Origin of the sequence: Cellulosimicrobium funkei, from assembly GCF_001019615.1 — a bacterium.
Lineage (GTDB): Bacteria > Actinomycetota > Actinomycetes > Actinomycetales > Cellulomonadaceae > Cellulosimicrobium > Cellulosimicrobium cellulans_E.
The window spans coordinates 57,128-114,073 of record NZ_JNBQ01000005.1 but is presented as its reverse complement, the minus strand read 5'-3'; the positions used below and the strand labels follow the sequence as shown (position 1 = coordinate 114,073).

General features: G+C 73.9%; 53 protein-coding genes, 1 tRNA gene, 1 other RNA gene and 2 pseudogenes (2 of these 57 only partly in view). 38 read left to right on the top strand and 19 right to left on the bottom strand.

Going from position 1 to position 56,946, the window contains the following annotated elements; translation table 11 throughout:
• The 3 genes in view from FB00_RS07630 to FB00_RS07620 are tightly spaced (each overlapping or abutting the next) and all read right to left on the bottom strand, a layout consistent with a single transcriptional unit that may run on beyond the window.
• Positions 1-1,421, bottom strand: the 5' portion of a protein-coding gene (locus FB00_RS07630) for an ABC transporter permease (RefSeq protein ID WP_197088772.1). It extends 256 nt beyond the left edge of the window; only the first 1,421 of its 1,677 coding nucleotides appear in the window; it begins with the start codon at positions 1,419-1,421; its stop codon lies off the left edge, out of view.
• Positions 1,418-2,353: an ABC transporter ATP-binding protein gene (locus tag FB00_RS07625; RefSeq protein WP_047232294.1), complete on the bottom strand. Its 936-nt coding sequence runs from the start codon at positions 2,351-2,353 to the stop codon at positions 1,418-1,420. The genes FB00_RS07630 and FB00_RS07625 overlap by 4 nt, the downstream gene beginning before the upstream one ends.
• Positions 2,350-3,051, bottom strand: coding sequence for a TetR/AcrR family transcriptional regulator (locus FB00_RS07620; RefSeq protein ID WP_047232293.1), 702 nt, complete (start codon positions 3,049-3,051; stop codon positions 2,350-2,352). Before FB00_RS07620 ends, FB00_RS07625 begins: the two co-directional genes overlap by 4 nt.
• Before the next feature lie 168 nt (positions 3,052-3,219).
• Between FB00_RS07620 and FB00_RS07615 the strand changes: the two are divergent.
• Positions 3,220-4,317: pseudogene (locus tag FB00_RS07615) on the top strand (glycoside hydrolase family 6 protein); the annotation flags it as partial.
• Positions 4,318-4,555: 238 nt separating this feature from the next.
• On the top strand, positions 4,556-4,822 hold the full coding sequence (locus FB00_RS23225; protein ID WP_419865519.1) for a cellulose binding domain-containing protein: 267 nt from the start codon (positions 4,556-4,558) through the stop codon (positions 4,820-4,822).
• Positions 4,823-5,089: 267 nt separating this feature from the next.
• Here FB00_RS23225 and FB00_RS07610 read toward each other — a convergent pair.
• Positions 5,090-5,175, bottom strand: a tRNA-Ser gene (locus FB00_RS07610).
• A 132-nt stretch (positions 5,176-5,307) separates the two neighbouring features.
• Between FB00_RS07610 and ffs the strand changes: the two genes are divergently transcribed.
• From ffs to FB00_RS07570, 9 genes and pseudogenes are all read left to right on the top strand, one after another.
• An RNA gene (ffs, locus tag FB00_RS21610) (signal recognition particle sRNA small type) lies at positions 5,308-5,404 on the top strand.
• Positions 5,405-5,929: 525 nt separating this feature from the next.
• Positions 5,930-6,835, top strand: a complete 906-nt coding sequence (locus FB00_RS07605) for a MetQ/NlpA family ABC transporter substrate-binding protein (protein WP_047232292.1) — start codon at positions 5,930-5,932, stop codon at positions 6,833-6,835.
• A gap of 183 nt (positions 6,836-7,018) precedes the next feature.
• Positions 7,019-8,227: a methionine ABC transporter ATP-binding protein gene (locus tag FB00_RS07600; protein WP_082141102.1), complete on the top strand. Its 1,209-nt coding sequence runs from the start codon at positions 7,019-7,021 to the stop codon at positions 8,225-8,227.
• On the top strand, positions 8,227-8,889 hold the full coding sequence (locus FB00_RS07595; protein WP_047232291.1) for a methionine ABC transporter permease: 663 nt from the start codon (positions 8,227-8,229) through the stop codon (positions 8,887-8,889). Before FB00_RS07600 ends, FB00_RS07595 begins: the two co-directional genes overlap by 1 nt.
• Positions 8,890-8,934: 45 nt before the next feature.
• On the top strand, positions 8,935-11,820 hold the full coding sequence (locus FB00_RS07590; protein WP_047232364.1) for a DNA polymerase III subunit gamma and tau: 2,886 nt from the start codon (positions 8,935-8,937) through the stop codon (positions 11,818-11,820).
• 46 nt (positions 11,821-11,866) lie between these two features.
• Positions 11,867-12,463: an RNA polymerase sigma factor gene (locus tag FB00_RS07585; RefSeq protein ID WP_082141101.1), complete on the top strand. Its 597-nt coding sequence runs from the start codon at positions 11,867-11,869 to the stop codon at positions 12,461-12,463.
• Positions 12,460-13,329 (top strand): hypothetical protein, encoded by an 870-nt coding sequence (locus FB00_RS07580; protein WP_047232290.1) that lies wholly within the window; start codon positions 12,460-12,462, stop codon positions 13,327-13,329. Before FB00_RS07585 ends, FB00_RS07580 begins: the two co-directional genes overlap by 4 nt.
• Before the next feature lie 115 nt (positions 13,330-13,444).
• The gene (recR, locus tag FB00_RS07575; protein WP_024841680.1) at positions 13,445-14,044 is read left to right on the top strand and encodes a recombination mediator RecR; all 600 of its coding nucleotides are present in this window, start codon (positions 13,445-13,447) and stop codon (positions 14,042-14,044) included.
• Between the two features lie 15 nt (positions 14,045-14,059).
• Positions 14,060-14,630: pseudogene (locus tag FB00_RS07570) on the top strand (DUF5063 domain-containing protein).
• A 28-nt stretch (positions 14,631-14,658) separates the two neighbouring features.
• Here the strand turns inward: FB00_RS07570 and FB00_RS07565 are convergent.
• Both FB00_RS07565 and FB00_RS07560 read right to left on the bottom strand, forming a co-directional pair.
• Positions 14,659-15,183 carry an SRPBCC family protein gene (locus FB00_RS07565; RefSeq protein WP_082141100.1) on the bottom strand — a complete coding sequence of 175 codons (525 nt, stop codon included), beginning with the start codon at positions 15,181-15,183 and terminating at the stop codon, positions 14,659-14,661.
• Positions 15,183-16,043: a diiron oxygenase gene (locus tag FB00_RS07560; protein ID WP_047232289.1), complete on the bottom strand. Its 861-nt coding sequence runs from the start codon at positions 16,041-16,043 to the stop codon at positions 15,183-15,185. The genes FB00_RS07565 and FB00_RS07560 overlap by 1 nt, the downstream gene beginning before the upstream one ends.
• 128 nt (positions 16,044-16,171) lie before the next feature.
• Here FB00_RS07560 and FB00_RS07555 point away from each other — a divergent pair, with 128 nt between their 5' ends.
• From FB00_RS07555 to FB00_RS07535, 5 genes are all read left to right on the top strand, one after another.
• Positions 16,172-16,987, top strand: a complete 816-nt coding sequence (locus FB00_RS07555) for a TSUP family transporter (RefSeq protein ID WP_231581763.1) — start codon at positions 16,172-16,174, stop codon at positions 16,985-16,987.
• Positions 16,988-17,090: 103 nt separating this feature from the next.
• Positions 17,091-17,645 carry a hypothetical protein gene (locus FB00_RS07550; RefSeq protein WP_047232288.1) on the top strand — a complete coding sequence of 185 codons (555 nt, stop codon included), beginning with the start codon at positions 17,091-17,093 and terminating at the stop codon, positions 17,643-17,645.
• Between the two features lie 74 nt (positions 17,646-17,719).
• Positions 17,720-18,562 (top strand): DUF4097 family beta strand repeat-containing protein, encoded by an 843-nt coding sequence (locus FB00_RS07545; protein ID WP_047232287.1) that lies wholly within the window; start codon positions 17,720-17,722, stop codon positions 18,560-18,562.
• 29 nt (positions 18,563-18,591) lie between these two features.
• Positions 18,592-19,422, top strand: coding sequence for an ABC transporter ATP-binding protein (locus tag FB00_RS07540; RefSeq protein WP_047232286.1), 831 nt, complete (start codon positions 18,592-18,594; stop codon positions 19,420-19,422).
• Positions 19,419-20,183, top strand: coding sequence for an ABC transporter permease (locus FB00_RS07535; protein WP_047232285.1), 765 nt, complete (start codon positions 19,419-19,421; stop codon positions 20,181-20,183). Before FB00_RS07540 ends, FB00_RS07535 begins: the two co-directional genes overlap by 4 nt.
• Positions 20,184-20,321: 138 nt before the next feature.
• Here FB00_RS07535 and FB00_RS07530 read toward each other — a convergent pair whose 3' ends face one another.
• The 6 genes from FB00_RS07530 to FB00_RS07505 form a co-directional block, all read right to left on the bottom strand.
• Positions 20,322-21,494 carry an ABC transporter permease gene (locus tag FB00_RS07530; RefSeq protein ID WP_082141099.1) on the bottom strand — a complete coding sequence of 391 codons (1,173 nt, stop codon included), beginning with the start codon at positions 21,492-21,494 and terminating at the stop codon, positions 20,322-20,324.
• A 3-nt stretch (positions 21,495-21,497) separates the two neighbouring features.
• Positions 21,498-22,481 (bottom strand): ABC transporter permease, encoded by a 984-nt coding sequence (locus FB00_RS07525; RefSeq protein WP_047232284.1) that lies wholly within the window; start codon positions 22,479-22,481, stop codon positions 21,498-21,500.
• Positions 22,482-22,486: 5 nt separating this feature from the next.
• Positions 22,487-23,290 (bottom strand): ABC transporter ATP-binding protein, encoded by an 804-nt coding sequence (locus FB00_RS07520; RefSeq protein WP_047232283.1) that lies wholly within the window; start codon positions 23,288-23,290, stop codon positions 22,487-22,489.
• Entirely contained in the window at positions 23,290-24,180 is an 891-nt protein-coding gene (locus tag FB00_RS07515; protein ID WP_047232282.1) for an ABC transporter ATP-binding protein, read from the bottom strand. The genes FB00_RS07520 and FB00_RS07515 overlap by 1 nt, the downstream gene beginning before the upstream one ends.
• A 77-nt stretch (positions 24,181-24,257) precedes the next feature.
• Positions 24,258-25,928, bottom strand: coding sequence for an ABC transporter substrate-binding protein (locus tag FB00_RS07510; protein WP_047232281.1), 1,671 nt, complete (start codon positions 25,926-25,928; stop codon positions 24,258-24,260).
• 119 nt (positions 25,929-26,047) lie between these two features.
• Complete coding sequence (locus FB00_RS07505) at positions 26,048-28,573, bottom strand: beta-glucosidase family protein (protein WP_231581762.1); 2,526 nt, start codon at positions 28,571-28,573, stop codon at positions 26,048-26,050.
• A 258-nt stretch (positions 28,574-28,831) separates the two neighbouring features.
• Here FB00_RS07505 and FB00_RS07500 point away from each other — a divergent pair, with 258 nt between their 5' ends.
• From FB00_RS07500 to FB00_RS07475, 6 genes are all read left to right on the top strand, one after another.
• The gene (locus FB00_RS07500; RefSeq protein WP_082141098.1) at positions 28,832-29,548 is read left to right on the top strand and encodes a TetR/AcrR family transcriptional regulator; all 717 of its coding nucleotides are present in this window, start codon (positions 28,832-28,834) and stop codon (positions 29,546-29,548) included.
• 99 nt (positions 29,549-29,647) lie between these two features.
• Positions 29,648-30,505 (top strand): formate/nitrite transporter family protein, encoded by an 858-nt coding sequence (locus FB00_RS07495; RefSeq protein ID WP_047232280.1) that lies wholly within the window; start codon positions 29,648-29,650, stop codon positions 30,503-30,505.
• A gap of 9 nt (positions 30,506-30,514) precedes the next feature.
• Positions 30,515-31,615 (top strand): helix-turn-helix domain-containing protein, encoded by a 1,101-nt coding sequence (locus tag FB00_RS07490; RefSeq protein ID WP_047232279.1) that lies wholly within the window; start codon positions 30,515-30,517, stop codon positions 31,613-31,615.
• Positions 31,612-32,157: a hypothetical protein gene (locus FB00_RS07485; RefSeq protein WP_047232278.1), complete on the top strand. Its 546-nt coding sequence runs from the start codon at positions 31,612-31,614 to the stop codon at positions 32,155-32,157. The genes FB00_RS07490 and FB00_RS07485 overlap by 4 nt, the downstream gene beginning before the upstream one ends.
• 168 nt (positions 32,158-32,325) lie before the next feature.
• Positions 32,326-33,645 carry an aspartate kinase gene (locus FB00_RS07480; RefSeq protein WP_047232357.1) on the top strand — a complete coding sequence of 440 codons (1,320 nt, stop codon included), beginning with the start codon at positions 32,326-32,328 and terminating at the stop codon, positions 33,643-33,645.
• A 14-nt stretch (positions 33,646-33,659) separates the two neighbouring features.
• On the top strand, positions 33,660-34,778 hold the full coding sequence (locus FB00_RS07475) for an aspartate-semialdehyde dehydrogenase (protein WP_047232277.1): 1,119 nt from the start codon (positions 33,660-33,662) through the stop codon (positions 34,776-34,778).
• A 91-nt stretch (positions 34,779-34,869) separates the two neighbouring features.
• Here the strand turns inward: FB00_RS07475 and FB00_RS07470 are convergent, their stop codons facing one another.
• Positions 34,870-35,277 carry a VOC family protein gene (locus FB00_RS07470; protein WP_047232276.1) on the bottom strand — a complete coding sequence of 136 codons (408 nt, stop codon included), beginning with the start codon at positions 35,275-35,277 and terminating at the stop codon, positions 34,870-34,872.
• 126 nt (positions 35,278-35,403) lie between these two features.
• A complete protein-coding gene (locus tag FB00_RS07465) occupies positions 35,404-36,081 on the bottom strand; it encodes a hypothetical protein (RefSeq protein WP_047232275.1) in 678 nt (225 codons plus the stop codon).
• Between the two features lie 199 nt (positions 36,082-36,280).
• Between FB00_RS07465 and FB00_RS07460 the strand changes: the two genes are divergently transcribed.
• The 5 genes from FB00_RS07460 to FB00_RS07440 all read left to right on the top strand — a co-directional run bounded on the left by FB00_RS07460 (position 36,281) and on the right by FB00_RS07440 (position 40,426).
• Positions 36,281-36,694: a GntR family transcriptional regulator gene (locus FB00_RS07460; protein ID WP_047232274.1), complete on the top strand. Its 414-nt coding sequence runs from the start codon at positions 36,281-36,283 to the stop codon at positions 36,692-36,694.
• A 5-nt stretch (positions 36,695-36,699) separates the two neighbouring features.
• Complete coding sequence (locus FB00_RS07455; protein ID WP_082141097.1) at positions 36,700-37,695, top strand: ATP-binding cassette domain-containing protein; 996 nt, start codon at positions 36,700-36,702, stop codon at positions 37,693-37,695.
• Entirely contained in the window at positions 37,692-38,483 is a 792-nt protein-coding gene (locus tag FB00_RS07450; protein ID WP_047232273.1) for a hypothetical protein, read from the top strand. Before FB00_RS07455 ends, FB00_RS07450 begins: the two co-directional genes overlap by 4 nt.
• A gap of 84 nt (positions 38,484-38,567) precedes the next feature.
• Positions 38,568-39,623: an ABC transporter ATP-binding protein gene (locus FB00_RS07445; protein WP_082141117.1), complete on the top strand. Its 1,056-nt coding sequence runs from the start codon at positions 38,568-38,570 to the stop codon at positions 39,621-39,623.
• The gene (locus tag FB00_RS07440; RefSeq protein WP_052877527.1) at positions 39,620-40,426 is read left to right on the top strand and encodes an ABC transporter permease; all 807 of its coding nucleotides are present in this window, start codon (positions 39,620-39,622) and stop codon (positions 40,424-40,426) included. Before FB00_RS07445 ends, FB00_RS07440 begins: the two co-directional genes overlap by 4 nt.
• A 3-nt stretch (positions 40,427-40,429) precedes the next feature.
• On the opposite strand, the gene FB00_RS07435 is transcribed toward FB00_RS07440, so the two are convergent.
• The gene (locus FB00_RS07435; RefSeq protein ID WP_047232272.1) at positions 40,430-41,320 is read right to left on the bottom strand and encodes a LysR family transcriptional regulator; all 891 of its coding nucleotides are present in this window, start codon (positions 41,318-41,320) and stop codon (positions 40,430-40,432) included.
• 103 nt (positions 41,321-41,423) lie between these two features.
• On the opposite strand from FB00_RS07435, the gene FB00_RS07430 reads away from it, so the two are divergent.
• Genes FB00_RS07430 through FB00_RS07420 form a run of 3 tightly spaced genes read left to right on the top strand, consistent with a single transcriptional unit; the run spans position 41,424 to position 42,965 of the window.
• Entirely contained in the window at positions 41,424-41,999 is a 576-nt protein-coding gene (locus tag FB00_RS07430) for a dihydrofolate reductase family protein (RefSeq protein ID WP_047232271.1), read from the top strand.
• On the top strand, positions 41,992-42,225 hold the full coding sequence (locus FB00_RS07425) for a hypothetical protein (RefSeq protein ID WP_156186332.1): 234 nt from the start codon (positions 41,992-41,994) through the stop codon (positions 42,223-42,225). Before FB00_RS07430 ends, FB00_RS07425 begins: the two co-directional genes overlap by 8 nt.
• A gap of 5 nt (positions 42,226-42,230) precedes the next feature.
• Positions 42,231-42,965, top strand: coding sequence for a glutamine amidotransferase (locus tag FB00_RS07420; protein WP_047232269.1), 735 nt, complete (start codon positions 42,231-42,233; stop codon positions 42,963-42,965).
• A 36-nt stretch (positions 42,966-43,001) separates the two neighbouring features.
• Here the strand turns inward: FB00_RS07420 and FB00_RS07415 are convergent, their stop codons facing one another.
• Positions 43,002-43,943 carry a sulfite exporter TauE/SafE family protein gene (locus tag FB00_RS07415; protein ID WP_047232268.1) on the bottom strand — a complete coding sequence of 314 codons (942 nt, stop codon included), beginning with the start codon at positions 43,941-43,943 and terminating at the stop codon, positions 43,002-43,004.
• A 182-nt stretch (positions 43,944-44,125) separates the two neighbouring features.
• Complete coding sequence (locus FB00_RS07410) at positions 44,126-44,584, bottom strand: RrF2 family transcriptional regulator (protein WP_047232267.1); 459 nt, start codon at positions 44,582-44,584, stop codon at positions 44,126-44,128.
• A 114-nt stretch (positions 44,585-44,698) separates the two neighbouring features.
• On the opposite strand from FB00_RS07410, the gene FB00_RS07405 reads away from it, so the two are divergent.
• Positions 44,699-45,499 carry an alpha/beta fold hydrolase gene (locus tag FB00_RS07405; RefSeq protein WP_047232266.1) on the top strand — a complete coding sequence of 267 codons (801 nt, stop codon included), beginning with the start codon at positions 44,699-44,701 and terminating at the stop codon, positions 45,497-45,499.
• A complete protein-coding gene (locus tag FB00_RS07400; RefSeq protein WP_047232265.1) occupies positions 45,499-47,064 on the top strand; it encodes a SpoIIE family protein phosphatase in 1,566 nt (521 codons plus the stop codon). Before FB00_RS07405 ends, FB00_RS07400 begins: the two co-directional genes overlap by 1 nt.
• Here the strand turns inward: FB00_RS07400 and FB00_RS07395 are convergent.
• Entirely contained in the window at positions 47,038-47,535 is a 498-nt protein-coding gene (locus FB00_RS07395; RefSeq protein ID WP_047232264.1) for an NUDIX hydrolase, read from the bottom strand. The genes FB00_RS07400 and FB00_RS07395 overlap by 27 nt on opposite strands.
• 396 nt (positions 47,536-47,931) lie before the next feature.
• On the opposite strand from FB00_RS07395, the gene FB00_RS07390 reads away from it, so the two are divergent.
• The 6 genes from FB00_RS07390 to FB00_RS07365 all read left to right on the top strand — a co-directional run bounded on the left by FB00_RS07390 (position 47,932) and on the right by FB00_RS07365 (position 55,705).
• Positions 47,932-49,035: a 3-deoxy-7-phosphoheptulonate synthase gene (locus FB00_RS07390; RefSeq protein WP_419865518.1), complete on the top strand. Its 1,104-nt coding sequence runs from the start codon at positions 47,932-47,934 to the stop codon at positions 49,033-49,035.
• Positions 49,036-49,197: 162 nt separating this feature from the next.
• Entirely contained in the window at positions 49,198-49,770 is a 573-nt protein-coding gene (sigK, locus tag FB00_RS07385; RefSeq protein ID WP_047232352.1) for an ECF RNA polymerase sigma factor SigK, read from the top strand.
• Complete coding sequence (locus tag FB00_RS07380; protein ID WP_047232263.1) at positions 49,763-50,530, top strand: anti-sigma factor; 768 nt, start codon at positions 49,763-49,765, stop codon at positions 50,528-50,530. Before sigK ends, FB00_RS07380 begins: the two co-directional genes overlap by 8 nt.
• 133 nt (positions 50,531-50,663) lie before the next feature.
• A complete protein-coding gene (locus FB00_RS07375; protein WP_047232262.1) occupies positions 50,664-51,368 on the top strand; it encodes a fasciclin domain-containing protein in 705 nt (234 codons plus the stop codon).
• A 157-nt stretch (positions 51,369-51,525) separates the two neighbouring features.
• Positions 51,526-53,532 carry a cytochrome c biogenesis protein DipZ gene (locus FB00_RS07370; RefSeq protein ID WP_047232261.1) on the top strand — a complete coding sequence of 669 codons (2,007 nt, stop codon included), beginning with the start codon at positions 51,526-51,528 and terminating at the stop codon, positions 53,530-53,532.
• A gap of 160 nt (positions 53,533-53,692) precedes the next feature.
• Entirely contained in the window at positions 53,693-55,705 is a 2,013-nt protein-coding gene (locus tag FB00_RS07365) for a LamG domain-containing protein (RefSeq protein WP_197088771.1), read from the top strand.
• A 54-nt stretch (positions 55,706-55,759) separates the two neighbouring features.
• Here FB00_RS07365 and FB00_RS21980 read toward each other — a convergent pair whose 3' ends face one another.
• A protein-coding gene (locus tag FB00_RS21980; RefSeq protein WP_047232259.1) for a DUF4232 domain-containing protein crosses the window boundary here: on the bottom strand, positions 55,760-56,946 show its 3' portion. 286 nt of this gene lie beyond the right edge of the window; the window shows 1,187 of its 1,473 coding nt (coding positions 287-1,473); its start codon lies off the right edge, out of view; its stop codon occupies positions 55,760-55,762.

Sequence of the window (56,946 nt, the reverse complement as noted above, 5' to 3'; positions counted from 1 at the left end):
ACCGCGACGCCCGCGACGACCGCGATCGCCGGGAGGTACGCGAACGACGCGGCGAGGTAGTCCCCGAACCCGAAGGCGTCCTCCCCGACGCTCAGCGCGCCGAGCCACAGCCCGACGGCGCTCATGGCGAGCAGCACCGACGTCCCGACCAGGGTCACGACGAGCTGGGCCCCGAGCCAGCGGACGCGCCCGACCCCGGTCGCGAGCACGGGCTCGAGCCGCCCCGCCGTCTCCTCGCCGCGGGCCCGCTGGGCCGACGCGACCGCGAAGCCACCCGCGCCGAGCCCGAGGAAGAGGGCCATGATCGCGACGAACCCGCCCACGAGGTCGGTGGCGTCGCCGAGCATCTGCGCGATCTCGGGGTTGTCGGCGACCATGTCGCCCACGGAGTCGACGAACGTCCCGCACGCGAGCGCGGTGACGCCGACCCCGACGCCCCACGCGACCACGGACGCGCGCTGCTGGCGCCACGCGAGGGCGAGCGGGCTCGCGAGCCACCCGACGGCGTCGGGCCGGCCCGCGCGCGGAGGGACCAGGCCCGCGCCGAGGTCGCGACGCGCGGCGAGCGCCGCGCCCAGGGCGAGGAGCAGCGCGACGAGCGCGACCGAGAGGCCGAGGGGCCACCAGCGCAGGTCGACGAACGCGCGGATCTGCTGCGCCCAGCCGATGGGGGAGAGCCACGAGACCCAGCTCCCGTGCTCCTCCTGGACGTCGCCGACGGCGCGCAGCAGGAACGCGACGCCGAGCACGGCGAGCGCGAGGCCGCTCGCGGCGCGCGCGTGCTCGGTGACCTGGCTCGTCACGACCGCGACGGCGCCGAACACGAGCCCCGTGACCCCGACGGCCGCGCCGAGCGCGAACGAGTCGACGGCGTCGAGCCCGGTCGCGACGAGGACCGCTCCCGTCGCGAGCGCGATCGCCGCGTTGGCGACGAGCGCCGCGACGAACGCCGCCGTCGCGGGGGCGTGTCGCCCGACGACGCCGGCCCGGACGAGCTCCGCCCGCCCGGTCTCCTCCTCGGCGCGCGTGTGCCGCACGACGAGGGAGATGCTCATGATCGCGACGGCGACCATCACGGTGAGCGCCATCTCGTTCGCGATCATCGCGCCGAGCGTGTAGTCCTCGATCCCGTACTGCGGTCCGGACAGCATGATGCCCGCGGGGCTGGACACGAGCGCGGCGCGCGCCTGGCGGTCGGCCGCCGTGGGGTAGAGCGTGTCGAGCGCGACGGCCGCGTACCCGAACAGGAGCGCGATCGACGCCGTCCACACGGGGATGCGGACGCGGTCGCGGCGCAGCACGAAGCGCAGCAGCGTGGTCCAGCCCGTGGCCGCGCGGCCGCGCCGGTGCGGCTCGGGCGCGACGGCGGCGCGCCGCCTGCTCGGTGGTGCCGCCGTGCGAGCGGACCCGGGGGCGCTCACAGCGCGCCCGCCCCGTCGAGCACGGCGAGCTCGTCGCCGTAGTGGCGCAGGAACAGCTCCTCGAGCGACGGGGGGTTGACCGTCACGGAGCGCAGGCCGAGGTCGGTGAGCGCGCGCAGCACGGCCTCGACGTGGTCGTTGTCCACGTCGAACCGCGCCCGCGTGCCGTCCGCGCCCGGCTCGACGACGAGGTCGTGCACGCCGTCGAGCGCGTCGAGCGCCGAGGGGTCGCGCTCGGTCACGGCGGTGACCGACGACCGCGTGAGGTGCCGCAGCTCGGTGAGCGTCCCCGACTGGACCGTGCGGCCCGCGCGGATGATCGTCACGGTGTCGCAGAGCTTCTCGACCTCGGCCAGGATGTGGCTCGAGAGCAGGACGGAGCGGCCTTCGGCCGTCACCTCGCGCACGCACTGCGTGAACACGGACTCCATGAGGGGGTCGAGGCCCGACGTCGGCTCGTCGAGGACGAGCAGCTCGACGTCGGACGCGAACGCCGCGACGAGCGCCACCTTCTGCCGGTTCCCCTTGGAGTAGGTGCGCGCCTTCTTCGACGGGTCGAGCTCGAAGCGGTCGAGCAGCAGCTTCTTGCGCTGCGGGTCGACGCTCCCGCGCAGGCGGGTGAGCAGGTCGATCGCCTCGCCGCCGGTGAGGTTGGGCCACAGGTTGACGTCGCCGGGCACGTACGCGAGGCGCCGGTGCAGGTCGACGGCGTCGTGCCAGGGGTCGCCGCCGAGCAGCCGGGCGCTGCCGGAGTCGGGCCGCAGCAGCCCGAGCAGCACCCGGATGGTGGTCGACTTGCCCGCGCCGTTCGGTCCGAGGAACCCGGCGACCTCGCCCGCGCGGACGGTGAGGTCGAGGCCGTCGAGCGCCTGCACGTGGCCGAAGGCCTTGCGCAGGTCGTGCACCTCGACGGCGGGGGTCGTGCTCGTCATCGCGTCTCCTCCTGGTGGGTGGTGTGCTGCACGTAGGCGTCGAGCAGCGTGGGCTCGACGAAGAGTCCTTCGGTGAAGACCTCGAGCGCGGGGAGCATCACGCGCTCGACGTACTCGCGGAGGTCCGCCTCGGGGTCGCGCGGCTCGCTCCGCTCGCGCAGCGCGCCGTCGATCAGCAGCGAGCCGAGCGAGAGCGAGACGAGGTAGCGCGCGCGGGCGGCCTCGTCGCGGCTGGGGCGGATGACGCCGGCGGCGACGCCGGACTCCATGTACTCGAGCGTGACCTGCGTGAGGTGCTCGACGAACGACCGCGCGAGGTCCCCGCCCGCCTGGAGGCTGCGCAGCGTGTACTCGAACACGGGCGCGTAGTCCTCGATCCCGGCGAGCTGGGTGAACAGCGCCATCGGCCCGGCAGCCGGGTCCTGCGGCGAGATGGCGTCGGTCTTGGCGGCGCGCACGGCGTCGAACACGTAGTCGTCGCACGCGCGGCGCAGCCCCTCCTTGGAGCCGAAGTGGTGCACGACGAGCGCCGCGCTCACCCCGGCGTCGGTGGCGATGGTGCGCAGCGGGGCACCGAACCCGTCGCGCGCGAACCGCGAGATCGCGGCGTCGCGGATGCGGGCGCGGGTCGTCAGGTCGTCGGTGGTCGACGGCGCGGGGCGGGCGCGGCCGGTCGGTGAGGGTTTGTCTGAACGCACGTTCAACAGACTAAACACTTGTTCAATGCCTGTCCACCCACGAGGGAGCGCTCTGCCGCGGCGCACCCCTTGACGCCGCTGGCCGGGGCCGGTTGAGTGGAGGTCACGACGCGATGGGAGCGCTTCCATCCGTCGTCCCGCACCCCGTGTCGATCGAAGGAGATCCGCATGAGACGTCGTGCCGTCCTGTCCGCCGCCGCCGGGCTCGCGCTCGCGGCCCCGCTGCTCGTCGTCGGCGGGAGCGCCGGCGCCGCCCCGACCCCCGCCGCGCCCCGGGCGACGGCCGCCCCCGCGGCGGACGACGTCGTCGGGCCGGAGACCCGCCTCTACGTGGACCCCTTCTCCACGACTCTCCAGGCCGCCGCCACCCTCACGGGGCAGGCGCGCGCGGACGCCCAGCTCCTCGGGTCGTTCCCGTCGGCCTCGTGGTTCACCGGCGGCACGCCCGACGAGGTGCGCGACGACGTCGCGTCCGTCGTGCAGGCGGCCGCGACGGACGGCGCGGTGCCCACCGTCGTCGTCTACAACCTGCCGTTCCGCGACTGCGCGCAGTACTCCGCGGGCGGCGCCGCGGACACGGCCGCCTACACGGCGTGGGTGGACGCCCTCGCCGAGGGGATCGGCGACGACCCGGCGATCGTGATCCTCGAGCCGGACGGGCTCGGGATCATCCCCTGGTACACCGACATCAACGGGAACGCGGAGTGGTGCCGCCCCGCCGAGCTCGACCCGGAGACCGCCGCGGCGGACCGGTTCGTCCAGCTCAACCACGCCGTCGACACGCTCACGGCGCTCCCGGCGACGTCCGTGTACCTCGACGGGACGCACAGCGGGTGGCTCGGGGTCGGCGACATCACCGACCGCCTGATCAAGGCGGGCGTCGAGCGTGCCGACGGCGTGTTCGTCAACGCGTCCAACTACGTCGAGACCGAGCGCCTCGTGAAGTACGGGACGTGGATCAGCGACTGCGTCAACCTGTCGGTGAACAGCTGGTGGGAGCCCGCGTGGTGCGCGAGCCAGTACTACCCGGCGAACCCGGACGACTTCTCCACCTGGGGCCTCACCGACGCCGCGTACGCCCAGGCGTACGCGGACACGGGCGTCGTGCGCGACCCGGCGGTGCAGAAGCACGTCGTCATCGACACGAGCCGCAACGGCCAGGGCCCGTGGACCGCGCCGCCCGGCGCGTTCCCCGACCCGGAGGTGTGGTGCAACCCGCCCGACCGGGGCCTCGGCGAGCGGCCGACGACGGACACCGGCGACCCGTTCGTCGACGCCTACCTGTGGATCAAGGTGCCGGGGGAGTCCGACGGGAAGTGCTACCGGGGCACCGGCGGCCCGCTCGACCCCGCCCGCGGCATCGAGGACCCGGCCGCGGGGCAGTGGTTCGTCGAGCAGGCGGCCGAGCTCCTCGCGCTCGCCGTGCCCCCCCGTCGAGCGCCCGACCTGCGAGGTCGCGTACACCGTCCACGGGACGTGGCAGGGCAAGAAGGGCAGCGGCTTCATCGCCCAGGTCGAGCTCCGCAACACCGGCACGGCGCCGCTCGACGGGTGGGAGCTGCGCTGGACCCCCGACGGGGACCAGCGGCTCACCGACGTGTGGGGCGCGCGGGCCGGGCGCGACGGTGACGCGGTCACCGCGCACAGCCTGTCGTGGAACGCGACCGTACGGCCGGGCGCGACCACGACGTTCGGCTTCGTCGCGTCGGGCACCCCGGGTGCCGACCCGCAGCTCGTGACCCTCGGAGGGCGCCCGTGCCACGTCGTCTGACCCCTCGCCAGGGGATCCGGGCCGCCCAGGTCGCACAGATCACGGGCACTCGGGGCGAGAGACCCCTGCCGTTCCGGGCCAGACACCCGTAGGCTGGGGGTAGCCGTCGGCGGCACCGCCGGCGCCACGTCCCGGCGCGTCGGACCGTCGGGACGTCGAGAGGCCCGTCGCACTCGTGCGACGGGCCTTTTCGGTGCCGGTGCCTCGAGGCCGTGCGCCGGGCGACGACGAAGGGCCCGCCGCGAGTGCGGCGGGCCCTTCGGTCTGCGGAGGATGGGGGATTCGAACCCCCGAGGGCTGTTAACCCAACACGCTTTCCAAGCGTGCGCCATAGGCCACTAGGCGAATCCTCCTGGTGCGACGGCCGGACGCGCCCAGGGCGCACCGACAGCAGCGCAACGAGGATACCGGACCGCGGCGCCCGGGCCGAATCGCCCTCACCGGAGCGGGTTTCTGGTGGGGCGCCGACCTGGGCTAGGGTGGGTGCAGACCCCTCGTGCGGCATCATCTCGCCGAACTCCCCCAGGGCCGGAAGGCAGCAAGGGTAGGTGAGCTCTGGTGGGTGTGCGGGGGGTCCTTCATGTCTCCGGGCGCCCTGTCTCCGGACGGGCGCCGGCCCACCGCCGCGGAGCCGGCCGGTGTGGCGCAGATCTCTTCCTGCTCGAGCGAGACGGGCACCCCCGTGGCGCCTGACGCCCGATATATCCCGGTTCAGTCGCCCGAGTTCCCGACATGCGACCAGTTTGGCGTCCACATGATGGACGATCCGGCTCGGGGATTGGCGCGCGGGGCGTCGCCGTGCTCATGATGTCGGCATGACCCGGAACCACGTCGCCACCACGACCCCGCGCGCAGCGTCCTGCGCCGGCACGTCGTGCTGTCGTGGCGTGCACACCGGGCGAATGTGCGGCTGCTGACGCCGTCGTGACCCGCAGGGAGACCTGCGCCGCACCTGCCGCGTCGTCCTGACGACGCCGCCCCCGCTCGCCGCGTGGCTGATGGCCCGCCGGAAGCACCCTGAACCCCACCCCTCGCAGGACCGTCCCTGCACCCCGGCCCGCCGGTCGCCACCCGTGACCGACGCCGCCGCCACCGGAAGGAACTCCCATGTCGTTCTCGACCACCCGCAAGCGTCTGACCTGGACCGCGATCGCCGCGACGGCCGCCCTCACCCTGACCGCCTGCGGCGGCGGCGACGACACCGCGGGCGGTGCCGCGAGCGGTGACGCGGCGGACCCGATCCGCGTCGGCGTCGTCGGCGCGTCCGACGACAAGTGGGCCGTGTTCCAGGAGCAGGCCGAGGCCGAGGGCATCGAGATCGAGCTCGTCGACCTCCAGGACTACACGCAGGCGAACCCGGCGCTGTCCCAGGGCGAGCTCGACGTGAACCAGTTCCAGCACCTGCAGTTCCTCGCGGGCTACAACGTGGACGCGGGCGACGACCTCCAGCCGATCGGCGCGACCGCCGTCTACCCGCTCGGGCTGTACTCGTCCAAGCACACGTCGCTCGAGGAGATCCCCGACGGCGGCCAGGTCGCCGTGCCGAACGACCCGACCAACCTCGCGCGTGCGCTCCTCGTGCTCCAGGAGGCCGGCCTGGTCGAGCTGAAGGACGGCGGGAGCTCCATCTCCACCGAGGCCGACGTGCTGCCCAGCTCCAAGGTGACGGTCACGCCCGTCGACGCCGCGCAGACCCCGATCCAGCTCCAGTCCGTCGACGCGTCGATCATCAACAACGACTTCGTCGAGGATGCGGGCCTCAAGCCCGAGGACGCCCTGTTCCAGGACGACCCCGACTCCGACGCCGCCAAGCCCTACATCAACGTGTGGGTCGCGCGGGCAGAGGACAAGGACGACGAGACGCTGCTCAAGCTCGCCGAGATCTCCCACTCGCCGGAGGTCGTCGAGGCGGAGAAGAAGGCCTCGGGCGGTACCGCCGTCATCAAGGAGAACTCGCCCGCCGAGCTCCAGGAGATCCTCGCCGGCATCGAGGACGACATCCGCAACTCCTGATGCCGTCGCCGCGAGGGCGGGCGCGCACGTCGCGTCCGCCCTCGCGCGCCGTCGTGCCCGGGGGAGGACGATGGCAGGCGAGCGGCACACCCCGACAGGCGGCCCTGACGACATGCCTGGTGATCCCAGGTGACCCAGGCGGCCCCGGCCCGGAGGCCCGGCCTCCGACGAGAGGAACCCGACGTGACCGACGTCCCCCGCGACGAGGGCGGTGACGAGCAGCCCGCGATCGAGCTGCGCCACGTGAGCAAGACGTTCGGCGAGGGTGACGGTGCCGTGCACGCCGTCGACGACGTCTCGCTGAGCATCCGCCGCGGCGAGATCTTCGGCGTCATCGGCTACTCGGGCGCCGGCAAGTCGACGCTCGTGCGGCTCGTCAACGCGCTCGAGAGCGTGACGAGCGGCGAGGTCGTCGTCGACGGCCAGGTGATCACCGGGCTGCCCGAGCGCCGCGTGCGCGAGGTGCGCTCGCGCATCGGCATGGTCTTCCAGCAGTTCAACCTGCTGTCGTCGCGGACGGTCGCGGGGAACGTCGCGTACCCGCTCAAGGTGGCGGGCTGGCCGCGCGAGAAGCGCGCCGCGCGCGTCGCGGAGCTCCTCGCGTTCGTCGGCCTCGCTGACAAGGCGAAGGCGTACCCGCGCCAGCTCTCGGGCGGGCAGAAGCAGCGCGTGGGCATCGCCCGCGCGCTCGCCGCGCAGCCGACGATCCTCCTGGCCGACGAGGCGACGTCCGCGCTCGACCCCGAGACGACGCGCGAGGTGCTCGCGCTCCTGCGGCGCGTCAACGCCGAGCTCGGCATCACGATCGTCGTCATCACGCACGAGATGGAGGTCGTGCGCTCGACGTGCCACCGCGTCGCCGTGATGGAGCACGGCAAGGTGGTGGAGACGGGCGACGTGTACGACGTCTTCTCCGCGCCCGGCGCGGACGCCGCCCAGCGGTTCGTCGGGACGGCGCTGCACGACCGCCCGTCGCGCGACACCCTCGCGCGGCTGCGCGAGCGGCACCCCGGCCGGCTGGTCACGGTCGGCGTGCGGGAGGGCGCGCACACCGGGTCGGACCTGTTCCGCCTGCTGCGCGAGCACGACGTCGACGGGTCCGTCGTCTACGGCGGGATCTCCGAGGTGGGGGAGCGGCCGTTCGGGTCGCTCACCGTCGAGCTCGACGCGCCCGAGGACCGCATCGCGCCGTTCCTCGTCGCGCTCGCCGAGCGCGCCGACGTCGTGGACCTGGGGACCGCGGCCCAGCCGCTCGACGATCCGCGGGTGGCGCGGCTCGACGCCGACCCGGGCGGCGATGACGCCACCGCCGACGGCCCCGCCGCAGGGCGAGGCGACTCGCTCGGTGCACCCGGGGTCTCCTTCCGCCACGGCATCCCCGGAGGTCTGTGATGAACCGCGACTGGTCCACCCTGTGGCCCATCCTCTGGGAGGCCTTCGGGCAGACCCTCCAGATGGTGTCCATCGCGCTGCTCACGGGCGGTGTCGCGGGCCTGGCGCTCGGCATCGCGCTCTACGTCACGCGGCGGGGGAACCTGCTCGACAACCGGTGGGTGTTCGGCGTGCTCAACGTGCTCGTCAACATCGTGCGGCCCATCCCGTTCATCATCTTCGTCACGCTGCTCGGGCCGGTGACGCTCCAGGTGGTCGGGACGACGCTCGGCACGGAGGCGTTCATCTTCCCGCTGTCGGTGATGACGGCGTTCGGCACGAGCCGCATCGTCGAGCAGAACCTCGTGGGCATCGACCCGGGCGTGATCGAGGCGGCGCGCGCCATGGGCGCGTCGTCGTGGCGCATCATCACGACCGTGCTCGTCCCCGAGGCGCTCGCCCCGCTCATCCTGGGCTACACGTTCCTCTTCATCGCGGTGCTCGACATGTCCGCGGTCGCAGGCCTCATCGGCGGTGGCGGCCTGGGTGACTTCGCGATCCGGTACGGGTACCAGCGCTACAACTGGGGCGTCGTGATCGTGACGGTGCTCGTCATCATCGCGATCGTGCAGGTCGCGCAGCTCCTCGGCAACTGGCTCGCCCGCAAGGCGCTGCACCGCTGAGGACCGGCCTCGTGCGTGTGGGTCGCGGCGTCTAGAGTGACCGGGGTGAGCACCGCCCTGTACCGCCGCTACCGGCCCGAGACCTTCGCCGAGGTGATCGGTCAGGACCACGTGACCGCGCCGCTCATGCAGGCGCTGCGCAGCGGTCGGGTGAACCACGCCTACCTGTTCTCCGGCCCGCGCGGGTGCGGCAAGACGACGAGCGCGCGCATCCTCGCGCGCACGCTCAACTGCGAGCGCAACACCCCCGAGACGCCGCTCGACACCCCGTGCGGGCAGTGCCCGTCGTGCGTCGAGCTCGCGCGCGGGGGTCCGGGCAGCCTCGACGTCGTCGAGATCGACGCGGCGTCGCACAACGGCGTCGACGACGCGCGCGAGCTGCGCGAGCGCGCCGCGTTCGCGCCGGCCCGCGACCGGTACAAGATCTTCATCCTCGACGAGGCGCACATGGTGACGCCCCAGGGCTTCAACGCGCTGCTCAAGCTCGTCGAGGAGCCCCCGGAGCACGTGAAGTTCGTCTTCGCGACGACGGAGCCGGACAAGGTCATCGGGACCATCCGCTCCCGTACGCACCACTACCCGTTCCGCCTCGTGCCGCCGGACGTCCTCGGCCCGTACCTCGAGGAGCTGTGCGCCGCCGAGCGCGTCACCATCGGCAGCGGGGTCGTACCGCTCGTCACGCGCGCCGGGGGCGGCTCGGTGCGCGACTCCCTCTCGGTCATGGACCAGCTCATCGCGGGCGCGGAGGACGGCGCCGTGGAGTACGAGCGCGCCGTCGCGCTCCTGGGCTTCACGCACGCGACGCTGCTCGACGACGTCGTGGACGCGCTCGCCGCGCGCGACGGCGCGAGCATCTTCCGGGTCGTCGACCACGTCATCGCGACGGGGCACGAGCCCCGGCGCTTCGTCGAGGACGTCCTCGAGCGCCTGCGCGACCTCATCGTCATCGCGGTCTCCGGCGACGAGGCGCAGGCCGTGCTGCGCGACCAGCCCGCCGACCAGCTCGCGCGCATGCGAGCCCAGGCGCAGAACCTGGGTGTGGCCGAGCTCTCGCGCGCGGCCGACCTCGTCAACGCGGCCCTGACGGAGATGACCGGCGCCACCTCGCCGCGGCTCCACCTCGAGCTCCTCATGGCGCGACTCCTCCTGCCCGGCGCCGACGACGGCGCTGCCGGGTTCGCGGCGCGCCTCGACCGGCTCGAGCGCGGGGGGCTGGGCGCGGTCGCCCTCGCACCGGCAGCCGTCGCACCGGGGTCCGAGGCGTCGCCCGCCCCGGGTGCTCCGGTGAACGACGGCGCGGGGCGGGCGCCGGCCACGACCTCACCGTCGTCCGGGCTCACCGGTGCTGCCGCTGTGCGCGCCGCGCTGCGCCCCAACCGGTCCACCGCGTCCGCCCCCGCCGCACAGCCGCCGGGTGTCGCCGCCGCACCGGCCGACGCGCGGCCCTCCGCCGAGGCGGCCGAGCCCAGCCCCACCGAGGCTGCTCCGACAGAGGTCGTCGAGGACGAGCGGGCCTCGGCGCCAGCGTCCGCCACCCCGTCGGCACCTGACCATGGGACCTCGTCCGCTCCGGGCGAGGGCGCTGTCCCGTCGAGCATCACCGGGCCCGCGCGCGAGGACTCCACGGCGCCTGCCGCGCCCGTGCCGCCCTCTCCCGCGACCGCCACGGTCGAGCAGGTCGAGCCGACCGGTCCTGCCACGCAGGCCGGCCCGACCCCGCAGGACGGCGCGGTGTCGCCGACGCGCGAGGAGGCTGCGCCTCCCGGGCGTGCCGACGCCGCCCCCGCGCAGCCGGAGGCAGGCCGCCCGGCACAGCCTGCGGGGAGCGCTCCGTCCGGCGACGCGAGCCCGGCGCTCACGACCGAGGAGCTGCGGCGGCGCTGGCCGGAGGTCCTCGAGAACCTGCGCGCCAGCCCCGTGACCTGGTCCCTCGTCAGCGCGAACGCGCAGGTGGCAGAGCTGGGACCAGACGTCCTCTACCTCGCGTTCCCGTCGCCGGGGCTCGCGCGGACCTTCTCCTCCGCGCGGCACACGAGCGCGGTCCAGGACGTCGTCTACCAGACGCTCGGGCTCCAGGTGCGGGTCGAGCCGCGCCTCGACGAGGGCGGTGCGGGCGGCGGCGGTCGGGCCCCGGCCCCTGCCGCCCCGGCGCCCGGGTCCTCCGCTCCGGCTCCCGTCGCAGCCGGCCCGGGCGCATCGCGTCCTGAGCCGGGTCCGGGGGAGCGCGGCCAGGACGTTCCCCTGGCGTCGGTCAGCGCACCGGGCCGTGTCGTGGCGTCGGGCGCGGGCACGGCCCCGACCGCGCTCGCGTCGGGAGCGGCCGCACCGCGCGGCGCCGTCGCGTTGCAGGAGCGACCCGTCGCGACGGAGACCACCGTGGGCGACGACGGTGGCGTGCCGGTCGTCGACGACGCGGACGAGGCCTGGCTCGCCGGAGCCTCGGCACCCGAGCCCGTACCCGCGCCCCGTGTCGACGCGGCGGACGAGGCGTGGCTCGCGGGGGCGCCCGCCGAGCCGCCGGCCGACCTCGACGACGGCCCCGAGCCGGAGCCCGTCCTCGAGAGCGCCCCCGCGCGCACGACGTCCGCAGCGCAGGCACCGGACTCCCCGGCACCGGCCACGCCTGGGACCCCGCCGCGCCAGGAGCCTTCTGCCCGTGCGGGGGTCCCCGTCGCGACGGTGGACGCGTCGGGCGCCCCGTTGCGCGGCGTCTCCGCGGCGCGCGCGGCGATCGCCGCGGCCACGACGGCGCGCGTCTCCCGGCCGACCGAGGCGCCCGCCCGACGGGACGCGTCGTCCACGGTCGACCCGATGGACGACCTCCCGTCCGCGGACGACCCCGACATCGTCTCGACGGGCCTCGTCGGGACGGCGCTCGTCGTGAGCCTGCTCGACGGCAAGATCATCGAGGAGATCCAGGACCAGGTCTGACGCCGCCGCCCGAAACAGGGTGCCGGGTGCCGGACACGAAGAGGGCATGAGCCCACCTCCCGTGGCGGACCGCGCCGAGCGGTTCCGCGCCCTCTACCAGGACACGTACGCCGACGTGCTGCGGTTCGTGCGCCGGCGTACCGACGAGGACCGCGCCGAGGACGTCGTGCACGAGGCGTTCGTCGTCGCGTGGCGACGGATGCCAGACCTGCCGCCGTCCCGTGACGCGCAGCGGGCCTGGCTGTTCGGGGTCGCGCGCGGCTGCCTCCTCAACGACCGGCGAGCGAGCACGCGACGCGGCGCGCTCGGCGTCCGGCTCGCCGCCCAGCCCGAGCCCCTGCTCCCGTCCCCGGACGAGCTGACGGCGGCGCGGTCCGAGCTCGCCACGGCGTGGCACCGGCTCGCGACCGACCACCAGGAGGTGCTGTCGTTGCTGCTCTGGGAGGACCTGACGTCCGCGGACGCCGGGCGGGTCCTCGGCATCTCCGCGGTCGCGTACCGGCTGCGCCTGTACCGCGCACGTGCGGCGCTCCGGCGCCTGCTGTCCGCGGACGAGGGGCCGGGCGTGGACGGTCCTGGGCGCCGGCCCGCCGTCCCGCTCGCTCGATCCTTCGACGTCCCCGCCCAGGAGGTGCTCCGATGACCCACGACGACCTGACCACCCTCCGGGGGCTCGACCGCGCCCCCGCGTCAGGCCTCTCCGCCGCCGAGGCCGCGCGCGCGGCGCAGGGCCTCGACCGCATCCTCGCCGGCGAGGAGCCGGACGGGGCGGGCGCCCGCGCGGTCGGGCACCTGGCCGCGCAGGCACGGCGCCGCGCCGTGCGCCGGGTCGGTGTCCCGGTCGGTGTCGCCGCGGTGGCCGCGGCGGCGTTCGCGCTCCCGTTCGTCGGCCCGGCGCCGCACGCGCTCGCGTCGTGGACACCCGAGCCCGTCCCTCTCTCCGCGCAGGACCTCGCGGTCCTGGACGAGGCGTGCCGTGCGCGCATCGGCCCGGAGCGGAGCGTGACGGCCGACGACGTGGTGCTCGCCGAGCGACGCGGCTCCTGGGTGGCGGTGATGTACCTGTACGACGACGACGCACGAGCGCAGACCCTGGAGTCGTCGTGCGTCGGGTACCTGCCGCCCGGCGCGGACGAGGCGGAGGACGTGTCCGGGGGGACCGCGAGCGCGGGCGACCTCGTCCCGTCGTCCCGCGGTGTCACGGAGGGGTCGATGTCCCAGTGGGGCGGCAGGCCGTACCCCTGGAGCCGCGAGCGGCCGGTGCTGTCGATGACGAACGGGCAGGCCGGTGCCGACGTCGCGGCGGTGACGCTGCGGCTCGCCGACGGCACGGCCGTCGAGACCACGATCGAGGACGGCGTCTTCGTCGCCTGGTGGCCGGGCGAGATCTTCGACCCGACGACGGTCGGCGGGCCCAGCGGACGGGGCGGCCCGGAGCCCGCGATCACGTACGAGGTGACGTACACGGACGGGTCCACGCGCACGGTGGCGCCCGAGCTCCCGGAGTGACCCTCGTCCGAGCACGGTCCCGGCCCCGCCATGACGGCGCCGGGCCGGGACCGACCCGGCCACGACGGCGGCGGGCCGGGCCCGGCGTGTGGGCCGTGCCCCGTAGGCTGGGGGCGTGTACGAAGGCGCTGTCCAGGACCTGATCGACGAGCTCGGCCGACTTCCCGGCGTCGGGCCCAAGAGTGCGCAGCGCATCGCGTTCCACCTGCTCGCCGCGGACGCCGCGGACGTGCGCCGGCTCGCCGACGCGCTCACCGAGGTGAAGGCGCGCGTGCGCTTCTGCGAGACGTGCGGCAACGTCGCGGAGTCCGAGCAGTGCCGCATCTGCGCGGACCCGCGCCGCTCGCCCGAGGTGATCTGCGTCGTGGAGGAGCCCAAGGACGTCGTCGCGATCGAGCGCACGCGCGAGTTCCGCGGGCGGTACCACGTGCTCGGCGGCGCCATCAACCCGATCGAGAACGTGGGTCCGGGCGACCTGCGGATCGCCGAGCTCATGGCCCGGCTCGCCGACGGGCAGGTCACCGAGGTGATCCTCGCGACCGACCCCAACGTCGAGGGCGAGGCCACGGCCACGTACCTCGCGCGCATGCTGGGCCCGATGGGCCTGCGCGTGACCCGCCTCGCGTCCGGGCTGCCGGTCGGGGGAGACTTGGAGTACGCGGACGAGGTGACGCTCGGCCGGGCTTTCGAGGGCCGACGTCTCGTCGGCGGCTGACGAGAGGTGACGAGCATGGGGGAGATCGAGAACGACCCCGACCTGCGGGAGATCGCCGAGGGCATGGCCGCGCAGGCGCGCGCGTTCCTCACGACGGCGACCCAGGTCGCGTCGGGGGCCGCACCCGGGGCCGTGCTGCCCCTGCTGCTGCTCGCGCTGTCCGACGCGCTCGCCGCGGGCGCACGGCTCGGGGCGATGGGCGACGTCGTCCCGGTCGAGCGCTTCGAGCCCGACGCCGGCCGCGACACCGACGTGGACCCGCTGCGGACCGCGCTCTCCCAGCTCTTCGACGGGTTCGACGACTACGCCGAGATCACCGACCCGCTCGTGGGCGCCGAGGTCGGGGCCGCGTCCCTCTCGGGCGACCTCGCGTGCGTCGCCGAGTGCCTCGCGAAGGGCCTCCAGCACTACGACGGCGGCCGCGAGCTCGAGGGCCTGTGGTGGTGGCAGTTCTCCTACGTCTCGCTCTGGGGGGGAGCGTGCCGCGAGCGCGCTGCGCGTGCTCCAGCTCGCGCTCGCGCACCTGCGCCTGGACGTCGAGGACGACGTCGCGGCCGAGGCGGAGTACGACGCCCTCCAGTCCTGAGGCGCGCCCCGCGGGCCGTGCGCCGCGATCAGGCCGGTGCGGCGGTCGAGCCGTAGTGCGCCGCGAGCGCGGGGTAGTAGCTGTCCCACACCACCGTCGCGGGGTCGCGCCCGGCGCGCGCCGCGGCCAGGCGGTCGAGGTAGTACTCCCAGCCCGGTCCGATCGACCCGGCGTCCTCGTCCGGGCCCAGCGCCTGACGGAACACGAGGGCGGTGGCGCCGCCGTCGTCGGCCAGGTCGACCTCCAGGTGCCACGACGTCTCGCCGACGGCGGTCTCGACCACGAGCCGGTGCGGTGGGTCGCAGCGCAGGACGCGGCACTCGTCGCCGTCCGTCGCGCCTTCGGCGGTCATGACGAAGCGGACGCTCCCCGTGGTCGGGTCCCCGTCCCACGTGCCGATCCAGGGCTCGAGGCCCGCCGGCTCGGTGAGGCTCGCCCAGACGTCCGCGACGGGTGCGGCGAAGGTCCGGCGCAGCACGATCCACCGGCCGTCGTCCTCGCGCACGACGGAACCGGTCGGCTCGACCTCAGGGCTCTCGGACGTCTCGGTCATCACAGCAGCGTAGGCAGGTCCGCGTCCCCGGGGAAGGCCGGTGCGCTCCTCGCGACGTCGTCCGCCGACGCCGGGCCGAGCATCCTCGGCTCGTCGCCCGCCAGGACGAGCCGCGCGCTCGCCCGGAACCGTCGGACGGCGTCGACCCACGCCCGGGCGGGCCGCAGGCCGCACGCGCGCAGCGCCGCCGCGTGGTCCACGACCAGGACGGTCGCCGCGCCCAGCGCCACGACGCCCCACGCGGCGCCGACGACGGCGCGGACCGGTCGCGGGGTGCCGGCGAACCCCTGCCGGAGGCGGTCGACCTGGAAGCGGAGGTGATGGACCTCGTCGGAGGCGATCCGCCGGCCGACGCCGCGGAGCACCGGGTCGGGCGCCGCGCTCGCCAGGGCCGTGAAGTAGCCCATCGCGACGGACTCGGCCACGAGGAACAGCGCGATCTCGGTCCGCAGGCCGAGCAGGCGTCGGAGCGCGGTGAACGCCGCGTCCGACCAGTGGGCGTCGAGCGTCGGTGCCCCGAGGTGCTCGAGCCCGCGCCGGAACAGCGCCGAGTGGCGCTGCTCCTCGACGACGAGGCGCTCGAGAGCGTCCACGTACACCGGGTCCCCCGCACGCCGCGCCTTGGCGAGCAGCCGGGCGCCGTCGCCGTCCTCGCCGAGCTCGAAGCGCTGGAAGGACCGGACGAACGCGGACCGGACGTCCGGCGGGAGCGTGCACGGGGCGTCCCAGTCGATCGTGGCCTCCGTCGCGAGCTGGGTGGCGCGGTTCGAGACGTAGTGGTCGACCCAGACGGTGAACGCCGGGGGCGAGCCCTCTCCGGTGGCCGGGGCGGTGGCGGTACGTGCGTCGTCGCTCGTCATGGCCGGAAACGTAGACCCGTGCCGTGGCCCGCGGGACGACCTGCGCGGAACCTCCTGAACGCTCCACCGGATACGCACAGCCGGGACGCAGGACCGTCGCGACCGGGGCGCTGTGGTACCACTAGGGGGTGCTGCCCGCCTTCTCCCTCCCGGTCTCCGGCGGGCTCGAGATCGACGGCCTGACCGTCCTCCTGCTCGTGCTCGCCGCCCTGACGGCGGGGTGGATCGACGCCGTCGTCGGCGGGGGCGGCCTCGTCCAGCTCCCCGCGCTGCTCCTCGTGCCCGGCATCAGCCCGGTCCAGGCGCTCGCGACGAACAAGCTCGCGAGCATCATGGGCACGTCCGTGAGCGCCGCGACGTACTACCGGCGGGTCGGGCCCGACCTCCGGACGGCGGGCCCGATGGCGCTCGCGGCGCTGGTCGGCGCGATCGGCGGCGCAGCCCTCGCGTCGCGCATCCCCGCCGAGCTGTTCAAGCCGATCATCCTCGTGGTGCTCGTCGGGGTCGCGGCCTACACGATCGCGAAGCCGAAGCTGGGGCACACGACGAACCTGCGCTGGGAGGGCAACGGGCACCGCTGGGCCGCGGCCGGGATCGGCCTCGTCATCGGCACGTACGACGGCCTGCTCGGCCCGGGTACGGGGACGTTCTTCGTCATCGCGCTCGTGAGCATCCTCGGGTACGCGTTCCTGCCCGCGTCGGCGCTCGCGAAGATCGCGAACTTCGCGACGAACGCGGGGGCGCTGATCTTCTTCGTCCCGTACGGTGCGGTGCTCTGGGGCCTCGGCCTGCTCATGGGAGCGGCGAACCTGCTCGGCGCCTACGTCGGCGCGCGCATGGCGGTCGCCAAGGGGAGCGCGTTCGTCCGGGTCGTGTTCGTCGTCGTGGTGGGGGCGCTCATCCTCAAGCTCGGGTACGACGTCGTCGCCGACCTGACGGCCTGACCGCGGCATCCGAGGCCGACGATCCCGGCCTGGTGTCAGGTGGTGTCAAGAATGTTGTCGCCAGGGCTTGCGGTGACACCACGAATGGTGCCATGATGGCGTCATGGACCTCACCCCGTATGTCGACGACCTCCAGAACCGCCTCGCCGCCGCCGCGGACGCCGCCGGGGACGACGGCCGTCGGCTCGCCGAGCGGCTGACCGCGCCGCTCGACGCCGCCGTACGGCTCGTCCTGCTCGACGCGCTCTCGGACGCGGCGGGCGAGATCTCCGCGGAGCTCGCGCCCGGGTCGGTCGACGTGCGACTGCGGGGCGGCGCCCCGGAGTTCGTCGTCGCCGCCCCGGCCCCCGCGGCCCCGCCCACGGCTCCCGGTGAGCCGGCCTACGGCGTCGCTCCGGCGTCCGCGGCGACGCCCGCCGCGCCGCCCGCCGTCGGGCCGGCCGACGTCGAGTCCGGCGCCACGACCCGCACGACCCTGCGCCTGCCCGACCACCTCAAGACGCAGGCCGAGACCGCCGCCGCCCGCGACGGCGTCTCCGTCAACACGTGGCTCGTGCGCGCGGTCGCCGCCGCGCTCGAGCAGTCCACCGGACGCCCGGCCGCGCAGGCCCGTCCGCAGCCGCGCGGCTCCGCCCGCGTCACCGGCTGGGTGCGCTGACCGCTCCCGGTCCGCGCGCTCGCCCCTCCCACCACCCGCTGACACCACACCGACACCACCGTTGGAGCTCCGTCATGCCCACTTTCCCTGCACCGCACCCCGTCCCGGTCGTCGTGGACGTGCCCTTCGCCAACCTGCACGTCGTCGCCGGCGACCGTGACGACGTCGTCGTGACCGTCCTCCCCACGGACCCCTCGAAGTCCGGCAGCGTCCGCGCGGCCCAGGACGTCCGGGTCGACCGCGACGGGGACGCCGTCACGATCCTGTACCCCGGGTCGTGGAAGCAGTTCGTCCTGCCGTTCGCGGCCGGGACCGCCGACATCACCGTCGAGCTCCCGGCCGGCTCCGACCTGCGCGGCAAGGCGGGCACCCTCTACACCGAGGGCTCCCTCGGTGCCGTCGACATGACGCTCTCCGTCGCCGACGTCCGGCTCGAGGACGTCGAGCGGCTGGACCTCAAGGCCTCGGCCGGCTCGGTCGTCGTCGGCCGGGTCGCCGGCACCGCCGACGTCAAGGTCAGCGCGGGCTCCGTGCGGATCGGCGAGATCGCCGGCGAGGGCACGATCAAGGCCAGCAACGGCACGACGACGGTCGGCGCCGTCACGGGCAGCCTCGCCGTGCAGGGCGCGCACGGCGAGATCGCCGTGTCCCGGGTGGTCGGCACCCTCACCGCGAAGTCCGCGCACGGCGGCATCCGGGTCGACCGCCTGGAGTCCGGCAGCGTCACCCTCAGCACGTCGTTCGGCTCGATCGACGTGGGCGTGCCGGAGGGCACGGCCGCGTTCCTCGACGCGAGCTCCGAGCACGGCAGCGTGCGCAACCACCTCACGCCCACGGAAGGCCCCGTCGAGGACGAGGCCACCGCGGAGATCCACGCCAGCACCGGCTTCGGCGACGTCGTCGTCCGCCGGCCCTGACCCCACCTGAGAGAGACGGAGACCTGGACATGTCTGTCGACCAGTCCCTCGCGCCCGCCGTGCGGGTACGAGGCATCGAGAAGTCGTTCGGCGACCTGCGCGTGCTGCGCGGGGTCGACCTGGACGTGACCCCCGGGAGCATCTTCGCGCTGCTGGGGTCCAACGGGGCGGGCAAGACGACGCTCGTGCGGATCCTGTCGACGCTGCTCACGCCGGACGCCGGGACCGTGAGCGTCCACGGGCACGACGTCGTCGACCGGCCCGGGCAGGTCCGGGAGTCGATCTCCCTCACCGGGCAGTTCGCCGCGGTCGACGAGGTCCTCACGGGCCGGGAGAACCTCGTGCTCGTCGCGCGCCTGCGCCACCTGAAGGATCCCGGCCACGTCGCGGACGACCTGCTCGCCCGCTTCTCCCTGACCGACGCGGGCTCGCGCCGGGCGGGGACGTACTCCGGCGGCATGCGCCGCCGCCTCGACATCGCGATGAGCCTGATCGGCGACCCGCCGGTCATCTTCCTCGACGAGCCCACGACCGGCCTGGACCCGCAGGCGCGCATCGAGGTCTGGGCCACGGTGCGCGAGCTCGCCCAGGGTGGCACGACCGTCCTGCTCACGACGCAGTACCTCGACGAGGCAGAGCAGCTCGCGGACCGGATCGCGATCCTGCACCACGGCACCATCATCCAGAACGGCACCCTGGCCGAGCTCAAGGCGCTCCTGCCGCCCGCGCAGGTCGAGTACGTCGAGAAGCAGCCGTCCCTGGAGGACGTGTTCCTCTCCCTCGTCGGCGAGACCGGCGAGGACCCCACGACCCCGACGACCGCCGAGGGCACCCAGCCCGCCGGAGAGGAGCTCCGATGACCACGCACGTCCTGGCCGACACCCGTGTCCTGACCGGCCGCTCGCTGCGCCACATCCTGCGCAGCCCGGACACGATCATCACGACCGCCGTCACCCCGATCGCGCTCATGCTGCTGTTCGTCTACGTCCTCGGCGGCGCGATCGACACCGGCGCCGCCGGGTCGTACATCGACTACATGCTGCCCGGCATCCTGCTCATCACCGTCGCCTCGGGCGTCGCGTACACGTCCTACCGGCTGTTCCTCGACCTCCAGGGCGGCATCTTCGAGCGCTTCCAGTCGATGCCCGTCGCGCGGTCCAGCGTCCTGTGGGCGCACGTGCTGACGTCGCTCGTCGCGAACCTCGTCTCGGTGACGATCGTCGTCGGCGTCGCGCTCCTCATGGGGTTCCGCACCGGGGCGTCGGTGGGCGCCTGGCTCGCCGTGCTCGGCATCCTCGTCCTGTTCACGCTCGCCCTGACGTGGCTCGCGGTGGTCGCCGGCCTCTCCGCCAAGACGGTCGACGGCGCGTCGGCGTTCAGCTACCCGCTGATCTTCCTGCCGTTCATCAGCTCCGCGTTCGTCCCCACGGACACCATGCCGGCGCCGGTCGCGTGGTTCGCGGAGAACCAGCCGGTCACCGCGATCGTCGACACGCTGCGCGCGCTGTTCGGCGGGCAGCCCGTCGGCTCCGACATCTGGGTCGCGCTCGCGTGGCTCGTCGGGATCCTCGCCGTCGCGTACGCGTGGGCCGTCGCGATCTACCGGCGCAAGATGCGCTGACCGGGGGACGCGAACGGTCCCGGCACGGTGGAGGCGTGCCGTCCGAGCCAGGGGCGTGGCGCGGACGGCGTCCCGTGCCGGGACCGTCTGCCGGTGAGGGGCCGTGGTACGGCCCCTCACCTGTCTGTGCGGCGACCGCTACGCGGAGCGCTCGGGCCGGCCGGCCGGGATGACGTCCGGTCCGCCGGTCGCCTGGTCGGCCTCCGTCACCGCACCGATGTCGTCGCCGTGCACCGGCGCGCCCGGCAGGTCGACGTGCGGGGAGTCGGGCGGGGGCGGGGTGACGCTGCCCTCGAGCAGGTCGGGGCGGTCGGCGACGGTCGTGATGCCGCTCGAGACCTTGTAGCCCTTCCTGCGCATGGCGCGCGCCCGCTCGCCGGCCGACCGCAGGCGCGGGTTCACGTACTCGTCGATCCCGAAGTTGATGAGCGACAGGGCCATGCCGAGCAGCGCGATGCACAGGCCGGCGGGGACGTACCACCACCAGTAGTCGGGGAACGCGCCGTTCTGCTGGGCCCAGAAGAGGATCGTGCCCCAGTTGAGGTTCGTGATGGGGATGACCCCGATGAAGGCGAGCGTCGTCAGGCCGAGGACCGCGGCGGTCACCGTGCCGACGAAGCTCGACGCGATGATCGCGGTGAGGTTCGGCAGCATCTCGACGGCGATGATGCGGTGGATCGGCTCGCCGTTCGCCCGTGCCGCCTGGATGAAGTCCCGGTTCCGGAGCGACAGCGTCTGCGCCCGCAGGACGCGCGCGCCCCACGCCCAGCCCGTGATCGCGAGCACCGTGGAGACGAGCAGGAGGCTCGGGTTCTCCTGCTGGGACGCCACGATGATCATGAGCGGCAGGCCCGGGAGCACGAGGAAGACGTTCGTGAGCGCCGAGAGCGACTCGCTGCGCCAGCCCGCGATGTACCCCGCGGTCACGCCGATGATCACCGCGACGAGCGTCGCGATGATGCCGGAGACGAACCCGACGACCAGCACGCCCCGCGTGCCGTAGATGATCTGGCTGAGGACGTCCTCGCCCATGTGCGTCGTGCCGAGCAGGTGCTGCGCGGACGGCGGCTGCTTGAGCGCGGTGAAGTCCTTCTCGAGCGGGCCGTAGGGCGCGAGGAGGTCGCCGAAGATCGCGACGAGCGTGAACACGCCGAGGATGATCAGGCCGGTGAGCGACTTGCCGTTGCGGAACATCGCGAACGACGCCCCGGCACGGCTCGCGAGGCCGCGTCCGGAGGAGCCGCCCGGGGCGGCCGGCGGGGTCGCGGGCGCGGTGGCCTCGCTCGTCGCGGTCGTGGTGGTGGACGTCATGGCTCAGGCCTCCGTCTGACGCGTGCGCGGGTCGAGGGCGGCGTAGGCGACGTCCGCCAGGATGTTCGCGACGAGGACCGAGAGCGTGATGACGAGGAAGAGTCCCTGCATCAGCGGGTAGTCCTTCGCGTTGGTGGCGTCGAGCAGCAGCTTGCCCACCCCGGGGTAGGAGAAGACGAGCTCCATGACGAGCGTGCCGCCGACGATGAAGCCGAGGGACAGGGCGAAGCTCGAGAGCTGCGGCAGCACCGCGTTGCGCGACGCGTAGCGCGTGAGCACCTTGCGGGGCGGGAGGCCCTTGGCCTGGGCCACCGTCACGTAGTCCTCGTCGAGGACGGTGATCATCATGTTCCGCATCCCGAGCACCCAGCCACCGAGCGACGCGACGACGATGGTCAGGGCGGGCAGCGTGCCGTGCTGGATCACGTCCCAGGCGAACTCCCACGACCACTCGGGCGACGCGCCCTTGCTGTACGCGTGGGACGCCGGGAACCAGCCGAGCATGCTCGAGAAGACCGCGATGGCGATGAGGCCCATCCAGAAGTACGGGACGGTCGAGAAGAACGTCGAGATGGGCACGATCGCGTCGGCCTTGCTCCCGCGGCGCCAGCCGATGATCGCGCCGAGGCCGCTGCCGAGGAAGAAGCTGAGGATCGTCGCGATACCGACGAGCCCGAGCGTCCACGGCAGGGCGGCGGCGATCACGTCACCCACGGGGGCGAGCCCCTTGGAGAACGAGCGACCGAGGTCGCCGCTGAGCATGAGGCCCCAGTAGTCGATGTACTGCTGGAAGAGCGACCGGCCGTCGTCGAGCCCGAAGAGGGTGCGCAGCGACTCGGCCGCCTCGGGGCTGATCTTCCCCTGGTTCTTCGCGAGGTACGCGGAGACCGGGTCGCCCTTCATCATGCGGGGCAGGAAGAAGTTGATCGTGATCGCCGCCCAGGCGGTGAACAGGTAGAAGGCGGTGCGGCGGGCGAAGAATCGCAACGGGATCAGCTCCTCGACGATGCGGGGCCGGTGCCGGAGAAGTGGACCTCCGGGTTGGGCGAGGCATCGCGTAGCGCGCGGGTGTAGGGGTGCTGGGGCTCGAGGATCACGTCGTCGGCCGGCCCGTGCTCCACGACCTTGCCGTGGTGCAGGACCATGATCTCGTCGCTGAAGTGGCGCGCGGTCGCCAGGTCGTGCGTGATGTAGAGGACCCCGAGGTTCGCCTCGCGCTGGAGCTCGGCGAGGAGGTTGAGGACGCCGAGGCGGATCGACACGTCGAGCATCGAGACCGGCTCGTCCGCGATGAGCAGCGACGGGCGCGACGCGAGGGCGCGCGCGATCGCGACGCGCTGGCGCTGCCCGCCGGACAGCTCGTGCGGGCGGCGGTCCACGACGCCGCCGTCCAGGTGGACGCGGTCGAGGAGGCGGTGCACCTCGGCGTCGACGTCGTCCTTCGGGACCACGTGGTCGAGGCGCAGCGGGCGCTCGAGGTGGTGGCGGATCGTGTGGTACGGGTTGAGCGACGCGAACGGGTCCTGGAAGACCATGCGGACCTGCTGCCGGTAGCGGCGCAGCGCCCGTCCCCGGCGGGGGATGGGGGCGCCGTCGAGCAGGATCTCGCCGGACGTGGCGCGCTCGAGCTGCGTGAGGATCTTCGCGATCGTCGACTTGCCGCTGCCGCTCTGCCCGACGAGCGCGATGGTGCGCCCCGAGGTGAGCGTGAAGCTGACGTCGTCGAGCGCGAGCAGGTCGCCGGAGCCCCGGACCTTGTACTTCTTGCTGACGTGCGAGAACTCGAGGGTGGTCATCAGACCTGGCCTCCTGCGCTGGTCGTGGCAGTGCTCGCGGCCGCGGCCGCGGGCTCCGACCGGCCGCGCACGAACCCGCCCCGCTCCCCGGTGAGGCTCGGGAACGAGCCGAGGAGCGTGCGCGTGTACTCGTGCTGGGCGTGGTGGTAGATGTTCGCCGCGGTGTCGAGCTCGACGATCCGGCCCTGGCGCATGACCGCGATCCGGTCCGAGATCTCGAGGAGCAGCGGGAGGTCGTGCGTGATGAAGATGACCGAGAAGCCGAACTGCTTCCGCAGGTCGGAGATCTGCTGGAGGATCTCGCGCTGCACGAGGACGTCGAGCGCCGTCGTCGGCTCGTCCATGATCATGAGCTGGGGCTTGAGCGCCAGGGCCATCGCGATCATGACGCGCTGGCGCATGCCGCCGGAGAGCTCGTGCGGGTAGGAGCGCAGCCGGTCGCGTCCGACGCCGACGAGGTCGAGGAGCTGGGCGCTCTCCTCGGTCCGCTCGGCCTTGCTCATGCGGGGGCGGTGCGTCTCGAACACGTCGCCGAGCTGCTTGCCGACGGTGGCGACCGGGTTGAGCGCGTTCATCGCCCCCTGGAACACCATCGACGCCTTGTCCCACCGGAAGCGGCGCATCGCGTCGTCGTCCAGCGCGTTGAGGTCGACGTCCTCGCCCGACTCGTCGTGGAAGATCGCCGATCCCGAGGGGATGACGGCCGGCGGCTTGAGGAGCCGCTGGATGCCGTACGCGAGCGACGTCTTGCCGCAGCCGGACTCGCCGGCGAGGCCGAGGATCTCCCCGCGGTGCAGCGTGAGGGAGACGTCGCTGACGGCCTCGACGGGCGGGTCCACGTCGTAGACCACGCTGAAGTGCGAGACGGTCAGCAGGGGTTCGGTGTTCACGGGTCCTACCTGTTTCTGTGCTGGGGCCGGGCCGCACCGAGGCTCGCGCGGCGCGCGCCGCGCGAGCCTCGGTGACCTCACTCGGCCGGCTTGAGCTGGGTGAGGATCAGCACCGCGGTCGGCTGCGTCGGGTCCGCGTTGATGTACGGGTCGTCGTCGCTCGGCCAGCCGACGTAGTTGCGCGTGTTGAACTCCGTGATGAACGGGCGTGTGCCGATCGGCATGACCGGGACCTGCTCCACGAAGATCTTCTGCGCCTCGGCGATGGCCGTCGCGCGGTCCTCGTCCGTCGTCGCCGCGAGGTACGCGTCGAGGGCGGCCGTGGCCTCCGGGCTGTCGAAGCGGCCGAAGTTGTAGTCGGCGGCCTCGCCGATCGGCTTGAGCCAGCGGGCGTCCATCGTGTCGCTGTAGATGTCGTACGGCGTCGCGCCGGTCTCGGTCCAGTGCAGGATCGCGTCGAAGTCGCCCGTGCCCTTGGCGGCCCACCACGAGTCCGAGTCGGGCGTGTCGACCGTGGCCTCGACGCCGATCGCCTTGACCGACTCCGCGATGAGGCTGATGCCGGTGACGTAGTCGTTCCAGCCCTGCGGGACGCTGAGCTGGAAGGTGACGGGCTCGCCGTCGGGGTCGATCAGGGCGTCACCCTCGAACGTGTACCCGGCGTCGGTGAGGACCTTCTTGGCGCCGTCGACGTCGACCTCGTACTCCTCGCCCGCGAACTCGTCCGAGATGAACGGGTCGCCGGCCGGGGTCGGCAGTCCCGTGACGGAGGTGAGCAGGGGGACGCCGCCCTCGCGGGCGATCTGCTGGTGCTGCTCGCGGTCGATGACCATGTTGACGGCCTGGCGGAACGCGACGTCGTCGAACGGCTTCTTGGTCGTGTTGACGAACATCGCGTCGATGCCGAGACCGGCGGGGGCCCAGTACACGTTGTGCTCCGGGTCCTTGTCGACGAACGCCGACTGCACGTTCGGGAGGAACGCCTGCGCCCAGTCCGCGTCGCCGTTGGCGAGCGCGGTCGTCAGGGCGCTGTTGTCGTTGTAGGAGACGTAGTACAGCGTCGGGACCGCGAGCTCGCCGCCCCAGTAGTCGTCGCGCGCGTCGAGCTGGACGCTCTCCGTGCTGAAGCTCGTCAGCGTGTACGGGCCGGTGCCGACGGGGTCGGGGTTCGTCTCCGTCGTCGGGTCGGCGACGCCCTCCCACACGTGCTTCGGGACGACGAACCGGTGCAGCACCTTGTCCTGCTTGGCGAACATCGGCGTGCCGAACGTGACGGTGACCTTGTCGCCGTCCACGGCGACGTCCTTGATGTCGAGCGCCGCGGTGTTGAGCTCGGGCGTGTCGACCAGGATCTGGTACGAGTACGCGATGTCGTCGGCCGTGAGGTCCTTGCCGTCGCTCCACTTCACGCCCTCGCGGGTCGTGAGCGTGACCGAGGTGTAGTCCTCCGACCACGTGATCTCGGACGCGAGCCAGGGGCGGACCTCGTCCGACGGGTTGACGACGTTGACGATGCCGACGGGCTCGTAGATGGCGTTGACGTAGCCGAGCTTGAGCGCGGACGAGTCGCCGATCCACGGGTTGTTCGACTCGGTCGCGATCGCGCCGTCCGGCTTGGCGATGGTGAGGGCGGCGCCCGCGCCGGAGCCGGTCGTCTCGTCGTCGTTGTTGCCGCCCGTCGACGAGCAGCCGGTCAGCACGAGTGCTGTCGCGATGCCGAGGGCGATCGCGGAGGCCTTCAACCTCATGAATCTCTCTCCTTCGAGGGAACATCGTCCCCGGCGCGGTGCCGGGGCGGTGGAGCGTACGGGTGAAACGGAAGGGTGGCGTGGGGCGCTGGGTCACCCCGCGTGGACCGCGGTCCGGGCTACTCCTGTTCGGTGGTGCTCTCCTGCACCCGGACCGCGGTGTCCAGGCGGAGGTCGTGGACGGAACGCCCCGCCCGGAGCCGGTAGGTACCGGCCGGGAGGTGCCAGCGTCCGCTGTCGGTGTCCCACACCTCGAGCTGACGGCGGGGGACGGTCACGGTGACGTCGGCGGAGGCCCCCGCGGCGACGTCGACGACGGCGAACCCGCCGAGCCAGCGGACCGGGCGGTCGCGCTCGGCGACCGGGGCCGACGCGGGCGCGACCGGGGGCTCGACGTAGACCTGGACGACCTCGCGGCCGTCGCGGGACCCGGTGTTGGTGACGCGGACCGTGAGGATCACGTCTCCGTCGGGCGTGCGGGCGGGCAGGTGCTCGGGCTCGTCGGACGCGTCGTACGACCACGTCGTCCAGCCCAGCCCGTGCCCGAAGGGTGCGGCGGGGACGGCGCCCGAGCGCTCCCACGCGCGGTAGCCGACGTGGACGCCGTCGGCGTACTCGACGACGCCCTGGTCGGGGACCGCGTGCGGGACGGGGACGTCGGCCTCGGCGGCCGGGAGGGTCCACGGGAGGCGGCCCGCCGCCTCGACGTCGCCCGCGAGCACGTCCGCGATCGAGTGCCCGGCCTCCTGCCCGGGGAACCAGACCCACAGCACCGTGCGCGCGCGGTCGAGCCAGGGGAGCAGCACGGGGGCGCCCGCGTTCACGACGACGACCGCGTCCGGGTCGACGTCGAGGACGCGCTCGACGAGCTCGTCCTGACGGCCGGGCAGCGCGAGCGACGTGCGGTCCCAGCCCTCGGACTCGACCTCCTCGTTCGTCCCGACCACGACGACGGTCAGGTCGGCGGCGCGGGCGGCCTCGACCGCCTCGGCGATCTCCTGCTCGGCGCTCGGCGCGGGGACGCGGTGGCGCAGCTCCGCGCGGACGAGGTTGCCGTAGCCCTGGGCGCGCGTGACGAGGAGCGAGGCACTGACCCGCACGCGTCGCGGCGCGTCGACGTGCACGGTCGCGGGGACGCCCGCCGGGTTGTTGATCGACGAGTCGAGGATGACCTCGACGCCGGAGCGGCGGTCGTCCTTCGCGACGACGACGCCGTCGATCTCGATCGTGTGGCCCGGGACCGTGCCCACCTCGAGCACGTGGTCGCCGGGCTCGTCGAGGAGGACGTCGACGTCGAGCACGACGGTGTCGACCTCGGCGGGCAGGTCGCGCAGGAACCCGTCCCAGCGGGGCAGGACGGACTTGCGGAGCGTCGCGCCCTCGGCGTCGAGCCACGTCACCGCGACGGCGGCGCCGTCGGCGCTGCGTCCCTCCACGTCGAGGCGGGGGGCGAACCGGCGCGCGTCACCGCCGCGGGCCACCGTGAGCGTGGCGTCGGGCCAGCGCGCGGCCAGGCCCTCGGCGGGGGTGACGACGTGCGCGGGGTTGACGGTCGAGCTGCCGCCGCCGAGCACGTGCGGGCGCACGGCGTTGGGGCCGACGAGCGCGATCGACCGCGGCGCGGGCCGGTCCCAGACGGGGTTCTCGGCGTCGGAGCGAAGGACGACGGTGCCCGCGGCGGCGGTGCGGCGGACCAGGGCGCGCAGGTCGCCGTCGTGCGTGACCGGGCGCGCGGGCTCGTCGAGCGCGCCGACGCGACGCGCGAGCAGGAGGATGCGCGCGACCTTGTCGTCGATCTCGCGCTCGGGGACGCGGCCGTCCTCGACCGCGCGGACGAGGGCGTCCTCCCACGGGCCGCCCGGGCCGGGCATGACGACGTCGAGCCCGCCGTTCGCGGAGAGCTCGGTCGTGTGCGTCGCGACCCAGTCCGAGACCACGGCGCCGTCGAACCCGAGCTCGTCCTTGAGGACGTCGGTGAGCAGGTGCCGGTGCCCCGTCATGGGGCCGGACTCCACGCCGTCGTCCACCTGGTTGTACGCCGCCATGACGGACCACGCGCCCGCCGCGACCGCGTCCTCGAACGGTGCGAGGTAGACCTCGCGCAGCACGTGGGGGTCGACGTGCGACACGTACGACGTGCGCTGGGTCTCGGAGTCGTTGGCGACGTAGTGCTTGACGCACGCGGCGACGCCCTGGTCCTGGAGCCCGCGCACGACGCCGGTGCCGATCTGGGCGGTGAGGTACGGGTCCTCGGAGTAGCACTCGAAGTGTCGTCCCCCGACGGGCGTGCGCTGGATGTTGACCTGAGGGGCGAGGACGACGTCGACGCCGTGCGTGCGCGCCTCGCGGGCGAACGCCTGACCGGTCTCGTGCGCGGTGGCCCGGTCCCACGTCGCGCCGATCGCGCTGGGGGAGGGGAAGAGGATCGAGGTCTCGCCCTCGACCTCGCTCGTGCCGCGAACGCCGACGGGCCCGTCGGACATGACGACGGGGCGCAGCCCGAGCTCGTCCAGGGCGTGCAGGCGCCACATGGACCGGCCGGTGAGGAGGCGGACCTTCTCGCGGAGGGGCAGCTCCTGCGCGCGGGTGCGCAGGGTGTCGAGCTCCGCGGGGTCGCGCTCTCCCGCGAGGGACTGCGATGTCACGTACGTGCTCCTCGTCGTCGAGTCGTCTGTCGAGCGGAGAACTTACCGTGCAGTCAGTAAGTTGGCAAGAATCTGCGTTTCCGCAGGTCAGATCGATATCTCACCGTGACCTTCGGTGCGAGCGTGGCTCGGAGGTGGCGTCGCGTGCGTAGGATCACCCCGGACGGCGACGGACCGAGGACGTGCTCGGTGCACGGAACGCCGACGTCGGCGCCGACGGTGGCGCACCGGGCACCACGACGAGGAAGTGACGAGGCGATGACCACGAGCAGGCGGCGCCCCCGCGTGCGGGAGGAGACCCTCCGGCGCCGCGAGGAGATCCTCAAGGCCGCCATGGCGACCTTCGGGAGCAAGGGCTACCACAACGGCCCCCTGGCGGAGATCGCGGAGCAGGTCGACATGACCCACGCCGGGATCCTGCACCACTTCGGGTCCAAGGACCATCTCCTCCTCGAGGTGCTGCGCTACCGCGACGAGAGCGACGTCGCCGGCCTCGACGGGCAGCACATCCCGGGCGGCATCGACATGTTCCGCCACCTGGTCCGCACGGCGTTCCTCAACGCGCAGCGCGCCGGGATCGTGCAGACGTACGCCGTGCTCTCCGCGGAGTCCGTGACCGACGACCACCCCGCGCGCGCCTTCTTCGAGGGCCGGTACCGCACGCTGCGGAGCGAGGCCGTCGAGGCGTTCGAGGCGCTGTGCGCGGAGCGGGGCGTCGCCGTCCCCGCGAGCGTCCGGCACGCGTCGGCGTCGATCCTCGCGGTCATGGACGGGCTCCAGGTCCAGTGGCTCCTCGACCCCACGCAGGTGGACCTCGGCGAGGCGAGCCAGTTCGCGATCGAGGCGATCGTCGCCGCGGTGCTCGACCCGCGACCGTCCCCGCTCGGCCTCGACGGCACGGGTGGCGGCGAGCAGCCCGTGGCGCTCGACGGCGTCGTGCCGGCCGAGGCGGCCGGGCAGCCCGTGGGGGCCTGACCCCGGGCCCGGCGCTCCGTCGCCCGCGGACCTTCGGTCCCGCGTGGTCACGACCACGGGCCCTGTCCGTGGCGTCCGGCGACGGCGAGGATCGAGGTCGTGCAGACCCTCGCCCAGGCGTTGACCACCCAGTCGGAGGCGGCCCGGAAGAAGGTCGGCTCGGCGAGACGCCCGGCGCGCTACCTCGTCGCCGCGATGCTCGCCGGCGCGTACATCGGCGTCGGCGTCGTGCTCATGGTCGCGACGGCCGGGCCCTTCCTCGCGGCCGGGTCGCCGGGGGAGCGGCTGGTCGCCGGGGGCGTGTTCGCCGCGGCGCTGACCCTCGTCGTGTTCGCCGGGGCCGAGCTCGCGACCTCGGCCATGATGATCCTCGCCCAGGGCGTCGCGACGCGCGCCGTCCGGGTGCGCGACGCCGTCCTCACCCTCGGCCTGTGCCTCGTCGGCAACCTCGCCGGCTCGATGCTCTTCGCGTTCGCCGTGACGAAGGCCGGGGTGCTGCACTCCAACGCGGCCGCGGGGGAGATGGTCGCGTCCATGCTGCGCGCGAAGGCCCACGAGACCGGCGGCGAGCTCTTCTTCCGCGGCGTCCTGTGCAACCTCCTCGTGTGCGCCGCGATCTGGGCCTGCGGTCGCCTGCGTTCCGAGGCGGGCAAGGCGATCGTCCTGTTCTGGGCGATCCTCGCGTTCATCGCCTCCGGGTTCGAGCACGTGGTCGCCAACATGACGACCTTCTCGCTCGGCCTCCTCGGCGGCCTGGGCCCGACGACGTGGGCCGACTTCGCCCGCAACCTCACCTGGGTGGGCCTCGGCAACCTCGTCGGCGGGGCCGTCGTCGTGGGGCTGGCGTACGTCGTCGTCGCGGGCCCCGCTCTTCCCGCTGGCTCGACGAGCCGCCCGCAGAGAATGAGGCGGCCGCAGTTCGAGGAAGGCCTTGGGGAAATCCCAAGTCGCCGGTAGGCTGCTCGGATGGACGCCACCACGATCGGAACCCGTGTCCGCGCCCTCCTCGACGAACAGGACACCACGCAGCGCGCTCTTGCCGCAGCCGTCGGGATGCCCGAGGACGCGCTCTCACGCGCGGTCCGTGGGGCGCGTGGGTTCGCCGCCATCGAGGTCGCCCGCATCGCCGACGAGCTCGGCGTCGACGTGCACTGGCTCATCACCGGTGAGGACGATCCCCGGCGCCTGAAGATCGCGGCGCGACACACCTACGACCACGACAGCGCTACGTACGACAACGGAACCCGCGCGAAGGACGAGCGCGTGCTGGACGGCATCCGTCTTGCGTATCACCAGGCGTTCGACGAGAAGCGGCCCGAGCCCACCAGCCTTCCCACCGACGTCGCCAGCATCCGGGAGCGACTCGGTGACAACTGGCCTCGCCACTTCGCGCAGCGGATGGAGGACCGCCTCGGGGTAGACGTCGTGCGCGTGGACGACCTGGGCACCGCCTACTCGTTCCTCGTCTTCGGGCAGCGCGCCGTCGTCGCGCTGCCCGACCGCGAGCCATGGGGACGGGCGAACTTCTCCCTCGCGCACGAGCTTGCCCACCTGGTCGCTGGGGACCACGACATCGACGACTCGGAGTCCGACCGATCGGCCGAGCAGAGGGCGAACGCCTTCGCAGCCGAGCTGCTGATGCCAGAGCACCGCCTTCGGGCGACCGATTGGGCGACGATCGACGCGCCCGGTGTCGGGGACCTGCTGTGGGAGCTCGGTGTCACGACCGGCGCGCTGGCTGCGCGTCTCGACTCCTTGACGATCCGAGTGCCCGAGAGGGTCGCGTCGTGGCTGCAGATGGCCACGCCGCAGTTCTTGCGCCACAAGGCGTTCCCGGCGTCTCGGTGGACCGAGGTGACGGACCGCGAGCGCGCCTCGCGAGCGCGACGATTCCCCACGACCCTGACGCAGCACCTCGAGGACGGGGTGGCCTCGGGCAGGGTGAACCCCCGCACCCTGGCCTGGGTGGCGGGTGTCGACGTCGAGGACCTGGAGGTCCGGCCACCTGAGCAACCGCACGTCCCCACCGAGGATCTCGCCGCCGCGCTCGGGCTCGCCCTCGCGTGACCGTCCTCGTCTTTCCCGACACGACGGTCGTACGGAACTTCGCCATCCTGCACCGGATGGACCTGCTCGGACTCCTCGTGGGAGAGCGGGGTGCGTGGTGCGGGACCGTCGCGAGCGAGTGCTCGGACCAGGCGAAGAACGAGTCGCTGAGCGACATGGCGCTGGCGCCCGACATCTTCGGGGCGCCGTGGTACCCGGAGGCAGCGGAGCAGGTCGAGATCCGGCTCCTGCGCGACCGGCTGGCCAGCCCTGAAGACGGACGCCACCAGCATCTGGGCGAGGCGGAGACGGTCGTGCTCGCGTCCCGCCGCGCTGCGGGGTCGTTCTTCGTCACCGACGATCGCAGCGCCAGCCGAGTCGCTGTCGAGCACGGACTGACCGTGGTCACGACGGCGGACCTGATCCGCCTGGCAGTCCGGACCGGCAAGGTCGCCGCCGACGTGGCATGGGGATACGTGCAGACGCTCGTGGCCCAGGACCGTTGGGTCCCGTGGGAGGCGCGCGCATCGCGCGGGTCCTTCGACGGCTGGCTGGCCGGCTGAGCCGCGAGCGGACGTCACCCGGTCCGTCACCTCGAGCGTATGCACTCTCGGACCGCATGGCGGGACGGGCTTGGCCGGAGCGCGGGACGCGTGCGTATCATCGATCGACCCACAAGCACCCGGCGGGCCGTTGAGAGAGACGGAGGCCGGCGACAGATGGAGCAGCACGTGGCACTTGTCGTGCAGAAGTACGGCGGTTCGTCGGTCTCGGACGCCGAGAGCATCAAGCGCGTGGCCAAGCGCATCGCGCAGACCAAGCGGGCCGGTCACGACGTCGTCGTCGTGGTCTCGGCGATGGGCGACACGACGGACGAGCTCATCGACCTCGCGCAGCAGGTCACCCCCCTCCCGCCGCAGCGCGAGATGGACATCCTCCTCACCGCGGGCGAGCGCATCTCGATGTCGCTGCTCGCGATGGCGATCAACAGCCTGGGCGTCAAGGCGAAGTCGTTCACGGGCCAGCAGGCCGGCGTCATCACCGACGCCGTGCACGGCAAGGCGCGCATCGTCGACGTCGTCCCGCACCGCATCCGGGAGACGATCGAGCGGGGCCAGGTCGCGATCGTCGCGGGCTTCCAGGGCGTCACGCAGTCGACGAACGACGTGACGACGCTCGGCCGCGGCGGGTCGGACACGACGGCCGTCGCGCTCGCGGCGGGCCTCGACGCCGACGTGTGCGAGATCTACACCGACGTGGACGGCATCTTCACGGCCGACCCGCGCATCGTCCCGAGCGCGCGCAAGATCGACCGCATCACGTACGAGGAGATGCTCGAGATGGCGGCGAGCGGGGCCAAGGTCCTCGCGCTGCGCTGCGTCGAGTACGGCCGCCGGTACGGCGTGCCGATCCACGTCCGCTCGTCGTTCAGCGGCAAGGAGGGCACGTTCGTCAGCGCGGACGCCTATTCCGCGTCCCGTCCCGCCGACGCCGCCCCCCGCTCCGCAGACCTTCCCGAGGAGACCGTCATGGAAGACCCGATCATCTCCGGCGTCGCGCACGACCGCAGCGAGGCCAAGATCACCGTCGTCGGGGTGCCCGACGTGCCCGGGACGGCCGCGCGCATCTTCGAGGTCGTCGCGGGCTCGGGCGTGAACATCGACATGATCGTGCAGAACGTCTCGGCCGCCCGGACGGGCCTGACCGACATCTCGTTCTCGCTGCCCGAGGGCGACGGCCCGGCCGCGATGTCGGCGCTGTCCGCGCTCCAGGGCGAGATCGGGTTCGACTCGCTCCAGTTCGACGACCAGATCGGCAAGCTCTCGCTCGTCGGGGCGGGCATGAAGTCGCACCCGGGCGTCTCCGCCAAGCTCTTCGGCGCGCTGCGCGACGCCGGCATCAACATCGAGATGATCTCCACCTCGGAGATCCGCATCTCCGTCGTGACCCGCGAGGACTCGCTCGACGACGCGGTGCGCGCCGTGCACACCGCGTTCGAGCTCGACGCCGCCGACGGCGAGGCCGTCGTCTACGCCGGCACCGGCCGCTGAGAGGACGAGGAACCATGAGCAGCGAGAACCGTCAGGGCCTGCACGTCGCCGTCGTCGGCGCGACCGGCCAGGTGGGCGCCGTCATGCGCCGCCTCCTCGACGAGCGCGACCTCCCCGTCGCGAGCATCCGCTACTTCGCGTCGGCGCGCTCGGCCGGGTCGACGCTCCCGTGGCGCGGGACCGACGTCGTCGTGGAGGACGTCGCCGCGACCTCGACCGACGACCTGCGCGGGATCGACGTCGCCCTGTTCTCCGCGGGCGGCGCGACCTCCAAGGCGCAGGCGGAGCGCTTCGCCGAGGCGGGCGCCGTCGTCATCGACAACTCGTCCGCGTGGCGCATGGACCCCGACGTCCCCCTCGTCGTGTCCGAGGTCAACCCGGGTGCGCTGCGCGAGGCGCGCAAGGGCATCATCGCCAACCCGAACTGCACGACCATGGCCGCGATGCCGGTGCTCAAGCCGCTCGCGGACGAGGCCGGGCTCGAGCGCCTCATCGTCGCGACGTACCAGGCCGTGTCCGGCGCCGGTCTCGCCGGCGCGGAGGAGCTGCGCGCGCAGGCCGTCGCGGGCGCGGCGGCCGAGGGAACGGGTGCCGGGCTCGTCGGGCTCGTGCACGACGGCGGCGCGGTCGCCTTCCCGGAGCCCGCGGTCTTCCCGCGCAACGTCGCGTTCAACGTCGTCCCGCTCGCCGGGTCGATCGTCGACGACGGGCAGGAGGAGACGGACGAGGAGAAGAAGCTGCGCAACGAGTCGCGCAAGATCCTCGGCCTGCCCGAGCTCGCGGTCGCCGGGACCTGCGTGCGCGTCCCGGTGTTCACCGGCCACTCGCTCGCGATCCACGCCGAGTTCGGCGCCGCGATCACGCCCGACCGCGCGCGCGAGATCCTCGCGTCCGCGCCGGGCGTGGTGCTCGCGGACGTCCCGAACCCGCTCGAGGCGGCCGGCCAGGACCCGTCGTTCGTCGGCCGCATCCGGACCGACCAGTCCGTCCCCGGCGGGCGTGGCCTCGTGCTGTTCGTGTCGAACGACAACCTCCGCAAGGGCGCCGCGCTCAACGCGGTGCAGCTCGCCGAGCTCGTCGCGCAGGACCTCGACGCCGTCCGCGCGGCGTTCACCCCGGCCCTCGCGAAGTAGAGCCCCGGTCACCCGAGGTAGAGCCCTGGTACCGCGAGGTAGAGCCCTGGTCATCGACCAGGGCTCTACCTCGCGGGAGAAGGTCCGGGGCTCAGCCCTCGACCATGCGAGCCATGTTCTCGCCGTCGGCGAGGCCGACGATGTTGCCGGCCGGGTCGGTGAACCAGGCGCCGTCGCCGCCCTCCATGAATCCGCGCACGATGCCCTTCTCGTCCTGGTCGAACCCCTCGTAGCGCTCGAACGTCACGCCCTTCGCGGTGAGCTCGTCGACGACCTGGTCCACGTCGTCGACGGTGAGGTGCATGACCGTGAAGGCGGCCGGCCGATGGTCCTCCTTCGGGTAGACGAACACGTCCGAGCCGCCGCCCAGGTGGAGCACCAGACCGCCCCCGTCATCGAGTGCCGTGACGGGGAGCCCGAGGGTGCTCCCGTAGAAATCGCGCGCCGCGTCGAGGTCGTCCGCCGAGAAGCTGGAGAACCCGCGCCGAATGGTGACCATCGTCGTCTCACTCCTTCGTGACCGCCGGCGGCCGGAGGGCGTGACCCGCCGCGGACGCCGGATCCTCCCAGGGTCCCACCAGCAGGCCGCCGTGGGTACCGCAGGGAGCGGGTGAACGGTCCGCGGTCAGGACGTCGTGCGGGTCCCGAGCGTCGGGGCGAGCAGCCACAGCGCGGCCGCGGCGAGCACGTGCCAGACGGCGTGCCCCTGGAGCGTGACGCCGAGCGGCCCGCCAGCGTCGCACAGCGGCCACCCGGGACGCGACAGCGTCCCGACCCCGCCGCCCACGGCGAGGAGGGCGAGCGCGGCGACCGTGTGCCGTCGGACCGCGGGGCGACGCCACGCGCGCAGGGCGCTCGCGCCCACGGCGACGGTGGCGGCGACCACCTGCGCGGCGGTCGAGGCGGTGGGCGACGCCGCGGCGAGCGGCACGCCCAGCAGCGTCGGGGCGAGCCACCACCACGTCCGCAGCCGGCGCCCGGTCAGGTCCGCGACCGCGTCCGCGGCGACGAGCGCGAGCGCGCCGAGCAGCGGCGGGTCGTGCACGACCGGGTTCCACGACGGTGACGGTCCGTGCTGGACCATCGAGCCCGCGCCGACCAGGGCGACCAGGATCCCGAAGGCGACGCGCAAGCTCCCGGCCGCAGCGCCGTCGGGCTGGGGTGGTCCCGACGGCGTCCCCCGGCGAGCCCGGAGCGCCGCCACCACGATCGCCGCGCCCGCGACGACGAACGCGAGGCTCGTCCCTGTGCTCAGCGGCTCGGCCCAGGGCGTCCCGCCCGCAAGCTCGCATGCTGCGTCCACACCGCCTCCCGCGAGGTAGAGCCGTGGTCACTCCCAGGGTGCCTCCTCGCATGACCAGGCCTCTACCTCGCGAGACCAGGGCTCTCCCTCGACGTACCAGGGCTCTACCTTGCGAAGAGGTTGCGGCATCGTCCGCATCTGTGGTTCATTAGTGGAGTAATGAACCACAGAACACGCGAGGCGGGAGAGGATGGGGCCCATGTTCGACGGACCGGAACCCATTTACCTCCAGATCGCGCAGATGATCCGGGCACAGGTGCTCGCGGGCGAGCTCGCGGAGGAGGAGCAGGTCATGTCGACGACGCAGTTCGCGACGACGTTCCGCATCAACCCGGCGACGGCCGCCAAGGCGTTCGCCGGCCTGGTCGACGAGGGCGTCCTCTACAAGCGCCGCGGGCTCGGCATGTTCGTCGCCCCGGGAGCGCGCCAGCAGCTCCTCGCCGACCACCGTGCCCGGTTCTTCGACGAGGTCCTCGCGCCCGCGCTCGCGCAGGCCGACCTCCTCGACATCCCGACGGCCGAGATCGTGGACTACGTCCTCGGCCGGCCGCGACCCGCCGGCTCGTCCGGCGACCCTCGTACCGGCCCGACCACCGACCCCGCCCAGAGGTGAGACCCGTGACCGCCCGGCCCACCCGCCGCACCCCCGACCAGAAGCCGTCCACCCCAACCGCGACCACGGCCCCGGAACCCTTCGCCGCCGAGGTGCGCGACGTCGTCGTGCGCTACCCGCGCAGCGACGACGTCCCCGCGCTGGACGGCGCGACGCTCACCGTCCGCCCCGGCGTCATCACCGGCCTCCTCGGGCGGAACGGCGCCGGGAAGACGACGCTCGCCGCCCTGCTCGCGGCGTTCCGCCGGCCCACCGCCGGGACGGTGCGCGTCGGTCCCGCGGGCGAGCTGGAGGACCCGTTCGAGAACGTGTGGGCGACCATGCACACGCAGCTCGTCCGCGAGAGCGGCGACGTGTGGGAGACCGACAAGGCCCGGGACACGCTCGAGTACTACGCGGACCTGCGCCCGCACTGGGACGCCGACCTCGCCGCCCGCCTGCTCGACGAGCTCGAGGTGGACGTCCGCAAGAAGCCGACCGAGATGTCGCGCGGCAAGCGGTCCGCGCTCGGCGCGGTCGTCGGCCTCGCGTCGCGCGCGCCCCTGACGATCTTCGACGAGGTCTACCTCGGCATGGACGCCCCGAGCCGCTACGCGTTCTACGACGCGCTCGTGGCGGACTACGCCGAGCACCCGCGCACGATCCTGCTGTCGAGCCACCTCATCACCGAGGTGGAGCGCGTGTTCGAGGACGTCGTCATCATCGACCGCGGTCGTGTCCTGCTCGCCGAGAACGCCGACGACGTCCGGGCCCGGGGCGTGAGCCTCACCGGCCCGGCCGAGGTGGTCGAGCGGCACGCGGCCGGTCGCGAGGTGCTCGCCCGGCAACGGCTCGGCGGCACGGCGCAGGTGACGCTCTTCGGCACGTTCACCGACGACGAGCGCGCCACCGCCGTGGAGGCCGGGCTCGAGGTCGGCGCGGTGCCCGTGCAGGACCTGTTCGTCCACCTGACGCGCAACGGGCGCCCGGGTTCCGAGGCCGGGACGGAGACGACGCGATGACCGCCACGACCCAGCGCAGCACCGAGCGACGTGCCCTCGAGTCCGCCGCCCACCGGCGCGGCGTCAACGCCGTCGCCTGGTACTTCATCGGCGGCACCTGGTACGTCGGGGTCTGGTTCTGGGCCATCGCGCTCGCCGTCGGAGCGCTCATCCTCTGGATCATGGAGCGCAACGACGACGTGAGCATCGAGGCGGTCGGAGGAGTCGCCGGCTCGGCGAAGTTCTTCCTCTTCGTGATGGGGATCATCCTGCCCCTCATGACGATCGCCGTGCACGTGGCGTCGGGCGGCACGCGCCGCTCGTACACGCACGGGCTGTGGATCGGTGCGGCCGTGTCGGGCATGACGTTCGGCGTCGCGACGGCGCTCGTGAAGTGGGGCGAGTGGGCGCTGTTCCGGCGCTCCGGGTGGTCGACGGAGCCGGAGCTCGCGCAGCTCTACGTCGACGGCTCGCAGGTGGGCCTGGCGATGCTCGTCGAGGGGCTCTTCTGCGTCGTCTACTACCTCGCCGGCATGGTCATCGCTGCCGGCTTCTACGGGTTCGGGTTCCTGCGCGGCGTGCTCCTCGTGCTCGCGTCGCTCGTCCCCGTGGTGGTCAGCGAGATCTTCCTGCGGTCCGGGTTCTTCGGCCACGCGCTCGCGCGCGTCGTCGGTCTCGACGGCACCCCCGTCGCGCTCGCCGTCCTCGGCGGGGCGCTCGGGGTCGTGCTCGCCGCCCTGCTCCTGCGCGTCGTCCTGCGGGGCGTCGCGATCCAACCGGTCGAGTTCGCCGCCAGCGCGAGCGCCTGACCGGCCCGCAGCACCCCAACCGAAGCCCTCCCGGGCGGCGCGCCGCGCCGTCCGTGGGTGGCGCACACCCTCCAGGAGGCCACCATGAGCACCGCTCCACCGCCCACCGGCGCCGCGACCGTCGCGCCGCCCGCCCCGACCGGCGCCTCGTCGGCCGGCACGTCACCGGTCGTCGAGGTCCGGAACCTGCGCAAGACCTACCCGGGGCCCCGTGGCTCCGACGCCCGCAAGGTCGCCGTCGAGGACGTGAGCCTCTCCGTCGCGCCGGGCGAGATCTTCGGCATCCTCGGCCCGAACGGTGCCGGCAAGACGACGACGGTCGAGTGCCTCGCCGGCCTGCGCGAGGCCGACGGCGGTGCGATCCGCGTCCTCGGGGTCGACCCGCAGACCGACCCGGCCGCGGTGCGCGACGCCGTCGGCGTCCAGCTCCAGGAGGCCGCGCTCCACGAGAAGATCACGGTCGAGGAGGCGTTGCGGCTCTTCGCGTCGTTCTACGAGGCGCCGTCGGACGTCGAGGAGCTGCTCGACCTCCTCGACCTCGCCGAGCACCGGCGCGTCGCGTTCGGCAAGCTCTCGGGCGGGCAGAAGCAGCGCCTGTCGATCGCCCTCGCGCTCGTCGGCGACCCGCGCGTCGCGATCCTCGACGAGCTGACCACCGGCCTCGACCCGGCTGCCCGCCGGGCGACCTGGGAGCTCGTCGAGCGCGTGCGGGACCGGGGCGTGACGATCCTGCTCGTCACGCACTTCATGGAGGAGGCGGAGCGCCTGTGCGACCGGCTCGTCATCATCGACGGCGGCCGCGTCGTCGCGCAGGGCACGCCCGCGGAGCTCATCGACTCGGTCGACACGTCGCGCACGGTGCGCCTGCGCGTGCCCCCGGCCGACCACGACCTGACGCTGCACACGCTCGCCGGTCTCGCCGACGTCGAGCACGTCGAGGTGGACGGGCGCGAGATCGAGGTGACCGGGACGCGCCGGGTGCTGCTCGCCGTCGTGCTCGCGCTCGCCGAGCAGGAGGTGGTGCCCGACGACGTCCGGACCGTCTCGCGGACGCTCGAGGACGTGTTCGTCGCCGTGACCGGCCGGACCTACGACCACGCCGCGGACTCCGCGGCCCCGCACGAGGGAGACGCACGATGACCGCCGCGACCACGACCCTGCCCCGCGTCCCGACCGCCCGTGCGGGGTGGCGAGGCTTCGGGACGCTCCTGCGGACCGAGGCCCGCCTGTTCCTGCGCGACGGCACGGCCGTGTTCTTCGCGCTCGTGTTCCCGACGGTCCTCCTCGTCGGCGTCGGGTTCGCGATCCCGGGCATGCGGGAGCCGATCACGGGGGCGGGCGCGCCCTGGGACGGGCTGACGGCGATCGCGACCTACGTGCCGATCGTCCTCGCCGCCGCGGTCGCGACGCCCGCGCTGACGACGATGCCCGTGACCTTCGCGACCGCCCGCGAGAAGGGGCTGCTCCGCCGGCTGTCGACGACGCCGATGCGCCCGCAGGGCGTCGTCGTCGCCCACCTGCTCATCAACCTCGGCGCGATCGCCGTGTCCGCGGTGCTCGCGCTCGTCGTGGGTCAGGTCGTGTTCGGCCTCGCCGCGCCGGTCAGCCCGCCGACGGTCGTGCTGGCCTTCGTGCTCACCGTCCTGTCCATGCTCTCGCTCGGCATGGTCGTCGCGGCGGTCGCGGCCAAGGGGAGCACCGCGTCGGCGATCGGGAACCTCGTCTACTTCCCGATGCTCTTCCTCTCGGGCATGTGGACCCCGGGCCCGATCATGCCCGACGTCGTGCGGGACATCGGGCAGTTCTCCCCGCTCGGGGCCGCCGCCCAGGCGATGTCGGCGGGCTGGTTCGAGACGGAGGTCCCCACGCTCCAGCTCGTCGTGATGGTCGCGTGGACCGCCGTGCTCCTCCCGCTCGCGGTGAAGCTCTTCCGCTGGAGCTGAGCCTCAGATCGCCCGCGAGCCCAGCTCGCGGGCGATCTGGGCGAAGGCACGGACCTCGGCCGTCTCCCGGTCGCGCGACCAGACGAGCACCCACTCGGTGTCGGGGACGTCGACGATCGGCACGTAGACGACGCCTGGGTGCGTGTAGTACCGCCGGACGTGCGCGTTGAGCGGGGTGACCGCCTCGCCCGAGGCGACGACGGTGAGCACCTCGTGGAACGTGCGCGCGACGGGCCCCCGCAGCACGGGGCGCCCGGCGGGCGTGCGGCGGGGCACCATCGCCTCCTCCCAGTACGAGGGGACGCCGGCGCCGAGGTCGAGCACGATGTGGTCCCCGAGGGCCTCGACCGAGACGCCGTCCTCGCCCGCGAGCGGGTGAGCCGCCGCGACCGCGAGGACACGGCCTTCCGTGAGCACGCGCGGCCCCACGACGACGTCGGGCTCGCGCACGGGCGTCCACGTCACCTGCAGGTCGGCCACGCCCTCGCGCAGCGACCCGAACGGGTCCGAGAAGTGGAACTCACGGCGCTCGACCGAGCACCCCGGGTGCCGGGCGGTGAACTCGTCGACCACGGGCTGGAGCTCGTGGCCGACGATGCCCATCGCGGCGACGCGCAGGAGCCCGGCGGGGCGCTCACCGGTACGGCTGGCCGCGGCGATGCCCGACTGGATGAGCTCGTACCCCTGGCGCAGGTCGTCACGCAGGCGGGCGCCCACCGGCGTGAGCTCGACGCGGCGGCTCGTCCGCTCGAAGAGGGTGGTCCCCATACGGCGCTCCTGCCGGCTGATCGCCTGGCTGACGCGCGCGGGGGAGACGTGGAGCCGCTCCGCGGTCCGGCCGAAGTGCAGCTCGTCCGCGAGCGTCAGGAAGATCTCGATGTCCCTCAGGTCCACGCAGCCACCTCTGCCTCCGTCTCCGCGCACCGTTCACACCGGGTGAACGATCGCCCCAGCATGCGTCATTGATCACGTATCGGCGGAATCCGAGGCTGGAGCCATGAGACGACTCACCTACTTCGTGGCCCTGTCCATCGACGGCTTCCTGTCCGGTCCCGACGACGAGGTCGACTTCTACCCGTCCTCCGACGCCTACAGCGCGCGCATGATCGACGCGTTCCCCGACGTCCTGCCCACGCACGGACGCCGCCAGCTCGGGGTCGACGAGCAGCCCAACCGGACGTTCGACACGATCGTCATGGGTCGGCGGACGTACGAGCCCGCGCTCGACCTCGGGATCACGAGCCCGTACGCGCACCTGCGCCAGTACGTCGTCTCGTCGTCGCAGCCCGAGCTCGACCCGGCGGTGACGATCGTGCGGGACGACCCGGTCGCGCTCGTGCGCGCGCTCAAGGCCGAGGACTCCTCGCTCGACATCTACCTCGCGGGCGGCGGCGTCCTCGCGGGCGCGCTCCTCGACGAGATCGACCGCCTCGTCGTCAAGCTCTACCCCGTGGTCGCGGGCGCCGGGCGGAACGCGTTCGGCGCGGCCGCGTTCCGGCCCAGGACCTACGACCTCACCGACGTCGCCACGTTCGACGGCGGCAACGCCGTCCTCACCTACGACCGTGCCTGAGCGCGTCCCCGCAGGTGTGCTCCGACGCCGCGCGTCGATCCTCACGGCGCGCGCGGTCGTGACCGTCCGGCTCCTGCGGCCGCACTGCCGCCGGCGCGCGCGCCGTCGGCACCGAGCGGGCGAGGTCGCCGCCGCCCCGGTCGGCGGGCTCGACGACCTGGGCGCGCGGCCCCGGCGCGGACCTGCGCCCACCGCGGGCGTGGGCGCGCCCACGCACCTAGCCTGACGCGCATGAGGCCGTTCCTGCTGCTCGCGTCGCGGGCGGAGGACCCCGCCGCGGACGGCGAGCACGCCGCCGTGCTCCGGTACTCCGGGCTGGGCACGGACGCGCTGCACCGCGTCCGGATGGAGGCGGGGCCGCTGCCGGCGATCGACCTCGACGCGTACTCCGGGGTGATCGTCGGCGGCAGCCCGTTCGACTCGTCGCTGCCCGAGGCGGACAAGTCCCCGGTGCAGCGGCGCGTCGAGCAGGAGCTCGCTCCGCTCCTCGACGAGATCGTCGAGCGCGACGTCCCGTTCCTCGGCGCGTGCTACGGCGTCGGGACGCTCGGGCTGCACGAGGGGGCGGTCCTCGACGACACCTACGCCGAGCCCATCTCGCCCGTGACGATCCGGCTCACCGCCGAGGGCCGGGCCGACCCGCTGCTCGCCGACCTCCCCGACGCGTTCGAGGCGTACGTCGGCCACAAGGAGGCCGTGCGGGAGCTGCCGGCGCACGCGGTGCTGCTCGCGACGTCGGACGCGTGCCCGGTCCAGATGTTCCGGGTCAAGGAGAACCTCTACGCGACGCAGTTCCACCCGGAGCTGGACCTGGAGGGGATCCTCACGCGCATCGGCGTCTACCGCGACTACGGGTACTTCGCGCCCGAGACCGCGGGCGACGTCGAGGCGACGGTCCGCCGCGGCGACGTCCGGGAGCCGCACCGCATCCTCGCGGCGTTCGTCCGCCGCTACGCGCGCGACTGACGAGCAGGCGGTCGTCGCTGCTCGGCGTGGGTCGGGTCAGCGGGCGACGGGCTCCGGCTGCGGCGCGGGAGAGTCGGCCGGCGTCCCTGCAGCCGTCGTCCCGGCCTCGAGCGCGACGGCCCGGCGGTGCGCCCGGACGGACCACGCGACGGCCGCGGCCCACACGACGGCGACCAGCCCGAGCACGACACCCTGGACGGCGCCGCTCGCGTCGACCCAGTCGGAACGCAGCAGGGTGCGGACGTTGGTGAGGACGATGACGCCACCGACCGCCGAGCCGAGGATCCGCGGCGGCAGGAGCCGCACGAGCCACGCCGCGATCGGCGCCGCGACCATACCGCCGAGCAGCAGCGCGCCCACCCACAGCAGGTCGATGCCCTGCGAGCCCAGCGAGACGAGGAACCCGAGCGACGCGGCGATCGCGACGAGGAACTCGCTCGTGTCGATCGAGCCGATGACCTTGCGCGGCTCGATCCGCCCCGACGCGAGCAGCGCCGGCGTCCCCACGGGGCCCCAGCCGCCGCCGCCCGTGGCGTCGACGAAGCCCGCGACGAGGCCGAGCGGAGCGAGGAACCGCTTGCGCAGCGGCAGACCCTGGCGCCCCTTCGGCAGCCCGACGAACGTGAAGCGGGACAGCACGTACACGCCGAGCCCCAGGAGCAGCAGCGACATCACCGGGGCGGCGACCTCGGTCGACAGGTTCGACAGGAACGTCGCGCCCGCGAACGCGCCGATCGCGCCGGGGACGCCGATCCGCACGACGACCTTCCAGTCCACGTTCCCGAACCGCCAGTGCGCCGCCCCCGACGCCAACGTCGTCCCGATCTCCGCCAGGTGGATCGTCGCCGACGCCGCCGCGGGGTTCGTCCCGATCGCGAGCAGGAGCGTCGTCGACGTCACGCCGTACGCCATGCCGAGGCTGCCGTCGACGAGCTGCGCACCGAGCCCGACGAGGGCCAGCAGGATGAGGGTCCGCACCGCGTCTCCTTGCTCGGGTGGCCGGGGCGGCCCCGACGTGTCCTGACAAGGTTGACCGAACGAGTCCAGTATGTGAAGCGCCGCCCACATCGTGGGCCAGTGTTAACGGGCTCGTCGGTCGCACGGCCGTCCCGGCCGAGGCGGCACGTCGAACCGCACCGCCCGACCGCGGGCTCAGCGGGTCAGGGGTTCTCCCAGGCGTCGGCGCGGGCGGCGAGGGCATGGACGTCGTCGGGGAGGTCGCGACGGACGACGTCGTCGATCGTGACGCGGTCGAGCACGTCGCGGACGCTCGCGCGGAGCGCGACCCAGACCTCCAGGAGCGCGGCCGCGGAGCCCTCGTACTCGAGGCTCGGAGGGCGCTCGTCGCGCACGGTGACGAGCGGTCCGTCGACGGCGCGGAAGACGTCGGCCAGGGTCACCTCGGACGCGGGGCGGGCCAGGCGGTGGCCGCCGGAGCGACCGCGGACGCTCGCGACGATGCCGGCCCGCCGCAGGTCGCCGAGGATGCGCTCGAGGAAGCTCACGGGCAGGCCCTGGCCCGCCGCGAGGTCCTCCGCCCGCACGGGGTCGCCGTGGGGTGACGCCGCGAGCTCGGCGCACGCCCGCACGGCATAGTCAGCCTTCGCCGAGACACGCATGAGGACATTGTGCCGTGCGCGGGGTGGCCGACCGCCGTGCCGGGCCCGGGCCGGAGCGATCTCACCCGCGCGGGCCCTGCTCTCCCGTTCGGGTTCCCCTCTACGCTGTGACCCGTGGACGTGCGCGAACGCAACAACGTGCGTGTCGCGGGGCCGTCGGGCGCACCGACGATGGTGCTCGTGCACGGCTTCGGTTGCGACCAGTCGATGTGGCGCTTCGTCGCGCCCGTCTTCGCGGCGGACCACCGGGTCGTGCTCTTCGACCACTCGGGGTGCGGCGCGTCCCACCCGGCGTCGTGGGACCCCGCGCGGCACGGGGAGCTCGCGGGGTACGTCGCGGACCTGGTCGAGATCGTGGAGGACGTCGCGGACGAGCCCGTGATCCTCGTCGGCCACTCGGTGAGCGCGGTGATCGCGCTCCTCGCCGCGGCGGACCGGCCGGACCTCGTCGACCGCCTGGTGCTCGTCGGGCCGAGCCCCCGGTACATCGACGACGAGGGGTACCGCGGCGGGTTCTCCGCGGAGGAGATCGACGAGCTCCTCGAGACGATGGACGCGAACTACCTGGGCTGGACGCAGGCGATGGCGCCGGTGATCGTCGGGAACCCCGACCGGCCGGCGCTGGGGGACGAGCTCGCGGAGGTCTTCCGGCGGAACGACCCGGCGATCGCCCGGCAGTTCGCGCGCGTGACGTTCCTCGGCGACAACCGGGCGGACCTGGCGCGCGTGCGGACCCCCAGCCTCGTCGTGCAGAGCCGCGAGGACGCCATCGCGCCGCAGGCGGTAGGTCGGTACGTGCACGAGCACCTGCCGGGGAGCGAGCTCGTCGTGATCGACTCGGTCGGGCACTGTCCCAACCTCTCGCACCCGGCGCTCCTCGTCGCGGCGATGCGGGACTGGCTCGGGGGCCCCTGATGGTGATGTCGCGCGGCGAGCGCTGGGTGCTCGCGCCCGTCGCGCTCCTGCTCCTCGACGCGGAGGGGCGGGTGCTCGACGCGAACGACGAGTTCCTGCGGCTGCTGGACGTGCCGGACGTGGAGGCGGTCGCCGGGCGGCGGCTCGCGGACCTGCTCACGGTGGGTGGCCGCATCTACTGGGAGACGCACCTGGGTCCGCGCCTGCACATCGAGGGCCGGGTCGACGAGGTCGCGGTCGAGCTGCGCACGCCGCGGGGGCGCGAGCCGGTGCTGCTCACGGCGATCGGGCGCGAGGTCCGGGGTGAGCGCCTCGTCGAGGTCGCGATGCTGGGGGCGCGCGAGCGGTCCCGGTTCGAGCACGAGCTGGTGGGGGCGCGGCGCGCGGCGGAGGAGGCGGAGCGCCGCGTCCGGCTGCTGCACGGCATCGCGGCGGACCTCGCGAGCGTCGCCGGTCTCGACGGCGTCGCGTGGGTCCTGCTCCGGGCGGCGGTGACGATGCTCGGGGCGGGCGACGCGGCCCTGTGGACGCCCCAGGAGGGCGGGCCGCTCCGACGCTGGGGCGGTGCGGCGGGGGTGACCGCCCCGACGATCGACGAGCTGGCCGAGGCGGGCGTGCGCTCGGACGGGACCGTCGTCGTCCCGCTGCGCACGGCCGGGGCGCTGCTCGGCGTCCTCGCGCTGGAGCCGCGTCGGGCGGCGGGCTCGGAACCGGTCGACCTCGGCACGGCCGCCGCGGCCGGCCAGCTCGCGGCGCTCGCGCTGGCCCGGGCGACGACCCACGAGCAGAGCGTGTCGGTCGCGAGCGAGCTCCAGGGCGCGATGCTGTCGGACGGGATCGTCGCCGACCCGCACGTGGAGATCGCCGCGTGCTACCGCCCAGGGGTCCACGACCTCCAGGTCGGCGGCGACTGGTACGACACGTTCCGCGTCGCCCCGGACGTCGTCGCGCTCTCGGTCGGGGACGTGGTGGGGCGCGGGCTCAAGGCCGCGACCGCGATGGGGCAGCTGCGGACGGCGGTCCGCGCGGCGTCGGACACGGGCCTGCCGCCGGAGGAGGTCGTGGAGCGGCTCGACCGCTTCGTCGACCGGACGGGGACCGGCTTCATGGCGAGCCTCGTGTACGGGGAGCTCGAGCTGCTCGAGGGGGTGATGCGCTACACGTGCGCCGGTCACCTGCCGCCGCTGCTCGTGCGCGGGGACGGGTCGGCGGGCTACCTGTGGGAGGCGCGGTCCACACCGTTGGGCGTCCGGGGCACGACGCCGCGCGTCGCCGACACCGTCACGCTCGCCCCGGGCGACCTGCTTCTCCTCTTCACCGACGGCGTCGTCGAGCGCCGCGACCGGCCGCTCGCGCTCGCGCTCGACGAGCTCGCGGAGCTCGTCACGAACGCGCTCGGGGCCGGGCTGCGCGGCGCGGAGCTGCTGGAGGCGGTCGTCGCGCGGGCGCCGGAGGACGACGACGCGTGCCTGCTCGCGGTGCGCTGGCTCGGCCCGGCGGCGTCGGGCGCGTCCGCGACGGAGACGCAGCGCGTGGCGTCAGCGGACGAAGAAGGGGCCGGCTGAGGGATCGGCGAGCCGGCCGAGCGCGTGGCCGAGGCGCTCGACGGTGGAGCGCGCGAGGTCGTCGGGCAGGTCGTCCGGGGCGAACCACGCGACCGCGAGCGACTCGTCGTCCGCGACGTGCGCCGCCGCCGCGGCGGCGGGGGACACGGGTCGGCACAGGAACGCGAGGTCGAGGTACTGCGACCGGTCGCCGTTGGGGTACTCGACCGGTTCGGTGACGGTCACCGCGACCAGCGTGTCCACGACGACGTCGACCCCCGTCTCCTCGCGCACCTCCCGTGCGAGCCCGACCGCGGGGTCCTCGCCGGGCTCGAGGATCCCGCTGATCACGGCCCACTGCCCGGTGTCGGCGCGCTGTCCGAGCAGCAGGCGGCCGTCGTCGTCCACCACGACGGCCGACACCCCCGGCATCCACAGCAGGTCGGTCCCGATGCGGGAGCGGAGCGCGGCGACGAACTCGGGGATCGGCATGCCCCGAGCCTAGGTCGCCCGACCGGCACGTGAGACGCGCCGTCCGGCCCTCGGAGCCCCTGTGCTACGGTCACCTCGTGACTTCTCAGTGGTATTGGCGCTTTACGCAGGCTCCCGGTGGGGCCGTGCGGGCGTTCGCCTGACCACAGATCACCACCCGGAGCCAGCACAGGGCCTTGGACGCGGACCGCGTCCGGGCCCTTCGTCGTGAGACGGGCCGCTCCGGGACCACGGGCGGCAGCAGGCCGGTGAAGCGCCGCTGGGCACCGCTGAGCACTCCGATCTCACGGCGGCCCCGACCACCGCCGCACAGACCAGGAGCCTCCCGTGACCAGCACGACCACCCCGCCCGAAGCCACGGCGTCCACCCCGACGTCCACCGCGTCGACCGACCGCGTGACGAGTACCGTCGACCCCGTGGACAGCCCCGAGCTCCAGGCCCGCACGAGCGACCTGCGGGTCCGCGCGCTCGACGCGCTCCCCGCCCCGCGCACGATGCTCACCGACCTCCCGCTCGGTGCCACGCGCAGCGACCTCGTGACGACGTCGCGCCGCGAGGTCCGCGACGTCCTCGCGGGCGACGACGACCGCCTCCTCGTCATCGTCGGCCCCTGCTCCGTGCACGACCCCGAGGCCGCGCTCGAGTACGCGGGGCGCCTGGCCGCCGTCGCGCACGAGCTCGCGGACGACCTCATGATCGTCATGCGCGTGTACTTCGAGAAGCCGCGCACCACGGTCGGCTGGAAGGGCCTCATCAACGACCCGCACCTGGACGGCTCGCACGACGTGCACCACGGCCTGCGCCTCGCGCGCGAGGTGCTGCTCGGCGTGCTGGACGCCGGCGTCCCCGCCGCGTGCGAGTTCCTCGAGCCGACGAGCCCCCAGTACATCGCCGACGCGGTGTCCTGGGGCGCGATCGGCGCGCGCAACGCCGAGTCGCAGGTGCACCGCCAGCTCGCCTCGGGCCTGTCCATGCCCGTCGGGTTCAAGAACGCGACCGACGGCGACGTGCAGATCGCGGTCGACGGCTGCATCACCGCGGCGAGCGAGCACACGTTCTTCGGCATGGACTCGCTCGGCCGGGCCGCCGCCGTGGAGACGGCGGGCAACCCCGACTGCCACGTCATCCTGCGCGGTGGCCGCTCGGGCCCCAACTACGGGGCCGACGACGTCGCGGCGGCGCTCGCGGTCGCGCGCACCTCGGGCCAGGGCGGGGTCACGGAGCACGGGCTGGTCGTGGACGCCTCGCACGGCAACTCGGGCAAGAGCCACGTGCGCCAGGCAGAGGTCGTGCGCGAGGTCTCCGCGCGCCTCGCCGAGGGCGAGCAGGGGATCACGGGCCTCATGATGGAGAGCTTCCTCGTGGCGGGCGCGCAGAAGCCCGCGCCGAGCGGCCTCGTGTACGGGCAGTCGGTCACCGACGCGTGCATCGACTGGGGCACGACGGCCGACCTCCTGCGCGAGCTCGCCGCCGCGGTCCGCACCCGGCGCGCGCTCTGACCGGTGCCCCGGGACGGGAACCCATCCGTCCGCGCGCCGGCGCCGAACCCAGGGTGTCCCGGACGGACCGGGACGGCGCTGGCGACGGGAGGTCGGGTGCCGAGAGCCGTGGTCGACGCGCCGCAGCGCGTGGGGGAGGCGCCCGTGCTGCACACTGACCGGGTGCCACCTCCCGTGACGACGAACCCGGCGGTCGACGCTGCGCTGTCAGCGTGCGCCGGCGGTGACCCGGCGGCGTTCGCGCCCGTCTACGACGCGCTCGCGCCGGTCGCCTACGGCACGTGCCTGGGCGTCCTGCGGGACCCGGACCACGCGGCGGAGGTCGTGCAGGAGGTGATGGTGGAGGTGTGGCAGACGGCGGCGCGCTACGACGCGACCCGCGGCTCGGCGCGCACGTGGGTCGCCACGCTCGCGCGGCGGCGCGCGGTGGACCGCGTGCGGGCCGAGCAGGCGCGCCGCGACCGCGACCAGCGCGACGTGGACGCGTCGACGGCCGCGGCACCGCGGGACGTGGTGATGGAGGACGTCGAGCGACGTCTCGAGGGCGCGGCCGTGCGGCGGTGCCTGGACTCGCTCACGGCGACGCAGCGGGAGGCGGTCGTGCAGGCGTACTACGGCGGGCTCACCTATCGGGAGGTCGCGGAGCGGCTCGACGCCGCGCTGCCGACCGTGAAGTCCCGCATCCGGGACGGGCTCCTGCGGCTCCGCGACTGCCTGGGGGTGGGTCGTGGCTGACCCGACCACGCCCCGCGGTGACGGCGCGGACGACCGTCCGGACGTCCGCGACCTGCTCCCCGCCTACGCGCTCGACGCGGTGGACGACGTCGAGCGGCGCGCCGTCGAGCGCCTGCTCGCGGCCGACCCCGACGCGCGGCGCGAGCTCGACGAGTACCGCGACGTCGTGGCGGCGTTCGCGGTCGAGAGCGCCCCGCCGCCCGCCCTGCGCGACGCCGTCCTGGCCCGGGTGGCCGCGTCCGCGGCCACGGTCCCGCCCGCCGGGGAGAGCACCGACGGTGTGGTCGTCGACCTCGCGGCCGCGCGCCGCGCCCGCCGACGGCGCTGGACCGGGCTCGCGGCGGCGGTGGCCGCGGTGGTCGCGGTGGCCGTCCCGACGACGGTCGCGGTCCGTGCGACGCAGGAGCAGTCGCGCCTGGAGGCGCGTGCGGACGCGATCGAGCGCATGCTCGCCGACCCCGACGCGACGATCCTGCACGGCGACGTCGAGGGGGGCGGCCAGGCGTCCGTGCTCGCCGCCGGCGACGACATGTACTTCCGCGCGTCCGACCTTCCCGACGCGGGCGACGACCGCGACTACCAGCTCTGGGTGGTCGAGGCCGATGGTGCCGTCGTCTCGGCGGGCGTCCTCGACGTCCAGGACGGCAGCACGTCCCGGCTCGTCCAGGGCGAGCCGGGCGTCGGCATGGCCGTGACGGTCGAGCCGGCGGGCGGCTCGGAGCAGCCCACGGCGGACCCGGTGGTCGCGCTCGTCGGGTGAGCGCCGCGACCCGGAGGGGTCGGGACGCGCGCGAGAAAACTCGTGCCGATCCCGACCCATCCACCCGGGGCGGCGCTCCGAACCCTCGGCATGACGCCCCGCACCGGCGGGGCGACGACCCGAGGAGAGACCGATGAACGTTCGCACCCGCACGTCGTACGCCGTCGCCGGCATCGCCACGCTCGCCGTGCTCGGCCTGTCCGCGTGCAGCTCGGACTCGGACACCGGGGCCGACTCGACGACGGCCGACTCCCAGGCCGAGGACACCATGACGGACGACTCGACGTCCGACGACATGACCGACGACTCGACCGAGGGCTCGGACGACATGGCGGCCGACCCCGCCGCGAACCTCGTGGGCCCCGGCTGTGCCGCCTACGCGGAGCAGGTGCCCGACGGCGCCGGGTCGATCACCGGGATGTCGACGGACCCCGTCGCCGTGGCGGCGTCGAACAACCCGCTGCTCACGACGCTCACCGCGGCCGTCTCGGGCGAGCTCAACCCGGACGTCAACCTCGTCGACACGCTCAACGGCGGCGAGTTCACCGTGTTCGCCCCCGTCGACGACGCGTTCGCGAAGATCGACGCCGCGACGCTCGACTCGCTGAAGACGGACTCCGACACGCTGACGAAGATCCTCACGTACCACGTGGTGCCCGGCCAGCTCACGCCCGACCAGGTCGTCGGCGAGCACGAGACCGTCGAGGGCGGCACGGTCGAGGTGACCGGCTCGGGCGACGAGCTCATGGTCAACGACGCGGCCGTCGTGTGCGGTGGCGTGATGACGCAGAACGCGACCGTGTACCTCGTCGACTCGGTGCTCATGCCGACCATGTGACCCTCCCGGCGCGTCCAGAAGCGGGCGCGCGGTGGACCCGCGCGAGCGGGTCCCGACGGCCCCGACCGGACGGTCGGGGCCGTCGTCGTGCGCCCGGCGACGGCCCCTCGGCGCGCGGCGGACCCATCCGCGAGGGCCGCCGGTCCGAACCCCGGGCATGGAGACGCTCATCGTCATCGGCCTGCTCGGGGGACTCATCACGGGGGTCTCGCCGTGCATCCTGCCCATGCTGCCCGTCATCTTCTTCGCGGGCGGTGTGCAGGGCGCGCGCACGGGGGAGCCGCCGTCGGGCACCTCGGAGCCCGGGACGGGCGGCGTCTCCCCGAGGCTGTTCGCGGGCGTCCCCGACGCGGTCCGCGTCGGCGGCCGCCCGGCGGCAGGGCTGCGTGGCCGGGGCGGCCCGGGCGGCGCGCAGGAGGCCGCCGGGACGCGGGAGGTCACGGCGCGGCCGACACGCGGCGGGACGCTCGCCCTCGACCTGTCGACGGGGGACGCCGCGGAGCCCGCCACCCCGGTCGACGGCGGACCCGGGCGCCGTGCGTCCCGGCGGGCCGCGCGCCGCTCGTGGCGCCCCTACCTCGTCATCGCGGGCCTGGTCCTCAGCTTCAGCGTCTTCACGCTCCTCGGCTCCCTCCTGCTGACCGCGCTCGGGCTCCCGCAGGACCTGCTGCGCTGGGCGGGCATCGTGCTCCTCGTCGCGATCGGCGTGGGGATGATCGTGCCGCGCGTCGAGGAGGTCCTGGAGCGGCCGTTCCGGCGGATCGCGGCGCTCGGGGCACGACGCGGCGCCGCCCGACAGGACCGCGGGGCGTTCGTGCTCGGCCTCGGCCTCGGCGTGCTGTACGTGCCGTGCGCCGGGCCCGTCCTCGCGGCGATCACCGTGGCGGGGGCGACGGGGAACATCGGCCCGGGGACCGTCGCGCTGACGGTGTCGTTCGCGGTCGGGGCGGCGGTCCCGCTCCTCGTCTTCGCGCTCGCCGGGCGACGTGTCGCGGAGCGGGTCCGCGGGTTCCAGCGACACACGCGCGGCATCCGCGTCACGGGCGGCGTCGTGATGATCGCGCTCGCGGGTGCGCTCGCGCTCAACCTTCCCGCCGCGCTCCAGCGCGCCCTGCCCGACTACACGGGCGCGCTCCAGCAGCGGGTCGACGAGAACGACGCCGTGCGCGAGGCGCTCGACCTCGGCGGGCTCGTCACCGACGAGAACCGTGAGCTGTCGAACTGCTCGAACGGCGCGCCCGTGCTCGAGGACTGCGGCACCGCCCCGGAGCTGCGTGGCATCGACACGTGGCTCAACACCCCGGGCGGCGAGGCGCTGACGCTCGAGGGGCTGCGCGGCAAGGTCGTGCTGGTCGACTTCTGGACCTACTCCTGCATCAACTGCCAGCGCGCGATCCCGCACGTCAACGCCTGGTACGACCGGTACCGCGACGTCGGCGCGGGGTTCGAGGTCGTCGGGGTCCACACGCCCGAGTTCGCGTTCGAGCGCGAGACGCGCAACGTCGTCGCGGGCGCGCAGGACCTCGGCGTCACCTACCCCGTGGCCCAGGACAACGCGTACGCGACCTGGACCGCCTACCGGAACCGCTACTGGCCCGCGCAGTACCTCGTCGACGCCGACGGGACCGTGCGTCACATCCGCTTCGGGGAGGGCGGGTACGAGGACACCGAGCGCCTGGTTCGCGAGCTCCTCGAGGACGCGAACCCGGGCGTCGAGCTGCCCGCGCCCACCGCCGTCGGCGACACCACGCCGCAGGACGAGACGACGCCGGAGACCTACTTCTCGATCAAGCGCGTCGTCAACTACGCGGGCGAGCCGCGCTACGCCGCGGGGCAGCAGGACTTCACGCTCGCCGACGACCAGCGGCAGGACACGTTCTCGCTCGGCGGCACGTGGGACGTCGACTTCCAGGGCGCGACCGCCGTGTCCGACGACGCGCGCGTGCGCCTCGCGTACCGCTCGACCGACGTGTTCACGGTGCTCGGCGGCGAGGGCACCGTCACGGCGCGCGTCACGAAGGACGGGCGGACCACGACCCGCGAGATCGACGTCTCCGGCAGCCCGACGCTCTACCCCGTCCTGGAGGGCGACGGCCCGACGGAAGGACTCGTCGAGCTCGACGTCCCGCCCGGCGTCCAGGTGTTCACCGCGACGTTCGGGTGAGTTCCGAGGGCCGTGCCGCGATCGCCCGAACAGCCGTGTCGGCGGTGCCCGCTGCCGGTGTACATTTCCGCCAGCCGCCGCGCGAGGACCTGGTCGAGGACGACCCAGGGGCACGCGGGGACCTCGCCGAGGAACGGCGAGCGGGATGATCGGGGGAGACGTGAGACGAACGACGCGCGGGACGACGGCCGCGCTGCTGAGCGTGGTGCTGGCCCTCACGGGCCTGACCGCCGGTGCGACGACGGCGAGCGCCGTACCGGTACCGAGCACCGGGGCCTCCGAGGCTGGTGCACCCGTCGTCCTCGACGGTGACGGTGTCCCACGGACCGTGCTGCGGTCGGCGCTCCCGCGGTCGGCATCCGGATACGCCTTCGAGGGCCCGCAGGTCGTCGGAGGCTGCGCCTCCGGTCTCCTCTGCACGGTCCTGGGCGAGTCGCGTGTCGCGTGGGACTTCACGGACGCCGTCGCATCGGGCGTGCCCGCGGGCGCGACCGTCGCTCGGGCGACCCTGACGACGTCCGGCGTGCAGGGCGCGCAGTGCCGGACGAGCCCGGTCACGGCGCACGTGGTGGGCGCGGTGGTCCGGTCGAGCACATGGGCGAACCACGCCTCGACGTGGGGACCCGCCGTGGCGTCGGCGACCTCGTCCGCACGATGCGACCGTTGGGGCGTGGTGTCCTGGGACGTCACCGCACCCGTCGCCGCGGCCGCTGCGTCGGGCGACCCGGTGGCGCTCGGTCTCTCCGGCGCGCGGTCCGGCATCGCGGTGCTCGGGGACGCGACGACGCTGACGCTCGAGCTCGCGCCTCCGGCGGGAGCGTCGGCGACCGCGCTCGGGACCTCCGACCCGGTGAGCGCGTGCGTGACGGGAGAGGCGCGACCGGCCGTGAGGTCGGACACGCCTGACCTCACGGCGGAGCTCTCGGGCGAGGCGAACCATCTCCTGCTCGCCCGGTTCTCGGTCCAGGACCTCTCCTCGGGAGCGGAACTGTGGACCGCGCAGACCGACGGCGCGATGATCGCGGGTTCCGTCGCCCACATGCGTGTGCCCTCGGGTCTGCTGCACCACGGCGGCGCGTACGCGTGGGAGGTCCGGGCAGCGACGGCGGACGGCGGCCCGTGGAGCGAGCCGAGCCGGTGCGAGCTCGTCGTCGATCTCGTGAGGCCGGAGCTCGCGCCGGTGATCACGCCCGTCGAGGGCGAGCCCGCGGTCTACCGGGAAGACACGACGACCGGAGGCGTCGGCGTGCGCGGCGCCTTCGTCCTGTCCTCCGACGAGCCGGACGTCGTGGCGATCCGCTACTCCTTCGGCAGCGACGGGATGCTCAGCTCGGCGGCCCCCGGCGATCGGGTCGAGTTCACGCCGACCACCAGCGGGAGCCAGCGCATCTACGCCCAGGCGGTCGACTCCGCCGGGCTGACCGGTCCGGTGCGGCTCTACCGCTTCGCTGTGACGGCGGCCGTCCCCGCGCGGTGGTCGTTCTCCGAGAGGGCGGGCCGCGAGACCTGGGACGCCACGGGCACCCGGGCGATCACGCTCGCGGACGAGACGATGTGGGGCGACGGGGTGTACGCGGACTTCGGGTTCGATCCGGACGACGGCGCGCTCGTCGTCGCGGACGACGCGTCGGCGGCGTGGTCGTCGGGGCCGGCCGTGGCGACGGCGGGCGCGTTCTCCGTCGCAGCGACGGTTCGTGCCGACGAGACCGGGGCCACGCGCGTCGCGGTGAGCCAGGACGGTGATCGGACGAGCGCGTTCGCGCTCGGCATGCGCCGCGACCCCGCGTGCGGGACGGCGTCGGGCACGTGCTGGGCGTTCTGGACCGCGGATGCCGACGCGGACAGCTCGGCGGCTGCCGTGGCGTTCTCCGGCGTCGAGGTCGAGCCGGGGTCGTGGGTCCACCTGACCGGCGTCCGCGACGCCGGAGCCGGCGTGCTCCGTCTCTACGTCTGCGAGATCGGGTCGCCGGACGACCCGAAGGATGGGGGGAACGTGCTTGCTGGCAGTGCGACCACGACCAGCCCCGGCTGGGCCTCGCACGGCGCGCTCCAGATCGGTCGTGCGAAGGAGGGCGACGCCTGGGCCGACCACTGGCGGGGGACCGTTGACCGGCTGTCGGTCGTCGACGGGGTGCTCTCGGAGAGCCAGATCTACCGGGAGTGCCAGAGCTGATGCTCTCGGGGTCCTTCGGCAGGCCGCCGACGGACCCCGCAGCCCGCGAGCTCGTCACCCCGTCCGGGCAGGTGCCCAGGACCCGATCGTCGCCGTCCCGCCGCCGAGCAGGTCGAGACCGTCCCCGACGCCGGGGATCCCCGCGAGCCCGACGACGGACTCGGGGTCGCCCGGGTGCGGGGCCACGAGCAGCGTCGTGACGAGCGGCGGGTCGTCGGCCGTCGACCCGCCGCGCCACGAGAGCGCGGCCCAGGCGGTGGCGCCGGGTGCGAGCGTGAGCGGGGCGAGGCCGTCGTCGTCCGGCTCGACGAGCACGTCCGTCTCCGAGCCGTCGTCGGCGACGAAGCGGATCGCGGGCGCGCCGGCCAGGACGCACTCCGCGGTGCCGTCGTTGCGGGCCGTGACGGTGAGGAAGCGGCGCCCCGCCGCGGCGTCGAACCCCAGCGCCCCGAGCGCGAGGTCGCCGGGCGCGCACGCGCCCGCAGGGTGCGTCCCGGCCGTCGGGGCGACCCCCGCGACGAACCCGGAGCGCGTCGCGGACGCGCCGCCGTCGGTCGCGCCGTGGACCTGGTACGCGAGCACGGGGCCCGGGTAGGCCGCGCCGTCGAGGACGCGCGCGACCACGGCCGCGTCGCCCGAGGTGACCACCGTGAGCAGGGGGTCCTGCGGGAACGTGTCGCGGACGGCGTCGTGCACGACCTGCGTCACGCCGGGCTCCGCCGCGACGTCGGCCAGGAGCGTGAGCAGGGCGTCGTCGGGGACGGTCAGCCCGTCGCCGTCGTAGGTGCCGAGACCGGAGCCGTCGACGCCGAGGCTCGTCAGCCCGCGGCCCTCGGCGCGCACGAGCCCGGCGACGGGGACGAGGTCGTCGGCCGAGCGGACGTCGATCGAGGCGGCGCCCGGGGCGAGGTACACGCGCCGCACGGAGTCGTGGGCGACGAGGCGCACGGCGTCGGCGACCGCGTCGGCCCCGAGGAGGTCGGGGCGCGGCTCCCCGGTGGCCGGGTCGACGCCGGGGACGGTGGCCGCTCCCGGGCCGTGCTCGACGGCGAGCGTCCCGCCGCCCGGGCCCGTGCCCTCGACCCGGAGCGACCACGCGCCGCCCCCGGGCACGGCCGCGACGATCGCGCTCGCGTCCCTGGCGGTGCGCTGCGCGACCTCGGGGTCCGGGAGCGGGGTCACGAGCGTGATCTCGGCCGACGTGCCCACCCGCCCGTTCGTCTGCACGTCCTCGACGCCCG

Coding starts and splice junctions, on each gene's coding strand:
- FB00_RS07520 (WP_047232283.1), bottom strand. CDS start 23,290: ATGACCACCCTCGAGTTCTCGCACGTCAGCAAGAAGTACAAGGTCCGG.
- FB00_RS07540 (WP_047232286.1), top strand. CDS start 18,592: ATGTCTGTCGACCAGTCCCTCGCGCCCGCCGTGCGGGTACGAGGCATC.
- FB00_RS07410 (WP_047232267.1), bottom strand. CDS start 44,584: ATGCGTGTCTCGGCGAAGGCTGACTATGCCGTGCGGGCGTGCGCCGAG.
- FB00_RS07460 (WP_047232274.1), top strand. CDS start 36,281: ATGTTCGACGGACCGGAACCCATTTACCTCCAGATCGCGCAGATGATC.
- FB00_RS07430 (WP_047232271.1), top strand. CDS start 41,424: ATGAGACGACTCACCTACTTCGTGGCCCTGTCCATCGACGGCTTCCTG.
- FB00_RS07560 (WP_047232289.1), bottom strand. CDS start 16,043: ATGACGAGCGACGACGCACGTACCGCCACCGCCCCGGCCACCGGAGAG.
- FB00_RS07440 (WP_052877527.1), top strand. CDS start 39,620: ATGACCGCCGCGACCACGACCCTGCCCCGCGTCCCGACCGCCCGTGCG.
- FB00_RS07595 (WP_047232291.1), top strand. CDS start 8,227: ATGAACCGCGACTGGTCCACCCTGTGGCCCATCCTCTGGGAGGCCTTC.
- FB00_RS07370 (WP_047232261.1), top strand. CDS start 51,526: ATGGAGACGCTCATCGTCATCGGCCTGCTCGGGGGACTCATCACGGGG.
- FB00_RS07450 (WP_047232273.1), top strand. CDS start 37,692: ATGACCGCCACGACCCAGCGCAGCACCGAGCGACGTGCCCTCGAGTCC.
- FB00_RS07490 (WP_047232279.1), top strand. CDS start 30,515: ATGGACGCCACCACGATCGGAACCCGTGTCCGCGCCCTCCTCGACGAA.
- FB00_RS07625 (WP_047232294.1), bottom strand. CDS start 2,353: ATGACGAGCACGACCCCCGCCGTCGAGGTGCACGACCTGCGCAAGGCC.
- FB00_RS07580 (WP_047232290.1), top strand. CDS start 12,460: ATGACCCACGACGACCTGACCACCCTCCGGGGGCTCGACCGCGCCCCC.
- FB00_RS07535 (WP_047232285.1), top strand. CDS start 19,419: ATGACCACGCACGTCCTGGCCGACACCCGTGTCCTGACCGGCCGCTCG.
- FB00_RS07420 (WP_047232269.1), top strand. CDS start 42,231: ATGAGGCCGTTCCTGCTGCTCGCGTCGCGGGCGGAGGACCCCGCCGCG.
- FB00_RS07470 (WP_047232276.1), bottom strand. CDS start 35,277: ATGGTCACCATTCGGCGCGGGTTCTCCAGCTTCTCGGCGGACGACCTC.
- FB00_RS07585 (WP_082141101.1), top strand. CDS start 11,867: ATGAGCCCACCTCCCGTGGCGGACCGCGCCGAGCGGTTCCGCGCCCTC.
- FB00_RS07375 (WP_047232262.1), top strand. CDS start 50,664: ATGAACGTTCGCACCCGCACGTCGTACGCCGTCGCCGGCATCGCCACG.
- FB00_RS07605 (WP_047232292.1), top strand. CDS start 5,930: ATGTCGTTCTCGACCACCCGCAAGCGTCTGACCTGGACCGCGATCGCC.
- FB00_RS07445 (WP_082141117.1), top strand. CDS start 38,568: ATGAGCACCGCTCCACCGCCCACCGGCGCCGCGACCGTCGCGCCGCCC.
- FB00_RS07510 (WP_047232281.1), bottom strand. CDS start 25,928: ATGAGGTTGAAGGCCTCCGCGATCGCCCTCGGCATCGCGACAGCACTC.
- FB00_RS07500 (WP_082141098.1), top strand. CDS start 28,832: ATGACCACGAGCAGGCGGCGCCCCCGCGTGCGGGAGGAGACCCTCCGG.
- FB00_RS07400 (WP_047232265.1), top strand. CDS start 45,499: ATGGTGATGTCGCGCGGCGAGCGCTGGGTGCTCGCGCCCGTCGCGCTC.
- FB00_RS07475 (WP_047232277.1), top strand. CDS start 33,660: ATGAGCAGCGAGAACCGTCAGGGCCTGCACGTCGCCGTCGTCGGCGCG.
- FB00_RS07395 (WP_047232264.1), bottom strand. CDS start 47,535: ATGCCGATCCCCGAGTTCGTCGCCGCGCTCCGCTCCCGCATCGGGACC.
- FB00_RS07530 (WP_082141099.1), bottom strand. CDS start 21,494: ATGACGTCCACCACCACGACCGCGACGAGCGAGGCCACCGCGCCCGCG.
- FB00_RS07545 (WP_047232287.1), top strand. CDS start 17,720: ATGCCCACTTTCCCTGCACCGCACCCCGTCCCGGTCGTCGTGGACGTG.
- FB00_RS07550 (WP_047232288.1), top strand. CDS start 17,091: ATGGACCTCACCCCGTATGTCGACGACCTCCAGAACCGCCTCGCCGCC.
- FB00_RS07565 (WP_082141100.1), bottom strand. CDS start 15,183: ATGACCGAGACGTCCGAGAGCCCTGAGGTCGAGCCGACCGGTTCCGTC.